General features: G+C 45.8%; 45 protein-coding genes and 1 tRNA gene (2 of these 46 running past the window's edge). 31 read left to right on the top strand and 15 right to left on the bottom strand.

Annotated features, from left to right (window positions below; translation table 11 throughout):
- The 5 genes from ACMXI2_RS02720 to ACMXI2_RS02740 form a co-directional block, all read left to right on the top strand.
- Positions 1-641, top strand: partial view of a RagB/SusD family nutrient uptake outer membrane protein gene (locus ACMXI2_RS02720; protein WP_483780191.1) — the 3' end only. It extends 1,270 nt beyond the left edge of the window; only the last 641 of its 1,911 coding nucleotides appear in the window; its start codon lies off the left edge, out of view; the stop codon is at positions 639-641.
- A 51-nt stretch (positions 642-692) separates the two neighbouring features.
- Positions 693-1,946, top strand: coding sequence for a DUF4959 domain-containing protein (locus tag ACMXI2_RS02725; protein ID WP_483780192.1), 1,254 nt, complete (start codon positions 693-695; stop codon positions 1,944-1,946).
- 65 nt (positions 1,947-2,011) lie between these two features.
- Positions 2,012-3,241 carry a DUF4998 domain-containing protein gene (locus tag ACMXI2_RS02730; RefSeq protein WP_483780193.1) on the top strand — a complete coding sequence of 410 codons (1,230 nt, stop codon included), beginning with the start codon at positions 2,012-2,014 and terminating at the stop codon, positions 3,239-3,241.
- Positions 3,242-3,390: 149 nt separating this feature from the next.
- Positions 3,391-3,687 carry a hypothetical protein gene (locus tag ACMXI2_RS02735; protein ID WP_483780194.1) on the top strand — a complete coding sequence of 99 codons (297 nt, stop codon included), beginning with the start codon at positions 3,391-3,393 and terminating at the stop codon, positions 3,685-3,687.
- A gap of 35 nt (positions 3,688-3,722) precedes the next feature.
- Positions 3,723-5,465, top strand: a complete 1,743-nt coding sequence (locus tag ACMXI2_RS02740) for an SWIM zinc finger family protein (protein WP_483780195.1) — start codon at positions 3,723-3,725, stop codon at positions 5,463-5,465.
- A 387-nt stretch (positions 5,466-5,852) separates the two neighbouring features.
- On the opposite strand, the gene ACMXI2_RS02745 is transcribed toward ACMXI2_RS02740, so the two are convergent.
- Positions 5,853-5,926, bottom strand: a tRNA-Asp gene (locus ACMXI2_RS02745).
- 158 nt (positions 5,927-6,084) lie between these two features.
- On the opposite strand from ACMXI2_RS02745, the gene ACMXI2_RS02750 reads away from it, so the two are divergent.
- Positions 6,085-7,038 (top strand): acetyl-CoA carboxylase carboxyltransferase subunit alpha, encoded by a 954-nt coding sequence (locus tag ACMXI2_RS02750; RefSeq protein WP_483780196.1) that lies wholly within the window; start codon positions 6,085-6,087, stop codon positions 7,036-7,038.
- A 79-nt stretch (positions 7,039-7,117) separates the two neighbouring features.
- The gene (gene dapA / locus ACMXI2_RS02755) at positions 7,118-7,993 is read left to right on the top strand and encodes a 4-hydroxy-tetrahydrodipicolinate synthase (RefSeq protein WP_483780197.1); all 876 of its coding nucleotides are present in this window, start codon (positions 7,118-7,120) and stop codon (positions 7,991-7,993) included.
- 59 nt (positions 7,994-8,052) lie between these two features.
- On the opposite strand, the gene ACMXI2_RS02760 is transcribed toward dapA, so the two are convergent.
- Both ACMXI2_RS02760 and ACMXI2_RS02765 read right to left on the bottom strand, forming a co-directional pair.
- Entirely contained in the window at positions 8,053-8,970 is a 918-nt protein-coding gene (locus ACMXI2_RS02760) for a ribonuclease Z (RefSeq protein ID WP_483780198.1), read from the bottom strand.
- 78 nt (positions 8,971-9,048) lie between these two features.
- Positions 9,049-9,423: an STAS domain-containing protein gene (locus ACMXI2_RS02765; RefSeq protein ID WP_483780199.1), complete on the bottom strand. Its 375-nt coding sequence runs from the start codon at positions 9,421-9,423 to the stop codon at positions 9,049-9,051.
- 298 nt (positions 9,424-9,721) lie between these two features.
- Between ACMXI2_RS02765 and ACMXI2_RS02770 the strand changes: the two genes are divergently transcribed.
- The 7 genes from ACMXI2_RS02770 to ACMXI2_RS02800 all read left to right on the top strand — a co-directional run bounded on the left by ACMXI2_RS02770 (position 9,722) and on the right by ACMXI2_RS02800 (position 22,861).
- A complete protein-coding gene (locus tag ACMXI2_RS02770) occupies positions 9,722-12,256 on the top strand; it encodes an ATP-dependent Clp protease ATP-binding subunit (protein WP_483780200.1) in 2,535 nt (844 codons plus the stop codon).
- A gap of 484 nt (positions 12,257-12,740) precedes the next feature.
- On the top strand, positions 12,741-14,606 hold the full coding sequence (locus tag ACMXI2_RS02775) for a hypothetical protein (protein ID WP_483780201.1): 1,866 nt from the start codon (positions 12,741-12,743) through the stop codon (positions 14,604-14,606).
- A 79-nt stretch (positions 14,607-14,685) separates the two neighbouring features.
- A complete protein-coding gene (locus tag ACMXI2_RS02780; RefSeq protein WP_483780202.1) occupies positions 14,686-17,052 on the top strand; it encodes a hypothetical protein in 2,367 nt (788 codons plus the stop codon).
- Between the two features lie 48 nt (positions 17,053-17,100).
- Positions 17,101-18,642, top strand: coding sequence for a T9SS type A sorting domain-containing protein (locus ACMXI2_RS02785; RefSeq protein ID WP_483780203.1), 1,542 nt, complete (start codon positions 17,101-17,103; stop codon positions 18,640-18,642).
- A gap of 114 nt (positions 18,643-18,756) precedes the next feature.
- On the top strand, positions 18,757-19,446 hold the full coding sequence (cmk, locus tag ACMXI2_RS02790) for a (d)CMP kinase (RefSeq protein WP_483780204.1): 690 nt from the start codon (positions 18,757-18,759) through the stop codon (positions 19,444-19,446).
- A 638-nt stretch (positions 19,447-20,084) separates the two neighbouring features.
- Positions 20,085-22,037, top strand: coding sequence for a tetratricopeptide repeat-containing sensor histidine kinase (locus ACMXI2_RS02795; protein WP_483780205.1), 1,953 nt, complete (start codon positions 20,085-20,087; stop codon positions 22,035-22,037).
- 59 nt (positions 22,038-22,096) lie between these two features.
- Complete coding sequence (locus ACMXI2_RS02800) at positions 22,097-22,861, top strand: LytR/AlgR family response regulator transcription factor (RefSeq protein ID WP_483780206.1); 765 nt, start codon at positions 22,097-22,099, stop codon at positions 22,859-22,861.
- A gap of 268 nt (positions 22,862-23,129) precedes the next feature.
- Here the strand turns inward: ACMXI2_RS02800 and ACMXI2_RS02805 are convergent, their stop codons facing one another.
- On the bottom strand, positions 23,130-24,353 hold the full coding sequence (locus tag ACMXI2_RS02805; protein WP_483780207.1) for a 4-hydroxy-3-methylbut-2-enyl diphosphate reductase: 1,224 nt from the start codon (positions 24,351-24,353) through the stop codon (positions 23,130-23,132).
- Between the two features lie 35 nt (positions 24,354-24,388).
- Complete coding sequence (locus tag ACMXI2_RS02810) at positions 24,389-25,267, bottom strand: rhomboid family intramembrane serine protease (protein WP_483780208.1); 879 nt, start codon at positions 25,265-25,267, stop codon at positions 24,389-24,391.
- Between the two features lie 354 nt (positions 25,268-25,621).
- Between ACMXI2_RS02810 and rpsA the strand changes: the two genes are divergently transcribed.
- A complete protein-coding gene (rpsA, locus tag ACMXI2_RS02815) occupies positions 25,622-27,526 on the top strand; it encodes a 30S ribosomal protein S1 (RefSeq protein WP_483780209.1) in 1,905 nt (634 codons plus the stop codon).
- Positions 27,527-27,603: 77 nt separating this feature from the next.
- Here rpsA and hxpB read toward each other — a convergent pair whose 3' ends face one another.
- A complete protein-coding gene (hxpB, locus tag ACMXI2_RS02820; protein WP_483780210.1) occupies positions 27,604-28,263 on the bottom strand; it encodes a hexitol phosphatase HxpB in 660 nt (219 codons plus the stop codon).
- 564 nt (positions 28,264-28,827) lie between these two features.
- Here hxpB and ACMXI2_RS02825 point away from each other — a divergent pair.
- The 3 genes from ACMXI2_RS02825 to ACMXI2_RS02835 are packed head-to-tail and all read left to right on the top strand — an operon-like array spanning position 28,828 to position 32,341.
- On the top strand, positions 28,828-30,939 hold the full coding sequence (locus ACMXI2_RS02825) for a nitrite reductase (protein ID WP_483780211.1): 2,112 nt from the start codon (positions 28,828-28,830) through the stop codon (positions 30,937-30,939).
- Positions 30,940-30,968: 29 nt separating this feature from the next.
- Positions 30,969-31,745 (top strand): uroporphyrinogen-III C-methyltransferase, encoded by a 777-nt coding sequence (gene cobA, locus ACMXI2_RS02830; protein ID WP_483780212.1) that lies wholly within the window; start codon positions 30,969-30,971, stop codon positions 31,743-31,745.
- Between the two features lie 2 nt (positions 31,746-31,747).
- Positions 31,748-32,341: a precorrin-2 dehydrogenase/sirohydrochlorin ferrochelatase family protein gene (locus ACMXI2_RS02835; protein WP_483780213.1), complete on the top strand. Its 594-nt coding sequence runs from the start codon at positions 31,748-31,750 to the stop codon at positions 32,339-32,341.
- Here ACMXI2_RS02835 and ACMXI2_RS02840 read toward each other — a convergent pair whose 3' ends face one another.
- A complete protein-coding gene (locus ACMXI2_RS02840) occupies positions 32,342-32,539 on the bottom strand; it encodes a DUF488 family protein, N3 subclade (protein ID WP_483780214.1) in 198 nt (65 codons plus the stop codon). It abuts the gene before it with no gap.
- Between the two features lie 20 nt (positions 32,540-32,559).
- Here ACMXI2_RS02840 and ACMXI2_RS02845 point away from each other — a divergent pair, with 20 nt between their 5' ends.
- Positions 32,560-33,210 carry an HD domain-containing protein gene (locus ACMXI2_RS02845; protein ID WP_483780215.1) on the top strand — a complete coding sequence of 217 codons (651 nt, stop codon included), beginning with the start codon at positions 32,560-32,562 and terminating at the stop codon, positions 33,208-33,210.
- A 206-nt stretch (positions 33,211-33,416) separates the two neighbouring features.
- Here ACMXI2_RS02845 and ACMXI2_RS02850 read toward each other — a convergent pair whose 3' ends face one another.
- Complete coding sequence (locus ACMXI2_RS02850) at positions 33,417-33,941, bottom strand: acyl-CoA thioesterase (protein ID WP_483780216.1); 525 nt, start codon at positions 33,939-33,941, stop codon at positions 33,417-33,419.
- A gap of 333 nt (positions 33,942-34,274) precedes the next feature.
- On the opposite strand from ACMXI2_RS02850, the gene ACMXI2_RS02855 reads away from it, so the two are divergent.
- The 3 genes from ACMXI2_RS02855 to ACMXI2_RS02865 all read left to right on the top strand — a co-directional run bounded on the left by ACMXI2_RS02855 (position 34,275) and on the right by ACMXI2_RS02865 (position 39,174).
- Entirely contained in the window at positions 34,275-35,921 is a 1,647-nt protein-coding gene (locus ACMXI2_RS02855; RefSeq protein ID WP_483780217.1) for a CTP synthase, read from the top strand.
- Between the two features lie 386 nt (positions 35,922-36,307).
- Positions 36,308-38,158 (top strand): membrane protein insertase YidC, encoded by a 1,851-nt coding sequence (gene yidC, locus ACMXI2_RS02860; RefSeq protein WP_483780218.1) that lies wholly within the window; start codon positions 36,308-36,310, stop codon positions 38,156-38,158.
- Between the two features lie 83 nt (positions 38,159-38,241).
- Complete coding sequence (locus tag ACMXI2_RS02865) at positions 38,242-39,174, top strand: M20/M25/M40 family metallo-hydrolase (RefSeq protein ID WP_483780219.1); 933 nt, start codon at positions 38,242-38,244, stop codon at positions 39,172-39,174.
- On the opposite strand, the gene ACMXI2_RS02870 is transcribed toward ACMXI2_RS02865, so the two are convergent.
- The 5 genes from ACMXI2_RS02870 to ACMXI2_RS02890 all read right to left on the bottom strand — a co-directional run bounded on the left by ACMXI2_RS02870 (position 39,171) and on the right by ACMXI2_RS02890 (position 41,265).
- Positions 39,171-39,791 (bottom strand): SprT-like domain-containing protein, encoded by a 621-nt coding sequence (locus ACMXI2_RS02870; protein WP_483780220.1) that lies wholly within the window; start codon positions 39,789-39,791, stop codon positions 39,171-39,173. The two genes, ACMXI2_RS02865 and ACMXI2_RS02870, sit on opposite strands and share 4 nt — an antisense overlap.
- Positions 39,792-39,796: 5 nt before the next feature.
- Positions 39,797-40,183, bottom strand: a complete 387-nt coding sequence (locus ACMXI2_RS02875; RefSeq protein ID WP_483780221.1) for a hypothetical protein — start codon at positions 40,181-40,183, stop codon at positions 39,797-39,799.
- Complete coding sequence (locus ACMXI2_RS02880; protein ID WP_378227651.1) at positions 40,176-40,448, bottom strand: AtpZ/AtpI family protein; 273 nt, start codon at positions 40,446-40,448, stop codon at positions 40,176-40,178. The genes ACMXI2_RS02875 and ACMXI2_RS02880 overlap by 8 nt, the downstream gene beginning before the upstream one ends.
- Complete coding sequence (locus ACMXI2_RS02885) at positions 40,369-40,791, bottom strand: bactofilin family protein (protein ID WP_079469047.1); 423 nt, start codon at positions 40,789-40,791, stop codon at positions 40,369-40,371. The genes ACMXI2_RS02880 and ACMXI2_RS02885 overlap by 80 nt, the downstream gene beginning before the upstream one ends.
- A 69-nt stretch (positions 40,792-40,860) precedes the next feature.
- Positions 40,861-41,265: a hypothetical protein gene (locus tag ACMXI2_RS02890; protein ID WP_079469046.1), complete on the bottom strand. Its 405-nt coding sequence runs from the start codon at positions 41,263-41,265 to the stop codon at positions 40,861-40,863.
- 466 nt (positions 41,266-41,731) lie between these two features.
- Between ACMXI2_RS02890 and porW the strand changes: the two genes are divergently transcribed.
- Both porW and ACMXI2_RS02900 read left to right on the top strand, forming a co-directional pair.
- Positions 41,732-44,620, top strand: coding sequence for a type IX secretion system periplasmic lipoprotein PorW/SprE (gene porW / locus ACMXI2_RS02895; RefSeq protein WP_483780222.1), 2,889 nt, complete (start codon positions 41,732-41,734; stop codon positions 44,618-44,620).
- 172 nt (positions 44,621-44,792) lie between these two features.
- Positions 44,793-47,171 carry a penicillin-binding protein 1A gene (locus tag ACMXI2_RS02900; protein ID WP_483780223.1) on the top strand — a complete coding sequence of 793 codons (2,379 nt, stop codon included), beginning with the start codon at positions 44,793-44,795 and terminating at the stop codon, positions 47,169-47,171.
- Positions 47,172-47,401: 230 nt separating this feature from the next.
- Here ACMXI2_RS02900 and sucC read toward each other — a convergent pair whose 3' ends face one another.
- Positions 47,402-48,613 carry an ADP-forming succinate--CoA ligase subunit beta gene (gene sucC, locus ACMXI2_RS02905; protein ID WP_079469042.1) on the bottom strand — a complete coding sequence of 404 codons (1,212 nt, stop codon included), beginning with the start codon at positions 48,611-48,613 and terminating at the stop codon, positions 47,402-47,404.
- Positions 48,614-48,741: 128 nt separating this feature from the next.
- Here sucC and ACMXI2_RS02910 point away from each other — a divergent pair, with 128 nt between their 5' ends.
- From ACMXI2_RS02910 to ACMXI2_RS02940, 7 genes are all read left to right on the top strand, one after another.
- Positions 48,742-49,563 (top strand): purine-nucleoside phosphorylase, encoded by an 822-nt coding sequence (locus ACMXI2_RS02910; protein WP_483780224.1) that lies wholly within the window; start codon positions 48,742-48,744, stop codon positions 49,561-49,563.
- A gap of 73 nt (positions 49,564-49,636) precedes the next feature.
- On the top strand, positions 49,637-51,556 hold the full coding sequence (locus ACMXI2_RS02915; RefSeq protein WP_483780225.1) for a putative porin: 1,920 nt from the start codon (positions 49,637-49,639) through the stop codon (positions 51,554-51,556).
- 80 nt (positions 51,557-51,636) lie between these two features.
- Entirely contained in the window at positions 51,637-52,026 is a 390-nt protein-coding gene (locus ACMXI2_RS02920; protein ID WP_483780226.1) for an HYC_CC_PP family protein, read from the top strand.
- A 94-nt stretch (positions 52,027-52,120) separates the two neighbouring features.
- The gene (locus ACMXI2_RS02925) at positions 52,121-52,666 is read left to right on the top strand and encodes a heavy-metal-associated domain-containing protein (protein ID WP_483780227.1); all 546 of its coding nucleotides are present in this window, start codon (positions 52,121-52,123) and stop codon (positions 52,664-52,666) included.
- 14 nt (positions 52,667-52,680) lie between these two features.
- A complete protein-coding gene (locus ACMXI2_RS02930; RefSeq protein WP_483780228.1) occupies positions 52,681-53,544 on the top strand; it encodes a hypothetical protein in 864 nt (287 codons plus the stop codon).
- 3 nt (positions 53,545-53,547) lie between these two features.
- Positions 53,548-54,120 carry a helix-turn-helix domain-containing protein gene (locus ACMXI2_RS02935; protein ID WP_483780229.1) on the top strand — a complete coding sequence of 191 codons (573 nt, stop codon included), beginning with the start codon at positions 53,548-53,550 and terminating at the stop codon, positions 54,118-54,120.
- A gap of 1,047 nt (positions 54,121-55,167) precedes the next feature.
- On the top strand, positions 55,168-56,703 hold the full coding sequence (locus ACMXI2_RS02940; RefSeq protein ID WP_483782426.1) for a L,D-transpeptidase family protein: 1,536 nt from the start codon (positions 55,168-55,170) through the stop codon (positions 56,701-56,703).
- Positions 56,704-56,774: 71 nt separating this feature from the next.
- Here ACMXI2_RS02940 and ACMXI2_RS02945 read toward each other — a convergent pair whose 3' ends face one another.
- On the bottom strand, positions 56,775-57,671 hold the 3' portion of the coding sequence (locus ACMXI2_RS02945; RefSeq protein ID WP_111579434.1) for an NADP-dependent isocitrate dehydrogenase. The gene runs 333 nt beyond the window's last position; only the last 897 of its 1,230 coding nucleotides appear in the window; the start codon falls outside the window, past its right edge; it ends in the stop codon at positions 56,775-56,777.

Raw genomic sequence — 57,671 nt, forward strand, 5'->3', positions numbered from 1 at the left:
ATGTAGCCTTTGATGGCAGCATCTGGTTTGGCTCCGCCAACACCGACGATAACAACGCAAACTATGTAAATGCAGTAAATGGTTTTGCTGCGTATACCCCTACCCGTTATAACGTTACCGGCTATTGGCCAAAGAAGCTGGTGCCGTGGCAAACCGCCTTCGGACAAACATCCGTGCAAACCAATTACTCCTGGCCGTTCATGCGCTTACCTGCACTGTGGCTGTTATACGCAGAATGCCTGAATGAAGTAAATGGTCCGGGTGCAGAAGTATACAGCTATATCGATAAAGTAAGGGAACGAGCCGGTTTGCCGGGAGTGGTACAGGCATGGTCCAACTTCTCCCGTAACCCTGCCAAATACGGTTCTAAAGAAGGATTAAGAGCGATCATCCACCAGGAAAGAAGAATCGAACTGGCCTTTGAAGGACAGGCAGGATGGGACCTGAGAAGATGGAAAGAACTGCAGGCAGTACTCAACGGACCTTTCCAGGGATGGAACGCCAAACAGCGTACCGTCCAGGGATTCTATCAGGTGACCAACGTTTACCAACCGGTATTTGGACTAAGAGATTACCTGTTTCCTATCCAGGACTACGACATACTGACCAATCCCAACCTGGTACAAACGCCTTATTGGTGATAACAGGCAGGCCCGGACAAAATCATTTCAAACCAGTTTTTAATTTTTTATATGGATGCTATATATAAAATATTCCGCGTGTTGATACCGGTAGTTACATTACTGATGCTCCAGTTTTCCTGTAAGAAAAACGACGGATATAATGATGTAATTTCTGACGATAAAACAAAACCACAGCCGGTTTCCAATATCCAGGTGATCAATAAAAACGGCGGCGCCTATATCACCTATACATTACCGGATTCCAAAAATGTACTCTATGTACAGGCGGAATACATGATCAACGACACCAAAAGCAGGCAAACCAAGTCTTCCTTTTATTCCGATACCATCGCAGTAGGCGGCTTTGCAAAAAGCCAGGATTATACGGTGACGCTGTACACCGTTACCCGCGCGGATGTAAAATCCGATCCCGTAAAAGTAACCGTGCACCCCGGCACGCCTACTTATCTCCAGGCATTGCCTACCGTAGTAATGCGTGCAGATTTTGGCGGTATCAACATCAGTGTTACCAACACCGCCAAAGATAATATCGGGGTAGTTACCATCACGGAAGATGCGACTACAAAGAAGATGGAAATCAAAAACCAGAACTATACCAACCAGGAAAATATCAACTACAGCATCAGGGGCTATGATACCATCCCGAGAAAATTTGGCATCTACCTGGCAGATGAATTTGGGAATATATCAGATACGGTGTATGCTACTATTAAGCCTATCTATGAAACGATCATGGATAAATCAAGGTTTAATGTGTACAAACTCAATTCCGACGACGGATCCAGCTTTGGATGGGAACTGCGTTACATGTGGGACAATAATCTCGGCAGACCAGGCTATCACTCTACTTATCCAACCACCGCGCCATTGCCAAAATGGGTAACATTCGACATGGGGCAGGTAGCAAAGCTGAGCAGGTTTACACTCTGGGGCAGGGGCCTGGATGATGGCAATTATCTCTGGGGATACGGTAACCCGGATACCTGGGTAATGTGGGGCCGTGCAGATGAGCCGGTAGATGAAATATTGCCGGATACCACCAACCTCCCGGCATTAGGACAGGCAACACCCGGCGGATGGATCAATATGGGCGTTTATCATTTGCCCGCACAACCATCCGGACTGGTATCACCGGCATATGACAATGCCGATCTGGCTCTCTGGAACGCAGGCTTCGGATATAACTTTTCACTGAACCTGCCCAAAGTAAGATACATGCGGTTTGAATGCGTTACCAATGCAGCGCATAGTAATGAATTCTTTCACATCATGGAACTCAGTATTTGGGGCGATAACAGGTAGCGCATTATTTACCTGATCCCCTTTACCGGTATTGTTTAAAGTTATTTTATTAAAAATATAAAGAGATGAGAAAGTATCATATAGCTGCAAAACTCCTCTTACCACTTTGCGGTTTATTTTTCTTCATAGCCTGTACACGGAAGGCAACTGACTTCCGGGACTTCCTCGGCAATACAGAAGTGCAGTATCCCGGCACCGTATCAGGTATTACGCTGTTTCCCGGCAACGGCCGCCTGGTCATAGGCTGGAAGCCCAGTCCAGACCCCAGCATCAGCAAGTATGTATTGTTCTGGAACAACCGGCAGGACTCCATAACCATCAACGCCACTTCGCATAACCCTACCGATACAGTGCGCTGCCTGATCACCGGGTTAAACGAATACGCCTATACGTTTTTTCTGTATTCCTACGATGCGGCCGGTAACCGCTCTATTGTAACTGAAATAGATAATGCACATGTATACGGCAACATTTATAAAAGCACACTCCACAACCGCCTGCCCAACGCTGCCATGCCTTATAAAATACGTGACGACGGCGCTGTAACATTGTTCTTTACTTTGCCCGATACTATTAATATCAGCACCACCATCAGGTATACCAATGCCGCCGGTGTAGCTGCAGTAGCCTCGATTGCCGGCGACCAGGATTCTGTTAATTTACCCGGCTACAAAGCTGGCCAGGCGGTAACTTACCAGTCGTCCTATATCCCTTCGAAAGGTGCATTGGATACTTTTTATACCAACAGCTACGATACTTTCCCTGATATCTACAAACTGGTGGCCTGTGATAAAAGCTTATTCCAGGAACACGATCTGCCAAATGATATGGGCATCTACCAGTCGGATACCCGTGTCAGCAAATTATGGGATGGCAGCGTAGGTCCGCAGGGCTATCCTAACATCTTCCATAGTGACGATAACGGCTCTAACAATCCATTGCCGCGCACCCTTACTTTCGACATGGGCAAATTATACAACCTGGGCCAGATCGAAGAAACAGGCAGGAACTGTTGTAATAATCCTTCCGAATTTGAAGTATGGGGTATTGCGGATATCACCAATGCGGCTACTTCGCTGAATGCCACCGATCCTGGATGGGCCGCTGAAATGAGCAGCAAAGGATGGACGCTGTTAACCACCGCCATCCGGGGCGACGACGGAAATGAAGCGATGAAGTTTAACTTCATCCCACAGGCCCCGCCGGCGCGTTACATCCGCATCAGGGTGCTGCATACAGTGAATAATGCCAACTCTATCAACATGAGTGAAATTACCATGTACAGCAAGCAGTAAAACAGTTGACTGTCAGCATAAAAAAGCAACAGGTGGAAAGTAATGTGCTTTCCGCCTGTTGCTTTTTTATATTAAGACCGGTTTTCCTGAAGTAATCCTGTTTGCAATAATCACATCAAATGTAGAAAATTTATAATTACATCCAGGCGATGAAAGCCCGGAGTGTAAATATGCAGCACAATAAATGTCCCAATTGCGGAACCACTGTATTTTCGCAGCCTATAACCAATGATAACCAACTGCAGGTAGTCATTCACTGCGAATATGGTGGTTCACGGTTCAATGTGCAAAATCCTTCTTATGGCTGGAGAAATGCAAAAGACTGGGGGCATAAGGTAGCTCGCTTCCTGGGTTATGCTATCGGCGGCTTTACCGGGATGTTTAATATGACTCAGCGCTATTGTGATATCCAATTTGGCGCTAAGTATGATAATTTATATTTTTAAAGCCCAATTGTCGGCTGATTTAAACACTTCTTCTTATGCTCACATTAAAAACATTTCAATTACAGATAAGTGATACAATTATTCATAGGGGAAGAGAATATTATGAAAATGGTGCTGTGCTTGATCTTGAGGAAACAGAGAAAGATTGCTGGCATGCCGAAGTGATAGGACGTGAAACATACGTAGTGGAAGTAACGCTTTTGAAAAAAGATAAAATAAAGTCATATTCATGCGACTGTCCCTATGACGGTGATATTTGCAAGCATGTAGTAGCTGTTTTATTTCTTCTGAAGGAAGAATTGGGGAACATCTCTGCCCTCAAACAATCACTCCCAAAAACAAATTTTAGTGAGTTGTTACAAAAAATAAGCGTGGAGGAATACAAGGAATTTATTCTGGCCTATGCTGCAAAAGATAAGACATTCAAATCGCTGTTTGAACGGCACTTTGCAGATAAGGATAGCTCTATTAATGTAGAGAATAACTATACTAAACTGCTTAAAAGATTGATACGGGATAACTCGGGCAGGGATTTTATTGATTACCGGTCTGTTCATAAAATAGCAAATGAGATTAATGAATTGCTTGAAGAAGGGCTACAGCTTATACAAAAAGGCAATTTTCGCGGTGCTTTTATTTTAGCGCGATCAGTGTTAACAGAAGTTGTTAATCTGATTACTTACTGCGATGATTCCAGTGGATCTATTGGATATATTATCCACGGTTCCATAGAATTGATAATGGTTATCGCTGATACGGAAAGTGTAACTATGGCTTTGAAGGAGGAGGTTTTTGATTTTGCGCAATCAGTGATAAGTCAACCTGTTTACTTTGATTATGGTGACTTTGGATATGAAATGGTAGATGTGTATCAAACGCTTGCCATAAAGCTGAGTAAAGAAAAGTCCTATTTGAATTTTGTTGATGGTCAGATTAAAATGGCTTCTGCAGATGAATATTCTTACAGGAAAAAATATTTCATTACGCGAAAAATAGCCTTCCTGAAAGCTATTGGAAACTATGGAGCGGCTCAGGCGCTTGTCCGTGAAAATTTAGATATTGTAGAGGTCAGACAGGGAGAGGTAGACAGTTTGATAGCGACGAAAGATTTGTCTCCCGCAAAGAAATTAATAGTTGAGGGAATCAAAATAGCTAAGGAAAACAACCATCCTGGAACCATTGCAAAATGGGAGAGAGAATTACTACGTATCGCTGTTTTAGAAGATGATAAAAAAATGGTGAGGTATTATACGAAGTATTTTGCTTTTGATAGAGGCTTTGATCAGAATTACTATAATCAATGGAAGAATACTTTTACAATTGAAGAATGGGAAGAGGAAATAGAAAAGTATATAGAAGAAAAAATAGCAGCTATAACATTGCAATATCAGGAGAATAAGGGCAAAGCATGGTATTCTCCTGATACATTGCTGCTCGATTTGCTTGCTCCCATTTATATTGAAGAAAAATATTGGGACAGGCTATTTGCATTGATGAGCAGGGAAACAGATCTCGACAGACTGTTGCGGTATCACAACTATTTGATAAAGATATACCCGGTACAGCTATTGGTGATATATCTTCCTGCTTTCAAGCGTAAAGGTGATGTGGCAGGAGGCCGTAGAGAATATGCAGATTTAGCTATCAAAATGGAAAAGATAATAAGAGATATTCCTGAGGGGAAAGATGAAATCATTGCTGTAGCAGAAGAACTGATCCGTAAATACCCCCGCCGGCCGGCTATGATAGAAGAACTGACTGCGGTAATTAAGATGTAAGGCTGAAATGCAATCAGCAAACTCATTTGGAAATATTATTTTACTTTTTATTTGATAGGAGATTTAAGGTGTAGATAGGTGGAGGCCAAGCCTTGCTATTTTGTTTCCATTTGTTTGTCAGGCAGTGATAGAAAGCTTGCTGACCTCCACTTAACATTTAGAGTAGAAATTGTACCTCACTGATATTGGTGCTAATATTTATGGGTAATAGTCGTGATATTTAATTGTTGATAATTGCAGCGGGATGTATAATATCGTAGCTTAGTAAACGGACATTAACCTGAGTAAAGTAATAAAAACTGACCGGAGAAAATTAAAGGGAAATCGACCAACTAATCGACTAAAAAAGAAAAACCCGCGACCAGCGCGGGTTTTCTAAGTTCTTTGCGGACCGGACGGGACTCGAACCCGCGACCTCCGCCGTGACAGGGCGGCATTCTAACCAACTGAACTACCGATCCATTCCATTTTGATCCTAAGAACTTGTGTCCCAATTCGTTGTGTTGTTCCGTTTTGGGATTGCAAAGATAGCAACAAAGTTCCCAATTAAGCAAATCTTTTTTAAAAAATATTTTCAGCATTATCTTTACACCCGATCTTTAACCAATTTAATCAAATTATGCAATTCCTGGATTTCGAGAAACCTATCGCTGACTTATACGATCAGCTGGAGAAGCTGAAGGAAAATGGTGAAAAATCAGGTGTGGATGTTTCTGCTACTGTTAGCGAGTATGAGCAAAAAATTGCTGATACCCGCCAGAATATCTACAACCACCTCACCGCCTTCCAGCGCGTACAGCTGAGCCGTCATCCGGATAGGCCCTATACGCTGGCGTACATCGAAAAAATGTCCACCAATTTTACGGAACTGCATGGCGACCGGAATGTAAAAGACGATAAAGCTATGGTAGGCGGCTTCGCCGACCTGGATGGCGAAACGGTCATGTTTATTGGTCAGCAGAAAGGCGTAAACACTAAAATGCGCCAGCTCAGAAACTTTGGTATGGCCAACCCGGAAGGGTACCGCAAGGCCCTGCGCCTGATGAAACTGGCCGAAAGATTTAATAAGCCCATTGTTACTCTCATCGATACTCCCGGTGCTTATCCCGGTTTGGAAGCGGAAGAAAGGGGCCAGGCGGAAGCCATTGCCCGCAACCTCTTTGAAATGGTAAAACTCCGCGTGCCTGTAATCTGTATCGTAATCGGGGAAGGCGCTTCCGGTGGCGCATTAGGCATCGGCATCGGCGATCGCGTATTTATGCTCGAAAACAGCTGGTACACGGTGATCTCTCCCGAAAACTGCTCCACAATCCTCTGGCGTAGCTGGAATTTCAAGGAAAAAGCCGCAGAAGAGCTGAAACTGACCTCCGATTATATGAGCCAGTTTGGCCTGGTAGATGGCATCGTACGCGAACCACTCGGTGGCGCACACGTAAACCCCGATGAAATGGCTCACCTGCTGAAGATCCGCATCAAGGAAACACTCGCAGAATTAAAGAAAATTGATCCGGATACACGCATAGAACAACGGATCGATAAGTTCTCCCGCATGGGTTTCTACGAGGAGAAATAAAAAATATTTAGAGATAACAATAAAAATTTCGAATTTCGGCCTTCGAAGTTCGAAATTTTTATTTTCCCGTAAACGCAATATGGAACAACTAAAAGGCACCGGGGTGGCATTGGTAACACCCTTTAAAGCAGATGAAAGCATTGATTGGAATGCTTTGGAAAAGTTGATCAACTACGTGATCGATGGCGGCGTGAACTATGTTGTGTCTTTAGGCACAACTGGCGAAACACCTACTCTTTCTGCAGATGAAAAGCTGGATTTGATAAAATTCACTTTCGAAAAGGTGTCGAAGCGGGTGCCTGTAGTGATTGGCGTTGGCGATTATAACACAAGAGATGTGGTGAAACGGCTGGAGAAATGCCCGCTCGATGAAGCGGCTGCCATCCTCAGCGTAGCGCCTTATTACAGCAAACCTACACAGGAAGGCATTTATCAGCATTATAAAACTATTGCTGCTGCCTCCCCAAAACCGGTGATCCTGTACAATGTTCCCGGCCGTACCGGCCGGAATATGACTGCGGAAACCACCCTGCGCCTGGCGCATGAGGTGGAAAACATCGTGGCCATGAAGGAAGCATCCGGCGATATGATGCAATGCATGCAGATTATCCGCGATAAACCAAAGGATTTTCTCGTTATCAGCGGCGACGACGCACTGGCGCTGGGTCAGCTGGCCTGCGGCATGGACGGCGTTATTTCGGTGGCTGCCAACTATTTTGCGACCGATTTTTCCAGCATGGTACACGCTGCCCTGTTAAACGATTATCCCGCGGCACGCACGCTCAATTACAAAATGCTGGAAGGATTTGAACTGATGTTCTCCGAAAACAATCCCGCCGGTATCAAGGCATTCCTGCATTACGCAGGGATTGTGGAAAATACTTTCCGCCTGCCTGTAACGCCCGTTAGCGACGGATTGTATACTAAGATAGCAGCCTATCTGAAGAACTACTAACAATAAAATGTAAATAAAAAAGCAGCCGCAATCCGGGGTGGACCGCGGCTGCTTTTATTTTATAACCCCTGGATAATATACGTTACGCCCTCTTCCGCAATTTCCGTATTCCCGAAAACCGGTCTGGATTCATCCAGGAAAGGTTGTAATTCGGTGTACTTGGAAGAAAAATGACCGATCAGCAGGCGTTTTACTGCCGCTGCTGCCGCCAGAGAGGCCGCCTGTACAGAAGTGCTGTGAAACCGCTCTGCCGCCCGTTGCTGTAGGTTGTGCAGGTAAGTGGTTTCATGATACATCAGGTCCGCATCCTTCAACACCGGCAAAAGATTCACATCATACAGCGTGTCGGCACAGTACACATACCGCTTGCCGGGAGGCGGAGGCAAAGTTACCCAGTCGTTTTTCACCAGGGTACCGTCTTTCCGCTGATAATCGGCGCCATCCTGCAATCTGCTGAAGTAGGCAGCCGGGATTTCGTAGGCCCTGGCCTGTTCCGGGATCAGCTTACGCTTGCGTTTCTGCATCTCAAAAGAAAAACCAAAACAGGTAATCCGGTGCTGGGTGGGAAAACAGCTTACCGTCAGGTCCTTATCTTCCAGGATGATACCGCTGTATCCCGGTTGCAGGGGCACAAAGCTCAGTTCAAATTTCAATACCGTACCCGAACAATCCAGCTGGAGCTGGATAATTTGTTCCAGCTCCGGTGGCGCATACACGCTGATAGGATCGGTTCGGCCCATAAGACTGAGCGTATTCAACAGGCCAATCAGCCCGAAATAATGATCTCCGTGAAGATGGCTGATGAAAATATATCTCAGCTTACTGCGCCTGATCCGGTACTGCGCGATCTGTAATTGTGTGCCTTCTCCGCAATCTACCAGCAGGAGCTGCTCATTGCAGGTAACTACCTGGGCGGTGGGGTGCCTGTCCAGGGTGGGGATAGCAGAATTGTTACCTAATATCGTGACTGCGAACATGTAAATAGCTTTAATTGTTCAATTGCCTTTTGTTTAAATCACCCTTACGTGGGAGTAAAAAAGAGCGGCAATCCATCCTTATTCCAATCCATTCAGTAATTCTCTTTCCAGCTCTTCCATCATTACAAGGTCTATTGCCTCTGCCATAGTAGGAGCCAGATTGAGCATATCATCCCCTGCAGATTTCAACTCAGCTGTTAAAGTGTTGTTAAGGCCGGTGATGGCACAGGATAAATTATTGTCATACATACGCTGATAAACTGTTAAAATGGCTTCAACGCCCTTTGCATCAATTTTTTGTACCAATGTCATATCCAGTATGAGATTGCGTCCCTCCAGCTCCGGCAGCGCCGTTGCAGTGGCCACAAAGTCGTCTGACAAATTAGCATCCAGAATTGTTTCTTCCGGACAAAAAACGACTATTTTTTCTTTGGTATCAATTTTGAATTTCATGCGATGGACGTTGTTTTATACTTTTAGTAAAATAAATTTTGAACAGAGGGAACCCGCCTATAAAATATAACCGCAAGAGATCGAAAACAAAAACCTCTTTTTCTTCGTAGATATTTTTAAACGAACGTACCCGCATCACCGCAAAAATAATCTTATACTATTAAAGTGTAAGTTGTTTAAGTTTAAAAAGGAATAACTTCATTTCCGCACAAAGCGTGATAATCTTAAGTCAGAATTATTCGTTATTATTGTATAAGCAAGCCCCCGTAAGGGTTTTTGATAATTTAATAATCTCACAATGGACCAGAATTTTTCACCGCAAGTTAAGGAGATCATTTCGTTCAGCAGAGAGGAAGCTTTACGCCTGGGCAATGACTTCATAGGTACTGAACACCTGCTGTTAGGTATTATTCGAGAAGGCGAGGGCACGGCCGTAAAGATTCTGCAGGCTTTGAACGTAGATCTGTATGAGTTACGCAAGGAAGTAGAACTGGCTGTTAAAGATAAGACAGGAAAGAATATCGCTAATATCAATAGTCTCCCGCTTACCAGACAGGCAGAGAAAGTTATACGGGTTACCGTACTGGAAGCCAAAGCACTGAAAAGCGCTACGGTGGAAACGGAACACCTCATGCTTTCTATACTCAAGAATAAGGAAAACGTTTGTACACAAATCTTACAACAATTTGACGTGGACTACGATACTTTTAAAAACGAACTGGGCTTTGTAAAATCTGCGGACCCTAAATCTGAATTCGACGATCCGGGCGAAGAAGAGTTTGAGGACGAAAGAAAGAGTTACGCAAGCAAAGCCAAACAGACAAATACCAAATCCAAGACGCCCGTACTGGATAACTTTGGTAGAGATATTACCAAGCTGGCCGAGAGTGGCAGCTTAGACCCGATTGTTGGCCGCGAGCAGGAAATTGAAAGGGTATCCCAGATACTTTCCCGCCGTAAAAAGAACAATCCGATCCTTATTGGTGAACCCGGTGTGGGTAAAACCGCCATCGTGGAAGGTTTGGCGCTGCGTATCGTGCAGCGTAAAGTTTCCCGCGTGCTTTTCGATAAGCGCGTGGTAAGCCTCGACCTCGCCGCCCTGGTGGCCGGTACCAAATACCGCGGCCAGTTTGAGGAAAGGATGAAGGCCATCATGAATGAACTCGAGAAAAACAGGGACGTAATCCTGTTTATCGATGAAATTCATACGATCGTGGGCGCGGGTGGCGCTTCCGGTTCACTGGACGCTTCCAACATCTTTAAACCGGCACTCGCAAGAGGCGAACTCCAATGCATTGGCGCTTCTACCCTCGATGAGTACCGCATGTACATCGAAAAAGATGGCGCACTCGACCGCAGGTTCCAGAAAGTAATGGTGGAACCACCAAGCGTGGATGAAACCATCATGATCCTCAATAACATCAAGCCCCGTTATGAAGAATACCATAACGTAAGCTATACAGATGCAGCCATTGATGCCTGCGTGAAACTGAGCGACCGCTACATGACCGACCGCCTCCTGCCAGACAAGGCAATTGACGTACTCGATGAAGTAGGCGCCCGCGTTCACCTGAAAAACATCAATGTTCCTCAGAATATCCTCGATCTGGAAAAACAGATAGAAGATATCAAACAGGAAAAGAATAAAGTAGTGAAAAGCCAACGCTTCGAAGAAGCAGCTGCTTTACGCGATACGGAGAAGAAACTGGGTGAAGACCTGGAACGCGCAAAAGCAATGTGGGAAGAAGAAGTAAAGCACAAACGCTACCCGATCGATGAAGAAGCTATCGCAGAAGTGGTAAGCATGATGACCGGTATCCCCGTTAAAAGGATGGTACAGGCCGAAACTGAAAAACTCCGCCGCATGGGTGAAGACCTTAAAGGCGCCGTGGTTGGACAGGACGAAGCCATCAGCAAAGTCACCAAAGCCATTCAGCGTAACCGCGTAGGTCTGAAAGATCCGAAAAAACCAATCGGTACCTTCATATTCCTCGGCCCTACCGGGGTAGGTAAAACAGAGTTGGCCAAATCACTGGCCCGCTATATGTTCGACTCTGACGAAGCGCTTATCCGCATCGATATGAGCGAATACATGGAGAAATTCTCTGTTAGCCGCCTCATTGGCGCCCCTCCGGGATATGTTGGATACGAAGAAGGTGGTCAGCTGACTGAAAAAGTTCGCCGCAAACCCTACTCCGTAATCCTCCTGGATGAAATTGAAAAAGCGCATCCGGATATTTATAACCTCCTGTTGCAGGTACTGGATGATGGTATCCTCACCGATGGCCTCGGCCGTAAAGTGGATTTCAAAAATACCCTCATCATCATGACCTCCAACATCGGAGCCCGTCAGCTGAAAGATTTCGGCGCCGGCGTAGGTTTTACCACCAGCACAAGAGCCGTAAATGAAGAAGAGAATACCAAGTCAGTGATCGAAAAAGCACTGAAACGTACCTTCTCTCCTGAATTCCTGAACAGGATCGATGACGTGATCATCTTTAACTCCCTGGCAAAAGAGCACATCTACACCATCATTGATATCACAATGAAAAGTGTACTGAAACGCCTGAACAACCTCGGTTTCAGCCTGGAACTGACAGATGAAGCCAAAGGCTTCCTGGCAGATAAGGGTTACGACCAGCAGTTCGGCGCCAGACCGCTCCACAGAGCCATCCAGAAATACCTGGAAGATCCGCTGGCAGAAGAAATCCTCAACATGAACATTCATGATGGAGACATCCTCGTGGCCGACCTGGATAAGGAAAATCAAAAGCTGATCTTTACCCTGAAAAACAACTCTTCCAAGAGTAAATCAGAGAAATCAGAAGCGTAAGTAACACGCAAAAAAACATAACAGCAGCAGCCCGTCAGAAATGATGGGCTGCTTTTTTTATAACATGAACATGTTAACTTCCCCAGCCCCACTAGCTTATTTTAAGCAAACCCATCCTGTTACAGCATATATTTCCTTCTTAATACTTTATCTGCAATCGATCTACCCACATTTTACTACCCATATATGGTTAGATCGCGCATCGTGTGTGAATAAATACCTGAACTAAAATGGTATGATCATGTCATTTTTTTAAAAGATTTAATATGTCACATTTGCATTATAATAATTATCTAATCTATATAATGATATTTATATCAAACTATAATAGTTTATATTTTTTTATTATTATTTAGATTCTATAAGATATGACCAATGAATCCCTTATACTGCGATAATTGAATCTATTTATCCCTATTACCATCACACCGGCAAATACTAATGCCGGAGGTGGGCTTGACATTAAATATTTATCCCTATATCTATGAGAAAATCTCTACGCATTGTAGTACGGATGATGCTGGTTGGTGCTGTGGGCATGATCGCCTCAAAGGCAAATGCACAGCTGAAAGTCGGTAAAAATCCCACTACGATAGAAAAATCCGCTATCCTCGACCTGGATGCAGACAAACAAGGCCTGTTATTGCCTCGTTTAACTGATACAGTAGGTATCACAGGCTTAACTCCCCCGGATGGGATGGTCATCTACCTGAAAAAAGCCGGTGAAGAAGGCTTCTATGTAAGAAATCACGGTTACTGGCAAAAAATGGCCAACACGGGCGATGTAGCCAATACCTGGGGCCTCAGAGGTAACCCTGGTACTGCAGGGGACTTTATCGGAACTACCACCAACGTACCGTTTTCCCTCAAGGCAAACAATGTGGAAGGTTTCGTGATCGACAATGGCTATGCGTTCCTGAAAAAACTGGACCTGGTAACTACAGGAGTAGAAGTATTACTGATAGATCCCGTTACCGGTAAAATCAACAAGCGCACCATTTCCGAAACGGCTTTTACAACAGCCATCAATAAGATCAACGGACTAACCGCCGCAGATCAGAAACTGACCACCGCTGCGCCGGTAGCAACACCAAACGACTACGTGTTTTCTACCACAGGAACAGATACCCACGTACTCACTATTGCCACACAAAAAGGTGTAACCGGCGCCGGCGAAGTAACAGCGGGTTTACTGAGCCTCGCCGACTACAAACGTTTTGATAAAGCCACACTGGCAATGATCATCGGCGCATTCGATGCCACACCGGTGAACGATGGTTTGACAATAGACAATACCAACCCGGCTGTTGCTCCGAAACTGATCCTGCACGCCGCTGATGCTACCCATCCAGGTGCCGTTTCTACCGGCGCCCAGTCATTCGACGGTTTAAAAACCTTCCTGCAATCTGTTACAGGTAACGAAGACCTGACCATCCTGAAGAAAGGTCAGTTCGGAACCGGATTAACGGTACTGGCTAATGGCGCTACCATCACCGGTAACTCAATCATCACCGGCAACCTCACTTTACCAGGTGCTACCAGCAATCTCACTGTAGGCGGCAACTCTGTTCTCACCGGTACCCTGAATGTAACAGGCGCCACCACACTGGCCAGCACCCTCGGTGTTACCGGTAAAGCTACCCTGGATAATGACCTCCAGGTAAAAGGAAATACACAGCTCGACAATAACGTGGTACTCACTAACATCGCAGACGGAACTACGCAGGATATAGTATTACTCCGCGACGGTACCTCAGGTAATGTGGTGAAAAGAAAACTCTCTGCTACCGCATTTAAAGACCTGACCTTCAAATCAGATCATGCCGGCCTTGATCTGGCAGTAGCACAGGTTGCAGATGAAGTAACCGTAAGCATCCCCGTAGCTTCACCTGCTACCACCGGTGGTTTGATAAGCAACACCGCACAAAGCTTCGCAGGCGCAAAGAAATTTGGCGATGAAGTTTCCATAAAGAAAAATGTACACATCGGCGATACGAATAACATCGGCAATTCCACCTTACAGGTAACCGGTTCGGTATCCATGTCTATCACCACCGTAACTGCTGGTGGTACTTACACCGTGGCGGCAACAGATAATACCATTCTTGTAAGCGCCAACGCAGTTTGCAGCGTGGTATTACCGGATGCTACCACCTGTACCGGGCGTATCTATACCGTGAAAAAAATACCTGCTGCTTCCGCACCGGACGATACACAAATTAACAACGATGTGCAGATTACCTCCGCCGGTGGCACGCTGGAAGGTGGCGCTAAACTGACCATCTACAACGACTGGACCTTCTACACCGTTCAGTCTAACGGAACAAACTGGTACGTGATTAAGAAATAGGCTGAGAAAATAATAGGAACGGCTATGTGGAAATCATAGCCGTTCTATTCCTTTGGGTACATTCCTTAAATGTTGATGTATGAAGCTGCAAGGGCTTATAAAAGTATGCGCTGCAATGCTGTTTTGCTTAGGTAATCAGCAGTTGACGGCACAACAATTAAAGCTGGGAACTAATCCTTCTCTGATAAAACAATCCGCTTTACTTGAACTGGAAAGCAAGAAGCAGGCACTCCTCCTTACCCGTATTGCGGATACTAATCAGATCGTCACCCCGGTGAACGGCATGATCATCTACCTGGAATCCGATAACACTTTCCGTGTCCGGGCCAATAACTACTGGACAAAACTGATAGCTGATGGCGCCGCCATCAAATCAATAAACAACGATCTTTCCCCCGCACAGGAAATTAAAGCCACATATACGCCCGGCGGCACTTTTGGCTTTGCCTCTGCCGGCGGCATTCATAACCTCACTATCCCGGATGCTTCTCTTACAGCGCCTGGATTTGTTAATTACAGCGCCCAGTCGTTTAAAGGATTTAAAAACTTCACGGAGGGACTGCAAACCTACTCACTGCGTGTAACCAACGAAGTTAGTACACCCATAAAAATATTGGGAAAGGATGCCAGCGGAGACGTGGCTTCCATGACCATCGATAATAACTTATCCATCACCGCCGGGCAACTGGCTGTGAAGAACAGTACTAAATTATGGAACGCTAATAAGATAGCAGACTATGATGTATTGTTCAGTACCGCCCCCGTTAATAATGACGTGCTCACTTTTAACGGTACACAATGGATTGCCAAAGCTGCAGGCGGTGTTACTTTAGTAGGCTTGTCGCTGCCATCTATATTTAATGTAACCACGCCAACGGTAACTACTTCAGGAACGTTAACGGCTACACTGAATACGCAAAACGCCAACCTGGTTTTTGCAGGCCCCGCCACAGGAGGCGCAGCTGTACCCACTTTCAGGGTATTAACAGCGGCAGATCTGCCGGCGAATTCCAATAGCTATATTCAAAATACAACAACTGCACAAACAGCCAGCTTTAGCATAACCGGAAACGGTGTTATTGGTGCTGCCGGTACACTCTCCCTGAAAGCATTCACACCGGGATCAGTAACCTTCGCGGGAACAGGAGGTGTCATCTCGGAAAACAAAAACCTGTTCTTTTGGAATGACACTAAATCATCATTGGGAATAGGCACCAATACGCCGGCTAACCGCCTGGAAATTGCAGGACCGCAAACTACGACTCCTGTCTTTTCGGCCGCTACTTCGGGACTACGTCTCTCAAATATCGCCAGTGCTACACCAGAAACAGCTAACACAAAAGTACTGTCTATCAATAGCACCGGAGATGTAATCGTTACAGAGAATTTAGCATCCGGTAACTGGTTGATGACGGGTAATACTGCCGCTCCGGCCGGATCAGCATTAGGAACTAACGATGATGTGAAAATGGTTATTAAATCTAATAATCAGTCTTACCTGGAGTTTGGAAGACGTGATTTATTAGGTCTCACCGATGGCTATCCGGATTATACAGACCCGAATCAACGGGTAACTTACCTGAAATCTGCATTACAGTTCGAGGCTGCCGGCGCCAGCTTTTATAAGCCCATGTTTTTTGTAGATGCTAATGGCAATTTCAGGATGAAAGGTAGCGCCGCAGGCACAGACCTGTTTGAATTTGGTTCTACAGGTACCAGTAACAATGGTGGCTTTGATTTCATTATCGGCGACGATGGTGATGAACCGATCATTTTCAAATCGTATACACATAACGCTACTCCCACTACAAAAGAAATGATGCGTGTACAAAGCGGTAAAGTAGGTATTGGCCTCACCGCACTCCCCGCCAGGATGTTGCAGGTAAATGGTGATATGCGACTGGCCGGAAGCGCTGGCACGCCAACGGATTTAATGGGCCGCGATGCAGTAGGGGATATCGCCAATGTGGCACTGGATGCTACTACACTAAAAATAACCAGTGGTGTATTGGGAGCCAATAACACCAGCAATATATGGAATGCCAAACAACTGAATGGAGTGAATGTAAGCGGCACAGCACCCACAGCTGACCAGGTATTACAGTTTGATGGTACCGAATGGATACCAGCCGCGGTTCCCGGCGGGATGGTATATCCCATAAAATCTGTGGGCTCAACGGCTACTGCATATACATTGACTAGCGCAGATTATACCCTTATTGTAAACACAGGTAACAATATGACAATTACGTTGCCGGCGCCTGCTGCCAGCAAGGGCAGAATATATGTGGTGAAACGATATAATTCAAGAACGATCACCATGAGTACGCCTAGTGGAAGTATCGACGGCCAGGGGGCTACTTTACAATTGGGTTTTGAAACCAGACGCTGTTACTCTTTTCAGTCCGATGGTACTAACTGGTACATTATATCAGAGAACTATTAATACAATCAGAATATAATTATTGTGCTGAGATACTGTTTAATAATATGGTTGTTACTTGGAGGAGGTATCCGTCTCTCCGCCCAGCAGGGCGTTTACATCCCTGCCGGCGCCACCGTATGGCTTGCCGGTAATACCAACGTAGGCATCTTCGCTGATATGACGAACAACGGTATCCTCGGCTCCAATCCCAATACCACCTTTTATTTCCTCAGCAAATTATGGACTAACGGAAATGGTGCTACGCTGCCCGATGAAAGTGCAGATGGTACCTCCGGCACCGGCGGCACCTTCCTCTTTTCCGGTGCCAGTCAGCAAAGGATATTTGGCGCTTACAGCTTTATTGCCGGAACAGGTACGAGCTTCCCAAACCTGCAGCTCAACAACCCCGCCGGCTTGCTGCTGGAGGATTTCACTGATCTGAAGGTCAGGAATAACCTTCATTTTGCCAGCGGCCGTATTTATCTTAACGGCTGGAACCTCCAGGTTGGCGATAAAACACCCGGTACCATTACCGGCTACAGCGACTATCGCTATGTGGTTACCGGCAAAGGGATCGCAGGTGGATTACTGTACCGCGCCGCTATCTCAAATACAGATGGAAAAGTAGTGTTCCCGGTAGGAACAGATGACTATAGTTATTCACCCGCCGCCGTACTCATCACCGGCGCAAAAGACATGATAGGCGCCCGTGTATACGACAGCGTATTTACCGTGGCCGCAGGTGGCGCGGCTTACCCCGACAGCTTCGTGAACAAATCCTGGAATATCCGCCGGGCAGATAACAGCGGGGGAGAAGTAGATGTAATCCTGCAACACATGGATGTCAGTGAATTACCGGCCTATGCCACCTCACGCGATAGCAGCTTCATTACCCGCTTCGTTAGCGGTGTATGGGACGCGGTACCGGTAATCACTACCAGGCCATTACCCGGTACATTATCCACTGCTGCTATGACTCAGCCGGCAACTATGCACCTCCGGCACTTCGACGGATTAGGCGCCAGCGAATACTTTACAAAAACGGCATTGATCGGCTCCGCCAAACCAGCCATGTTCCTCAGCTTTGAAGCCTATAGGATTGCCCCGGTACTGGTGCAGCTGGACTGGATCACCAGCCGCGAAATTTACAATGCCACCTTTGAAGTGGAACGCCGCTACGAAAGACAGGAAACCTTCGTTAAAATCGGCGTACTGCCAACAAAAGCCGTCAATGGCAATAGCAGCGTACCACTGAGCTATACCTTCCCGGATGTGAATGACTATGACGACTGGACCTATTACCGCATCAAGGCAGTAGGCAGAAACGGCAAAATCACTTATTCCGAAATACGCGCAGTACCTCCGTTTGTACAGATCAAGGTATTCCCGAACCCGAATAACGGTAACTTCAAAGTCACTATTCGCGGTATCCGTGGCGATATGCTGATGCAGCTGCACGACACCTGGAGCCAGGTAATGCGCCAGTATGAGGTAAGAAGGGATGCCGAGGTGAATATCTCAAACCTGCCGTCAGGCGTATACTTCCTCGTAATCTATCATAAAGACACCATGAAAGTGGCTTACACCTGCAAGGTGGTAGTAGCACAATAAAAGGCCGGAATTTCCCGCAATCGGAAATTCCAGCCTTTTGTTTTGATTTTCTCGGAGATTTGCCCCAATTTTGTAGAGTTCTTCCCTATAGGCGATTCATTTAAACAGATAGTTTTGAAAAAAATAATCATCACGATAGATGGCTACTCTTCATGTGGCAAAAGCACTTTGGCCAAGCAACTGGCTAAAAAGCTGAACTATACCTATATAGACAGTGGTGCTATGTATCGTGCGATTACCCTTTACTTTATTCAAAACAGGATCGACTGGATGTCGCATGAAGCAGTAGCCGCCGCACTGGAAGATGTACACCTGGATTTTGTTCCCAACTCACTCACAGGGCTTAGCGAAATGTACCTCAACAATGAAAATGTGGAACACCTGATCCGCGAAATGCTCGTAGCTGAAAAGGTGAGCGAAGTTGCCGCTGTAAAAGAAGTACGCGATCTGGCCGTAGCGCAGCAAAAGAAGATGGGTGTCCGTAAAGGCATCGTGATGGATGGTCGTGATATTGGCACCGTGGTGTTTCCCCATGCAGAACTCAAGATCTTTATGACCGCCGATATCACTATCCGCGTTGAGCGCCGGTTTAAAGAACTGTATGAAAAAAATAAAAACATTACCCTCGAAGAAGTAAAACAAAATCTCGAACTGAGAGATTATATCGATGCCAACCGCGAAATAAGCCCGCTCCGCAAAGCAGAAGACGCTATCATATTGGATAACAGCCAGTTGAACCTCGATGACCAGCTTCAACTGGTGATGCAATGGGTGGAAGATGCTATTATGGCCCACTCCTCATAAAATATTATTTCCTTTTATTAAAACTCTTTTATACATTTGCTATGTGACTTGTAGTCACCAACCCAATAATTTTTCCACATCCTCCCGAATTTCCAGTAGAATTTTATTTTCATGCCCGAATGATGTCAACTTTTATTGACCATTTATGCATAGCCAACCTGATCCTCCCTGAAAAATACTGCTTAGGCATTTTTTGTATGGAAAAGTCACTGTGTCATTGATTTAGTGTAGTCGACCTGTATAAGACATTAAGAACAAGTGCGCAAGACGCGTTATCATATATCGTGCTTTCGGAAACGTCTTATCCTAGCTATATCCACAAAGGACCCTTTGCTATTAACCGATTATAATGTTGCTATAATATAAAATTCAGTCTGCGTGAGCATAACCGCTGCCAGCAGGCATTTAAAGGTAATGTGGGATGGCGTGGTACGCCACGGCCGTTCCATGTTTTCAGTAGGTGTATTCGGTTAATAGGAAGAAGGGGCGAATTCTTTCGCCCTTTCGCTTTTTTAACTTTTTGATTGTCAGTGAAGCAGGTTTACCAGTAACGTTACCCCGTTTAACCGGATATCTTTAAATCGCTACGCGTTATTCGTAATTCTTTTTTTAAATTGTGTAGTCACACAGACCAGCCAATGTCTATAAAAGGTGTATGTTTTTTATGCTTGCTCCTGTCAGGGGCCTGTTTTGAGGCGATAGCCCAGGACTCCCTGCGGATATACAACCTGTTCGACTCCGTTCGCCAGCTCCCTTCCGATACCGGGAAAGTGACTTTGCTGCTGAAAAAAGGCGGATCAAATAACCGTTTCTTTGAATCACATAAAATAGAAAATCCTTTCTGGCAGGAAGCACTCACCCTATCGCTCCAACTCAAATATCCCAAAGGAGTATCGCAGGCATACAATGAATTGGGAACCGCAAAAAGAAATAAGTCGCTGTATATCGTTGCGGAAGATTACCACGAAAAAGCACTCAAAGCCGCAGAAGATGCAAGAGATACTTCCCTTATCGTATTTTCCCTGAATAACGCCGGGGTGGATTGCCGGCGGCAGGATAAACTGCAGAAGGGATTTGACTACCACGTAAAAGCACTGATACTGGCGGAAAAGATCAATGACATCCGTAACGTTTGCGTGGCTACCAACAGTATCGGGAATATCCAGCTCACCACGGAAAAATATGCAGACGCCATCACCCACTTTAACCGCGCCCTCGAACTGGAAGAGAAAAGCAATAACCAGCTGGGCGTAGCCATTAACCTGGGTAACCTCGGATACGCATACCAGGGGCAAAACAAACTGGACCTGGCTATTCAGTACTATAAACGCTCTCTCGCCATCAACCAGAAAATGGACCGCCCCATCGGTATGGCAATATGTTATAACGCCCTCGGCGCTGCCTATAAGGAAAAGAAAGATTATCTGACCGCAATGGAATACCTGAAAAAAGCGCTGGAAGTAAATGATAAGGTAGATGATAAGGTGCATGTGGCGGAAAGCTACCTCAGTATCGGTAAACTGCTGGGGGCACAGGGAAAACACGACGAAGCCAGGAAATATATGATGCAATCTATCGACATCAGTACTTTCTGGGGCTTCAAAGCCATGCTGATGGATGCTTATAAGGCACTCGCTGCAGACTTCAAAGAAAGCGGGGAGTTTAAAAAGTCGTTGGAAGCCACTGATAAATCATTGCTGTATAAAGACAGTATCCTTGACGAAAAATCCGCGATGGCGCTTGCCCAGATGCAAACTATCTATGAAGTAGACCGGAAAGATAACCAGATCCGTAACCTTGAACATGATAAAATGGTGGGCGCCCTGCGTACCAAACGTAATGTAGTGATCACTTTTTTCCTGGCGGCCTTCCTGTTAATGGCTATCGTGGGCGGCCTTTTCTATATCCGTCACCGTAACCTGAAGGCCAATAAACAAACCTTACAGCTGGAACTGCGGTCGCTCCGCTCCCAGATGAATCCACACTTCATTTTTAACTCCCTCAGCTCTATCCACCGGTACATCTGGAGCAACAACCAGGAGGAGGCGTCCGACTATCTGACCAAGTTTTCCCGGCTCATGCGTCTTATCCTCGATAACACCCAGCACACTTTTGTTACTTTAAATAAAGAACTGGAATCATTAAGGTTGTATCTTGACCTGGAATCATTGCGCTGTAACGGTATCTTTGAATACCGGTTTCTCATAGATGCAGATATTAACGACGATGAAGTATTGATCCCCCCGATGATATTACAACCATATGTGGAAAACGCTATCTGGCACGGACTCGTGCATAAGCATCCGGATGAAAAAGGGATACTGGATATTGAAATCTTACTGAAAAAAAGAAGCCTGGTATGTACTATTACAGATAATGGCATAGGGAGAAAAAAAGCAATGGAAATAAAAGAGAAGAAAGGACGGCTGCATAATTCTGTAGGCATGAAAGTAACAGAAGGCAGGATAGACCTTATCCGCAAAATTAATAACAAAGAAGCAAAAGTAACGGTAACAGACCTGGAAGATGAAGCCGGAAACGCCACCGGAACAAAGGTGACTATTATTTTACCCGCAGAATTTATATTTTAGTTTACTCACTGATAAACCATAAAACAGCTGATAGCTAACAGCTAACAAAAGCTACTTGTATGAGCGAAATAAAAGCTGTCATCGTTGATGATGAGCAACATTGCATTGATGCACTACAAACGATGCTACAAAAAAAATGTCCCGGTGTACAGGTGATTGGTTGGGCTAAAAGTGTGAGGGAAGCAAAGGAAATGGTTGACGAACTACAGCCGGATCTGGTATTTCTGGACGTTGAAATGCCCTATCAGAACGGATTTGAGCTGTTGAAGCTATTTGAAAAGGTATACTTCGACGTTATCTTTACAACAGCCTATGAACAGTATGCTTTAAAAGCCATTAAGTTCAATGCGCTGGATTACCTGCTGAAACCCTTTAGTGTAAAGGAGTTGCAGGATGCGTTGGAAAAATGCAGGGAGAAGAAACTGAACCGGCCAAAGGACCAGGGCATCTCTCCGATGGAAGTGTTTTTGCAGAACATGAAAACAATACAGCAAACACATAAGAAAATTGCATTGCCTACTATCAACGGTCTGGTGTTTATGCCGGTGCAGAACATCGTCCGTTGTGAATCTACCGGTAACTATACCCGCATCTTTTTTACAGATAAGAAGAATCTCATGGTATCCCGCCCCCTGAAAGAGTTTGAGGAGTTGCTGTCTGATGTGGATTTCTTCCGGGTACACAATTCACACCTGATAAATATGCAGCAAATGCAGTCTTATATCCAGGGCGAAGGCGGCTTTGCGCTCATGAGCGATGGTACGCAGGTGGAAGTGTCCAGGAGACGCAAAGCAGAGTTTCTGAAAAAGGCTATGCAGTTCTAAGTGGTGATTTACAGCGTATTCGTAGAAGTGCGTATTCCGATTTTATTCGTTTTTATGCCAGTTATGATTAATTACCTACCATATAATAAATGGCTATTGCGGGCATATTGCAGATAAACTACTTTTGAATTACGATTTCAATATAAACGCAATATAAAGATTTTATACTCTGCATTACTAGCGTGATTAGCCCCAAAGAAAAAAGACACCACGTGGTGTCTTTTTTGTTTTTATGATTTTTTAGTCAGTTTTATACAGATAGCTATTTTTAGTCAATTATAGCCATTGCATCTGCTTTGTGCTCCAGCTGGTAAAACGAAAGCAGCCGGCGTATCACTCCTTCAACGAGGGCGTCCGGACAGGAAGCGCCGCTGGTCAGCAGGATCGTCACCTTTTCTTTTTCCGGTAAAAAGCTACCGGCACTGATCTCCTCTTTATGGTGAAAGTCCCAGTGATTAATAGCCTTTGCGGAGAGCATTTTTTCGGGAGATGATATAAAATAAGTAGGCAGCTTTTCTTCACACAATTCCACGAGGTGCGAAGTATTGGAGCTGTTGTAACCGCCCACTACAATGGCGAGGTCGGCAGACTCCTGCAACATTCCGGTAACGGCCGTCTGGTTATCATTGGTGGCGTAACAGAGCGTATCGCGGGTATCCGCAAACCTTTCCCCGGCGGTGGCTTCTGTCAGTTGGAAATGCGTCATCATCACCTGCCGGATGTAATCTGCAATGGCCTGTGTTTCGGTAGCCAGCATGGTGGTTTGGTTCACCACGCCTACCCGCTGCAGATCCGTAACCGGGTTAAAGCCCGGTGAATATTGTCCTTTGAACAATGCGTTAAACTCATCCGGTGTGCGCTGCCCGGTGATAAACTCCGCCAGCAGTGCCGCTTCTTTAATGTCTTTCACTACCACGGTAGGAGTGCCGGAGGCGCTATGGGAAAAGGTGGCCCTGGTTTCTTCGTGTTTTGGTTTGCCGTGTACGATTACGGTATAGTTTTTTTGACCGATCTGGTCGGCCTTGTTCCATACACGTTCCACAAAAGGGCAGGTGGTGTTGTATTTCAGGGGCTCAATACCCAGTGAGGCCAGTTGCTGTTCGGTTTCCAGGGTGGTGCCAAATGCAGGGATGATCACAATATCATCCGGTTGCAGGCTCTCCCAGGGAACCAGCTGATTGCCGGAGGTATCCATAATAAACTGAACGCCCCGGTCCAGCAGGTCGTTGTTTACATGTGGGTTGTGGATCATTTCACTGAGCAGGAAGATCCGTTTGTCCGGATTTTCATCCACTGTTTTAAAGGCAATTTCAATGGCGTTCTCCACACCATAACAAAATCCGAAATGCCGGGCCAGTAAAATCCTGAGCGGACCAAAATCCAGCTCGGTGGGCGTGAAGTCCTTTTTCATGCGGTCCTGCTGTTTGCGCTGGTTTTTGATGGCGCTGATCAGCGGACTGCGATATATAACCGGAACGTTAAATGTTTTCATGTGTTAAATGACAGAAAATTGAAGGACAAAGTTAATCAGTTTTCTTTGCTCACTTTGTCCAACCATGCTTTTTCTTCGGCGCTGAGGCTATTATAGCCTTTTTCATTGATTTTATCCAGCAGTTGGTCTAATCTGGAAGGGTCTCTGTCTTCGGCTTTTTTTACCACTTTCAGGGGTGATTTCTTGGGTTTGAATCTACGGGTAATGGTCCGTTGCTGGCGGCGGTTGTTGAAATCAAACAGCCATATAAGGGGCTGGCAGAGGTCAGTACCTGCCTGCAGGGTGCGTATATAGAGGAATCCCAGCAGGGAACCGCCCATGTGGGAAATCAGTCCGCCGATGTTACCGTTGGGGATGGAAATCAATCCCAGCACCACCAGGGCCATCGCCAGCCATTTCAGTTTCACACTGCCCAGGAACATCAGGCCAATTTCAAAGTTGGGCATCAGGGTAGCCGCTGCCACCAGGATACACATAATGGCTGCTGAAGCGCCCACCATAGTAGTGCCTACGTAGCCCGGAAAAAGACTGGCACTCAGCAGGTACAGTAAACCGCCCGCAATACCTCCCAGCAAATAAAGGGGAAGCACCCGCTTATTCCCGAGAAAATCCCGGAACAGGTTACCAAACCAGTAAAGGTTGATCATATTAAAGAGGGCGTGGAATATTTCCACATGCGTAAACATATAGGTGATCAGCCCCCAGGGCTTTAGTATAAATGCGCCGAGCGGTACATTCATGGCCAACTGCTGATATGTCCATTCAAAAGGAGTGGGCTGCTTGGTCAGGAACGCAATAAGACGCAGAATATTTAATCCCAGGAAGATGACGATATTCCAGAAAAGCAAATAATTGACCGTGTTTCCCTGCCTGAGCCAGTAGCGAATATCCGATTGAAATGAGGTCCCGTTCATATACACAAATTAAAATAAAATCCGGGATTAAATAATAGTAATTAACATTTTGAACGCAGGAAAAGTAAGCCTGTTCACTGCTAATGAATATCATCTCTCCTGTATCTGTTAACAACAATTAATCCGGATACTGGTTCTTTCTGTGGCAAAAAAAATGCCCGTTTACACAGTTTAATTTTCTGTCGTAGTGAAATTATTAATAATACAATTTAAAAATATCTGAAAAGACCACCCCATACCGCAGCGGAAGGTGATTTTCTTCAATAAAAATACGCATAAACGGGTATTTTTTCGTATTTTTGCCGTCCCATAAAACAGGGTATCCGGGTATTCCGGGTAAAATTTTAATTTTTTATGAGCGAAAACAACATTTCTAACGAACAAAACGCTGAACAACAGGCTCCGCAAGCAGAAGTTGCGGTTGAAACAGCGACACCAAAGGCACCTGTAGCAAAAGTTGAAACTGCACACGACGATTTCGACTGGAGCGTTGACAAACGTAACGTTTCTTCTTACAGCAAAGAAGAAAAAGAAAAGTACGACGTGACTTACGACAGCACTTTCAAGGTGTTTGAAGAAAACAGCCTGCTGACCGGTACTGTTGTGGGTTTAACCAACACAGATGTAGTAATCAACATCGGATTCAAATCTGATGGTTTGATTTCTCTGAACGAATTCCGTGATTTACCAGGTCTGAAGATCGGTGATGAAGTGGAAGTGCTGGTAGTAGAAAAAGAAGACCGCGATGGTAACCTGCACCTGAGCCGTAAACAGGCTCGCCAGAAACGTGCATGGGAAAAAATCGTGGAAGTTTACAAAACAGGCGAAGTGGTTACTGGTACCGTTACCAGCAAAACCAAAGGCGGCCTGATCGTAGATGTATATGGTATGGAAACATTCCTGCCGGGTTCTCAGATCGATGTGAAACCAGTTACAGATTACGACCAGTTTGTAGGCAAAACTATGGAGTTCAAGGTGGTGAAAGTAAACGAAACCATCCGCAACGCCGTTGTTTCCCACAAAGCGCTCATCGAAAGCGATATCGAACAACAGAGAGTGGATATTATCAGCAAACTGGAAAAAGGCCAGGTGCTGGAAGGTACTATCAAAAATATTACCGACTTCGGTGCATTCATCGACCTGGGTGGTCTGGACGGCTTACTGTATATCACAGATATCAGCTGGGGCCGTATCTCCCATCCGAGCGAAGTACTGCAGATGGATCAGAAAATCAACGTTGTTGTGCTTGACTTCGATGATGAAAAACGTCGCATAAGCCTCGGCTACAAACAACTGACCCCGCATCCGTGGGATACCTTACCAGCTACTATCACCGAAGGTGCTAAAGTAAAAGGTAAAGTAGTAAACATCGAAGATTATGGCGCATTCCTGGAAATCATGCCAGGTGTGGAAGGGCTGGTTCACGTATCTGAAATCTCATGGGCTTCTACGCCAATCAACGCTAAGGAATTCTTCAAATTAGGAGAAGAATACGAAGCCGTTGTAGTTACCCTGAGCAAGGAAGAACGCAAAATGAGCCTGTCCATCAAGCAACTGACAGAAGATCCGTGGTCTACTATCGAAACTAAATTCCCGGTTGAAAGCCGTCACAAAGGTATCGTGAAAAACATCACTCCTTATGGCGTATTCGTTGAACTGGAAACAGGTATCGGTGGCATGATCCACATCTCTGACCTGAGCTGGATCAAACGTTTCAACCACCCATCTGAATACACTAAAGTAGGTAACGAAATAGATGTAGTAATCCTGGGTATTGATAAAGACAACCGTAAACTGAGCCTTGGTCACAAACAGATCGAAGAAGATCCGTGGAACACTTTTGAAACTATCTTCCCGATCAACTCCGTACACGAAGGTACTGTTGTGAAGAAAGATGATAAAGGCGCTACGGTTCAACTGCAGTACGGCCTGGAAGCTTACGCTCCTGCACGTCACCTCAGAACTGAAGATGAAAAACCAATCAACGTTGAAGACGTGAAAGAATTCATGATCATCGAATTCGATCGCAGCGAAAAACGTATCCTGGTTTCTCATACCAGAGTTTGGGAAAAAGCACAGGCTGAAGAAAAACAGGCTGTAGTGAAAGAGAAGAGAGAAGAAGCTGACAAAACCCGTAAGGCTGTGAAAAACATCCAGGGTAAAGTGGAAAAAGCTACTTTAGGTGATCTCGGCGCTTTAGCTGAACTGAGAGAAAAACTGAAACAATCTGAAGGCGGCGAAGAAAAAAGCGCGCAATAAGATCCGGTTTCATTAAATAATAAATCCCGCTTCGAGTAACATCGGAGCGGGATTTTTTTATAGAAGGATTTTATGCTTTACTTTATCAGCAGCGTCAGCTTCGCATCGTTAAATTCCAGCAAACTGTCCAGTTTCATATTAGCCAGTGCATACCGCGGATCATGCCGGTTATGCGCTTCCGGCACTACCACCGTGGTCATCCGCGCAGCTTTGGCTGCTGTCATACCCGTTACGGAATCCTCAAAAGCTATACAATCCAGCGGATCACTGCCCAACGCCTTGGCACAGGCCAGGTACACCGCCGGGTGCGGCTTGCCATAATCCTCAAATTCAGCTGAATACACCGCCTGAAAAACATCTTTTATCTGCAAATGTTCCAGCGCAGCATTGATGAGACGCAGCGGGGAAGAAGAAGCCAGTCCCATTTTGAACCCCTTCTCCCGGAAATATTGAAGGATATACGGCAACCCCTCCATAGGATGGCCCTCCGCTTTGATCTTATGTATCACACTATCGATGATTTCATTTACAACCTGCTCTGCACTCTTTCCTTCCCATTTATAGTAATTATACCAGTAACTCACCACTTCTTTGGTGCGTAGGCCGGTGGTTAAATGCGTAAGTTCGGGCGAGAGGTTTACGCCCACCGTAGCAAACACTTCCCGCATGGCGATACCCCACAAAGGTTCTGAATCTATCAACAGGCCATCCATGTCAAATATTACCGTATCTATCATATGTTTTTCCGTTTATGCGCGGCAAAGATAAGAAGTTATGCGGGGAGATCGCAGTAAGCATCCATCCACTCACGGTAGGCTTCGATCCGGAACCTTCGCCCCCGGCTCCCCGGTCCCATAACAATAAGTTATACGCCATAAACTTTGGTTATCACACTATTGCAGTTATCCGCCAGGGCATTCCCCCTGAATCCCTTCCTAATCAGCCTTTACACAGTTATGCGAATTGTAAACCTGCTGCCTCTGCCAATTTCCCCCCTTTTTGGAGCCTTATTGAATGTTGAAAAAAGTTTTGGAAAGATGCCCTGCATTTATATCTTTGTATTACTCTACTAAAATTATAGGGAATATGGGTAATGATAGAAGGAATTGTAACAGAAACAGTTGTTGTTCATCAACACCCATGAGGCGCGTGTAATATGGAAAATCAGTGATCAGTTTACTGTAAATCAACATTATACGAGCCTCCGTAAACATTCCGGGGGCTTTTTTATATAAAAAAACGACCAACGCCCCCAAACCAGAATTAAATAATTGCTTTACCACCACCTGAAAATACTTTTTATGCAAAGCTTCAGAACAGAACTAGAAAATCCAATCGTTGAACAAGATATTATAGACCTGGAGAAGAAGATCCGCCTGTTCCGCGAAGGCGCTGTGTCAGACGAAAAGTTCCGCAGCCTCCGCCTGGCCAGAGGTATTTACGGGCAGCGTCAGCCAGGTGTGCAAATGATCCGTATCAAACTGCCATACGGTAAAATGACCCTGAAACAATGGCACCGCATTACGGAGATTTCAGATGAATATGCTACCAGTAATCTGCACCTGACTACCCGCCAGGATGTTCAGATCCACTACGTGAGCCTCGACAGAACACCCGAACTATGGTCGAAACTGGAACAGGATGGTATCACCATCCGCGAAGCCTGCGGTAACACTGTTCGCAACGTCACTGCTTCAGACCGCGCCGGTATCGATCCGGAAGAACCATTCGACGTTACGCCATACGCCGATGCCACCTTCCGCTACTTCCTGCGTAACCCGGTGAGCCAGGAAATGGGCCGTAAAATCAAGATCTCTTTCTCCTCTTCAGAAAAAGATACGGCCTGGTCGTTTATGCACGACTTTGGCATGATCCCTAAAGTAAAGATCATCGACGGTAAAGAAGTACGTGGCTTCAAAGTATTGGTAGGCGGCGGTTTGGGCGCACAACCCTTTCTCGCTAAAGTAGTATACGAGTTCCTCGAAACAGATCAGCTCATTCCATATATCGAAAACGTACTGCGCGTGTTCGACCGCTACGGCGAAAGAACCAGCAGGAACAAAGCCCGCATGAAATTCCTCATCCAGAAAATAGGAATGGAAGAATTTGAGCGCCTCGTTAAAGAAGAATACAAAGCCATAAAAGTAAAAAGTGTACCGGTAGATGCAAACGCATGGCAGGCCACCACACCGCCTCCGGCAGCGCCAACACCGGCTTACAGCATAAAGGATCCAAAAAAATACGAAGCCTGGAAAGCCACCAATACTTTCGAGCAAAAACAAAAAGGATACTTTGCAGCTTATGTTAAAATAACACTGGGTAACATCGGCTCAGCTATCAGCCGCAAACTCATTGAGGCGCTGCGTCCCGTAATAGCCGACGATGTACGGGTAACCGCCAACCAGGGTCTGTTACTGAAATACATCCTGCCGGCAAATCTCCCATACGTTTTCAGCGTACTGGAAGAAGCAGGCTTTGCAGAACCCGGATTCGACAGCATCGCGGATATCACCGCATGCCCCGGTACTGATACCTGCAACCTCGGCATCTCCAGCAGCACAGGCATCGCCAAAGTGCTGGAAGATGTGATCACCGACGAATTCCCGGATCTCGTTTATAATAAAGACATCAAAATAAAGATCAGCGGATGTATGAACTCCTGCGGTCAGCACGGTATTGCCAGCATCGGTTTTCACGGCAGTTCCATGAAGAGCGCAGGTAAAGTACTGCCCGCCCTGCAGGTGCTCCTCGGTGGCGGCATCGTTGGCGACGGCCTGGGCCGCGTTGCAGATAAAGTAATTAAAGTGCCAAGCCGCCGTGGCCCGGATGTGTTGCGCAGCCTTCTGCACGACTATGAAATTAATGGCCAGGAAAATGAACTGTTCAACGAATATTACGACCGTAAAGGCGAAAAGTATTTCTATGAACTGCTGAAACCACTGGCGGATCTCAGCTCCCTCACCGCCGGCGACTTTGTTGACTGGGGACAGGCACAGGACTACGCTACTGCTATCGGTGTAGGCGAATGCGCCGGTGTAATCATCGACCTGGTGGCTACCCTGCTGCTGGAAGCAGAAGAAAAACTGGAACTGAGCAGCGCTGCCATTATTAAAGGCGCCTATTCAGATGGTATCTATCACGCCTACTCTTCCTTTGTACAAGGCGCAAAAGCACTGTTACTCGGCGAAGCAGTAAGCGGCAACACGCAGATCGGTATCATGAACGATTTCGATAAACACTTTGTGGCTACCGGTAAATTCAGCTTTGAGCCTGATTTTAAAACAGTAGTGCTGCAGATTAACGGTAACGAGCCTACGGAAAGTTTTGCAAAAACTTATTTTCAGCAGGCGCAGTCATTCTATAATGCTGCACAGGTATACCGTCAGAAAGCCAGCGAACTGGTTCAGGCTTAATTATTTATTTATCAAAAACACAACCACTCATGCAAAAGATACAACCCAAACTCACATTGATAGGTGCAGGCCCAGGTGATCCGGAACTGATCACTGTTAAAGGGTTAAAGGCTATTCAAAATGCCAGGGTAATCCTTTATGACGCATTGTCCAGCAACGAACTGCTGGACCATGCGCCGGCTAACTGCCTCCGTCGTTTTGTGGGCAAACGTGCAGGAATGCATGTATACTCACAGGACGAAATAAACAGGATGATTGTAAAATATGCATTAACTTATGGCAGCGTTGTCCGCTTAAAAGGAGGCGACTCCTTTGTTTTCGGCCGCGGTCAGGAAGAAATTGCCTTTGCTCAGCAGTTTGGAATTACCGCAGAAGTGATTCCCGGTATTTCCAGCGCGATCTCTGTACCTGGTGTCAACAAAATTCCCGTAACCGCCCGGAATGTAAGTGAGGGGTTTTGGGTGATCACTGGTAACACACAGAACGGGAATTTATCCCGCGACCTGGATCACGCCATCAGGGCTAATACTACAGTAATAGTACTGATGGGGATGAGCAAACTGGCGGAAATTGCAGGGATTTACAGCGCAGCAGGAAAAGGGGAAACCCCCGCCGCTATTATCCAGAATGGTACTTTGCCAACACAGAAAATAGGCGTGGGCAATGTGGCCGATCTGCTGGAAATAGCCGCTGCACATGATCTGCATAATCCTGCTGTTCTGGTGATAGGCGAAGTGGTAAGCTTCCATGAAGCTTTCCAGGCCCTGAAGAACAAGGTGTCGGAGGAACTAAAAATTGCCGTATAATAATGGAAGAAAATCATTTATTCCCGGTGTTTTTCAAATTGCACCGTTTGCATGTACTCATTGTGGGCGGTGGTAATATCGGACTGGAAAAAGCCAATGCCATGCTGGAAAATTGCGCAGATGCAACCATTACAGTAGTGTCGTTGGATTTTTTGCCTGAACTGGAAGCGTTAACACACCAGTATCCCAATATTACCCTGATTAAGAAATCATTTTCGTGTGGCGATCTGCTGGGGAAAGACCTGGTAATAGCGGCCACCAACGACAAGGATTCTAATTATCACGTATGGGAAAAAGCCAAGGGCAGCAAAGTGCTGATCAATGTAGCCGATACTCCGGAACTCTGTGATTTTTACCTGGGCTCTATCGTAAAAAAGGGAAATCTCAAGATCGCTATTTCCACCAATGGTAAATCGCCTACCATTGCCAAACGCCTGAAACAGGTGCTGCAGGAAGCCATCCCGGATACCCTCGATGAAGTATTGAACAAATTATCGCTGATCCGTGAAAAGCTGACCGGTGATTTTGCCAGTAAAGTTAAAAAGCTCAACAGCATCACCGAAGTACTGGTGAAGTCTGAAAGCGAAGGTGTATAATTATTTTTTCAACAACTCCGGCAGTACCTGTGCCTGGTTGTTCGTTTCGTTTTTAGCCCCATATAGTAATGTTACCCCCTGATGTTGCGCCCTCTTTTTAATACCGGCCAGCAAATCACTTTTCTCCTGTAATTCATGCTTATATTTTATTTTGAACTCAGCAAACCTTACATGTTTTTTCATCTTCCGTCTTCGCAAAAATTAATATCATTGCACCTATGATAAATCACGGTCAGATCATCACCGCAACGGTAGATTTTGTAAAAACGGAATTAGAGGGTGCAGAAGGAGGCCACGACTGGTGGCATATTTACAGGGTATGGCAGCAGGCAAAACATATTGCCGCAACTGAACCTGCCGATATGCTGGTAGTGGAACTGGGCGCCCTGTTACACGATATCGCAGATTCAAAATTTCATAATGGCGATGAAAATATCGGTCCTGCAAAAGCAGTAGCTTTTCTGCAAACGCTGGATGTGCCGGCAGACATCATCACACAGGTGGAGAATATTATCCGTCACATTTCTTTTAAAGGTGGCAACCAGGAAAAAACATTTTTCTCTGCAGAGTTAGCCGTGGTACAGGATGCCGACAGGCTCGATGCCATTGGCGCTATCGGTATTGCGAGGGCTTTTAATTACGGCGGTTTCAAAAACAGGTCGCTGTACGATCCTGCTATAAAGCCCAATATGCAAATGACAAAGGAAGCGTATAAAAACAGTACGGCCCCTACCATCACACATTTCTATGAGAAATTACTGTTGCTGAAAGACCGGATGAATACCGCTACCGGTAAAAAGCTGGCGGAAGAAAGACACGCGTTTATGGAAGTGTTCCTGGAGCGGTTTTATAAAGAGTGGGAAGCGTAGGTTGTCTTTCTCAGGATTACGCTGATTTTATTGATTTTAAGGATTTGACTTTTGGGATTTAAAATGATTTGGGGAAATGTGAGCGGATATAAGCGGATATATCCGCTCACATTTCCCCAAATTATTTTAAATCCTTTATAAAATCCCAAAAGTAAAATCCTTAAAATCAATAAAATCAGCGTAATCCTGAGAAAGACAAAATCCGCTTAGATCTTTTCGAAGAACAGTGCTTTTAATTCATCCGCATCTTCAGGGTTCATTTTACCACCCAGGATTAAACGAAGCTGGCGGCGACGCAGGGCGCCTTCATATAATCTTTTTTCTTCTTCCGTATCAGTAATGATGCCTGGTACCGGCCGGGAGTTGCCATTGGGATCCAGGGCTACAAAGGTCATGAAAGCTTCATTGGATTTATAGCGGTACTGCTGTACCGGATCTTCTCCCCAAACCCTCATGTGTACTTCCATTGAAGTATTGAAGGCCCGGCTTACTTTAGCTTCAATATGTACCACGTTTCCCAGTTTAATGGGATTTTCGAAAGATATATTGTCTACAGAAGCAGTTACCACGGGTGCGCTGCAGTGTTTCATGCAGGCCAGTGCCGCGGCAATGTCCATCCAGTACATCAAACGGCCTCCCATGAGGTTGCCGAATGTGTTGGTATCATTCGGTAAAACCAGTTCGGTCATCTGTATCAGGGAGTCTTGGGCTCTCTTTGGCGTTGAAGTCATCTTTTATGTATTTCGGACGCAAATTTACTGTTTATATATTTATAGTCGCGTACGCATTTACAGAACATCACTGCCGGATAAAGGTTTTTAACAAATAATTTCCGGTACTTGAAAATTCTTTAAAACGCCCTGTAGATAAGTAATGAGAGCTGAATATAATCTCCAAAAAATTAACAAACAAATAAAGCGCTGCCGTAAAAAACTTGGGAGCGACGCAAATTTGTGTAACTTTGCATGACCTTCGGAAGTAGTTTACTTGATCGGTTTTACACCAAACGCAGTCCGGCACTTCCCCGTTTATAGGTCAAGTATTCTTAGCAGAATTTTAGTTTTATGGCAAAATATATCTTCGTTACAGGAGGTGTTACATCTTCTTTGGGTAAAGGAATTATAGCTGCTTCCCTTGCAAAATTATTGCAGGCACGCGGTTTTAGAGTGACTATTCAGAAATTTGATCCATATATCAATGTGGATCCGGGTACGTTAAACCCTTATGAACATGGTGAATGTTATGTAACGGAAGATGGCGCAGAAACCGATCTGGATCTCGGACACTACGAACGTTTTTTGAATACGCCCACGTCTCAGGCCAATAATGTTACCACCGGCCGCATCTACCAAACTGTGATCAACAAGGAAAGAGAAGGAGCCTATCTCGGCAAAACCGTACAGGTAATCCCTCACATTACGGATGAAATTAAACGCCGTATCCTCCTGTTGGGTAAAGATGGTAAATACGATATCGTTATTACAGAACTTGGTGGTACAGTGGGCGATATTGAATCACTCCCTTACATTGAGGCGGTTCGTCAGCTGCAATGGGAGCTGGGCGAAGAAGATTGCCTGGTAGTACACCTTACACTGATCCCGTACCTGCGTGCAGCTAAAGAGCTGAAAACCAAACCAACGCAACATTCCGTACGCCTGCTGAGCGAATATGGCGTACACCCGGATATCATCGTTTGCCGTACAGAAGAACCGCTGTACCGCGATCTGAAAAAGAAAATCGCCCTGTTCTGTAACGTACAGGTAGATGCCGTGATCGAAGCAAACGACGTTCCCACCATCTATGAAGTACCCCTGGAAATGATGCGCGAGAAACTGGACGTTTCTGTGCTGAAAAGACTGGGATTACCCGTGGAAAAAGAACCCGAACTGGTTAAATGGCGCGAATTCCTGGATAAACTGAAATATCCGAAATCCAAAGTAACCATCGGTTTGATCGGTAAATACGTGGAATTACAGGATGCCTACAAGTCTATCCTGGAATCATTTATACATGCCGGCTCCCTGAACGAATGCAAAGTAGTGGTACAAAATATCCACTCAGAACATATTACGCCTGAAAATGTATGCGAAAAACTGAAGAACCTCGACGGGCTCCTGGTAGCTCCCGGCTTCGGTCACCGCGGCATTGAAGGAAAGATTACCGCTATTCAGTATGCCCGTGAAAATCAGCTGCCGTTCTTCGGTATTTGCCTCGGTATGCAGATGAGCGTGGTGGAATATGCCCGTAATGTACTCGGCTGGAAAGACGCACATTCCGTGGAAATGAACCCTGATACCGCTCACCCGGTGATCAACCTCATGGAAGAACAGAAAAAAGTAACCGCCAAAGGTGGCACCATGCGCCTGGGCGCCTATGCCTGCGAACTCACGCCAGGCACCAAAGCGGCCGAAATATACGGTGGTACCAGCATCAGCGAAAGACACCGTCACCGCTACGAGTTCAATAACGACTTCCTCCGGCAGTTTGAAGACGCCGGCCTCGTTCTTTCCGGTAAAAACCCGGAAAGCGGTCTTGTTGAAATCATCGAACTGCCTGCCCATCCGTTCTTTGTGGGCGTACAGTTCCACCCTGAACTGAAAAGCACCGTGGAAAGCCCGGCGCCTGTTTTCGTATCCTTTATCAAGGCGGCGAAGCAGTATGCAGAAACTAAAAACGGTAAAGCCAAACTGGAAGAAACGATCGTGAAGTAAGCGCGCGGTTAAGATCGCCTTCGGCGATGGAAATTGTCCTGGGCAGGATTAGACTGATTGAGCTGATTTCACTGATTTGATTACGTTTGATTTTAAAAGATAATGGGAGATATATGCGGATAAATATTCGCTTATATCTCCCTCTTTCATTTTAACTAAAATCTCCGGGAATATAATCAGTGAAATCAGCTCAATCAGTCTAATCCTGAAAAAGACAATCGCCGAAGGCGATCCCCTCCGCCCAAACCACCCTGATCCTCAACAGGATACGCATTTCTTTTACTTATTTATTATTTTGGCGGCATTTAACAGGGGTTTCACCTAAAAAGCATGGTCAATTCATAAAATCCTGCTTACCTTTGCTGCCTAAATTTTAATTGCATTTCATGGATAGAAATTCGGTCATTGGGTTTTTACTGTTGGGCGTTTTGTTGGTAGGATATATATTCTTCAACCAGAAACAACAGGCAGGAGCCGCAAGGGAAAAAGCCAGGCAAGATTCCATCGCAGAGCTTAACAAGCCTAAAACACCTTTAGCAGATACTGTCAGCCTTGCTGCTGCCGCCGCAGGAGGCCAGCTGGACTCAGCCCACCAGGCGCTGTTAAACGGCGAATTTGGCGTATTTGCCGCTGCTGCTACCGGCAATGTGCAGAACACTGTACTGGAAAACGATGTGGTAAAGATCACTTTTTCCAATAAAGGTGGCCAACCGGCGAGTGTACAACTGAAACAATACAAAACTTATGATGGCGGTCCGCTGATGCTTGTTGAAGGCTCTTTTAACCGCCTCTCGGTAGAAGTGCCTGCCAGCTTAACAAAGATGCTGAACAGCGCGGATCTGTTCTTCACCGCCGGCCAACCCCAGGAAGGTGCAGGTGGCGTAAAAACAATCGCTTACCGTCTTAATACCAATAACCCGGCTTCTTACCTGGAATTTATCTATTCCCTGAAACCAGGCAGCTACGTGGTAGACTATACCATTCACGCCGTTGGCATGCAGGGCTTATTGCCAGGCAACCAGAACTACCTGAGCCTCCAGTGGAACAGCCAGGAAGACAAACAGGAACACGACCTCGAAAACGAGCGCCTGAACAACCAGGTGCACTATATGCTGGAAAATGATAAGCATGATTACTTTACCCTCAGCCGTACCAGTCATGAAAAACTGGAAAACAAACTGAAATGGGTGAGCGTAAAACAGCAGTTCTTCAATACCACCCTGATCGCTAAAAAGGAACTGTTCACTAACGTGGATGTAAACACGAAAGTGCCGGTAAGCCCCAATATCGTAGGCCAAACATTCAGCACTGTACAGATTCCGTATAGCCGTACCAATGATTTCTCCTTCCCGATCGAAATCTATTATGGTCCTAACCACTATAAAACACTGAAATCTTTCGATATCGGTCTGCAGAAGATCATCCCACTGGGTACCGGTATCTTTGCTTTTGTGAAGTATGTAAACATCTTTATCATTATCCCGGTGTTTAACTTCCTGAGCGGGTTTATCAGTAACTATGGTATTATCATTATCCTGCTCACCCTCTTCATCCGCCTGCTGATAGCTCCTTTCACTTACCAGAGCTATGTTTCCCAGGCTAAAATGAAAGTGCTGAAACCTGAAATTGATGAACTGAAAGCAAAGTATGGCGACGACCAGCAGGCATTCGGTGTGGAACAAATGAAACTGTTCAAAAGTGCAGGCGTAAACCCGCTGGGCGGATGTTTACCCGCATTGCTGCAGCTGCCTATCCTGGTAGCGATGTACAGCTTCTTCCCGTCTTCCATTGAGCTGCGCCAGGAAAGCTTCATGTGGGCAAAGGATTTGTCTACTTACGACTCTATCCTGAACCTCGGCTTCAACATACCATTCTATGGTAACCACGTGAGCTTGTTCACCATCCTCATGACCATCACCAGTTTGATCCTGGCGTTCTACAACCGTGGAATGACCGATCAGAGCAACCCGGTGATGAAGTACATGCCTTACGTAATGCCGGTGATGTTGCTGGGTATCTTCAACCGCCTCGCTGCGGCGCTTACCTTCTACTATTTCCTGTCTAACGTAATCAGTATCCTGTTACAGTTTGTGATCCAGAAGTTTATCATCAACCATGATAAAATTCACGCGCAGATCCAGGAAAATAAAAAGAAACCAAAGAGTAAATCCAAGTGGCAGGAGAAACTGGAAGAAGTCCAGAAACGTCAGCAGGAAATACAACAGAAGAAAAAGTAGGATTAATACAATCTGAACATTTCAATAATATTTTTTCGCAGAAGGCTTCCCGTTAAGGAAGCCTTCTCTATTTTTGAACGGATATGATAAAGAGATGGTTTTTATTGATGTGCGCTGCCGGAACAATCACCGCCGCACAGGCACAGGACACGATTCCGGATGCCGTACGTATTCAGGGAATAGTGAACTACCTGGCCTCAGATAAGCTGAAAGGCAGGGGCACCGCGGAGAAAGGCGGGAAAACAGCCAGCAACTATGTAGCCAAACAGTTTAAGAAACTGGGATTGAAGCCGGTAAACGGCAACAGCTTCTTCCAGGATTTTACCTTCACCAGGAAAGAACATAAAGATATCCCCGGCAGAAATGTGATCGGGTACCTGGATAACGGCGCCGCACGTACGATTATCATTGGCGCCCACTATGATCACCTCGGAACGGCCGCCTTATTCGACGGAAAATATCCCATCGGCGAAATCCACAATGGCGCAGATGATAACGCTTCCGGTGTGGCCGGCCTGCTGGAACTGGCGCGGTACTATGTAAAGAACCAGGGCCGCGAACCATTTAACTTTCTCTTTATCGCTTTCGGCGGGGAAGAGCTGGGATTACAGGGCTCAAAATATTACACCGCGCATCCGCTGATGCCGCTGGATAAAGTACATTTCATGCTCAATATGGATATGATTGGCCGCTATAACCCGGAACGGGGAATCGGCATTGGCGGCTATGGCAGCGCGGAACAATGGCCTGCCGTATTTAAAGAAGTGCAGCAACCAGGCATTAAATACTTTACGGATGCAGCAGGAAAAGGCGCTTCCGATCATCATAATTTCTATGTAAGCGGGGTACCGGTGCTGTTTTTTCATACCGGTGGCCACGATGACTATCACAAACCTACCGATGACGCGCTTAAGCTACAGGCTAAAGCAGAAGCAGGCATCCTGCAGCTGGAAACCCAGCTGATCAACCGCGCAATGGCTTACCCGGTATTGCATTATGTAGGGGAGAAGAGTTAGGAAATAAGTTCCACTTCATATACAGGGCTGAAAAGAAACCATTTATTAGACGCTACCTCTTCACAGCGGTAGCGTTTTCTTATTTTATCTCCTCTGCGGAATACGCGTCCGTCTTTGGTTTTAAACAGTCCGTGTAACGGTACCTGCTCTACGAAAAAATGGTTTTCTTTCTGGAGGTCATAATTTTTCAGCACGCGCATGAGGTTTTCATCTGCGCAGGAACTGGCTGCGGGGTTGGCCATACTCTGGCGCACGGCGGCTTCCACATCAGTCGGCAGCAGGCTTTTACCTACAAAATCACGCAAAATAAAAGAGAACTCCTGTTTCCACTCTTTGCCATGCGATGCTACGCGGTTAGCGTATTTATTAAAGGTGGTGAGGTGTGCAATTTCATGCAGCAGGGTAAGCAGGAAAGCGTATTTATTCAGGGAGCCATTCACACTGATCCGGTGCCCTTTGCCCTGCCCATCGGGGTGACGGTAGTCGCCGAGTATGCTGGACCGTTCGCGTGTAACAGTCAGGTGTACCTTATAGGTAGTCAGAAAATCCATTACCTGTCCGAAAGTCCCTTCCGGTAAGTAGGACGCTAATGCATTTAAGGGCGCCTCTTTTTTCAAATAGATTATTTTTTTAGCCTGGTCAGCCGGAAAAGGCTGATTGTTTCAAATACAGTATACACCAGGTACAGGAACAACAGCATGAAAATGGTCAGCTTGCTCACATCGGGCTTATAAATAAGCACGTAAGCAGCGATACCTATTACGCAAAGAAAAAGTTTGCTGAGAGTAGAGCCATAAACAGCCCTGATAAATGCATTATGGTTGGAAGAAGCGAGTCCCCGGCGACTCATAATATAAGACACCAGGGAGATAATAGCCATGATCAGGTTACCGGCCATCAGCACATTCACATGTGTGCCGAGGTCCAGCAACCTGGGTTTGAATATGATAACAAGTCCGTTTAAAATTCCAAAAACTGCGAATAACCGTATAAAAAATCTATCACTCATGCCGTCGGGTGTCTTTTATAATTTGCCACAAAAGTATGGCTAATGCAATTAAAGAAAAAATGATCAGGAATACCGGGAACCGCCAGCCAATCCATTGGTCTAGTTTATAGCCCGCAAATACTCCCAAACCCAGTGTAGCCATCATCTGGAAGGCTAATCCGGCATATCGTAAGAGCAGATTTCGGTTATTCGGCTTCCTGGAGGACGGTTTTTCCATGTTTCTGGTTATCAGCCGGCTGCTGATCGTCCATGTAGCAACGGCCATTGAACTTAGCAGAAGGCTCCATTTCAAAATGAGCGGTGTATACATCGCCCTTTACCAGTGCATTCCCTTTCAGGAACAGTAATTCTTCTACCTTGATAATTCCTGTTACCCGGCCCAGGATGTCAGCGCTCTGGCATACCAGGTCGCCCGTGATTTCACCCTCCGGACCTACCACTATTTTAGCTTTGGTAGATACCAGCCCGTTTACCTGTCCGTCAATCCTGATGTCGCCTTCACATACAATATCACCCTGTATTGAAGTGCCATTGCCTATAATGTTAATAGTAGATGTTGGCAACATGGCTTTGTTGTCACCTTTCGATTTGTTATTGTTATTGAACATAGGGAGTTAGGTTTTTCAAGTTTAGTGTGTAATATAAATAAATATATATTATTTTTTTGTATTTATATACTAATAGGTGCTGTTATCTACTGCAGGTACTTTTAACATCGTGGTATCCACTTTCCCGGTAAAGTCGCCGTTAATCACCTTTTTGATATTATCCAGGTATTGGTCGCGGGCATTGATAGCTGTTTCCAGTGAATCAGCCCTCATTTTCAAATGGATAAACTCTTTCCGTTGTTTCAGATCTCCATAACCCGGTATATAATAACGCAACGGCGTAAATACCACCGTAGCTACCGTAATGGCCACCAGTAATACAAAAAGGGTGCTGAAGGCAATGTATACGCTCATCCGGGAGAGTTTGAACGAGGTCACTTCTTCATAGGTATCTTCATTCATAATTACCAGGCGGTATTTATGACTTAGTTTTTCCAGGTTTCGTCTGCTGTTTTTATTCCCCTTCTTGGCCATGTTTTGCGGTACTTCTTAAAGAATGCTATTTCTTTTAAGGCGGGCTAAAGTTAATCATTATTGCAAAATAGGAAACAGTGTTTTGAGGATTGTAGGTAGAAAGAAGTCTTTTTATCTGAAAACCAACCTATTAAAATATATCTGCTGCCGGAAAAAAGTCAGCATCACTTCTGTCACACATATTCAATCAACTATTTTATCCTATCTTTAAAATATTTTTTCAAACTGTAAGTTATATATATTTAGCCTATACACCCTGGCATCCATGAATTGCATCATCAAACTGCTACCAAAATATCTGGGAATAATAATATTGTCATGTTGCCTGGTTTTGCAGGCTGCCCGGGCCCAAAATAAGCCTCAAAATCAGCCTCCGCAAACAAATTCCCGGGGCCAGGCTCCCAATAAACAGCAACAGCAACAAAAGCCTGCTGTCAAGCCCCTTTTTAAACCCCGCGAACAACGGGTGCAGGATCGCCGTCCCCCTTCAGAAGTAATGCTGGAGAAAAAGAAATGGACCTGGAAAAGACAATTCTTCCAGAACATGGCTACCCGGTTCAACTATTACTTTCACGCCAGGGTTAAACTCGACAGGGTAGTGAAAACCGCTAACCGCGATGGCCAGGATAACTATAACATCCTCCTGCCGTTTTATCCGTTCAGTTTGCAAAGCCAGGGCTTCAGCAAAGGTGAACTGGACTCCGTTATCGATAAAACAAACATGGCCATTCAGCTCCATGACCCCCGCGGCAAATGGATCGACGACTGCTTCCTCCTCATGGGACGCGCCTACTTCTACGAAGGAGATCTCGAAAATGCCAATAAAACATTCCAGTACATCAACATCGCCTTCGCTCCGAAAATGAAGTCGGAGTACAAAACAGTAGTGGGGGCGCATGAAAATGACCAGATCTCTATCGCCACAAAAGAAAAAAGAAAAGGCTTCTTCGGTCGCCTTAAACATACCAAAGCACGTAACGACGCCTTCCTCTGGAGAGCCCGTACCCTGCTGGAACAAAAGGAATACGATGAAGTACAGGCGCTGCTCAATATCCTGAATAATGATCCCAACTTCCCGCACCGCCTCGATGGCGACCTCGCGGAAGTACGCGCCTACAGCCACTATATCCAGAAAAGATACCCGGAAACAATAGAACCGCTGAAACTGGCCATCGATAAAAGCCACGACAAGGTAGCCAAAGCCAGGATGTCGTACATCCTCGGCCAGCTTTACCTCCAGCAGCACCCGGATTCCGCCCTTGATCAGTTCCGCAACGTAATCAGCATGAAACCCGATCCCATGATGGATTTCCAGGCCCGGTTACAGATTGCCAGAACCAACGCGGAAACTACCGGTGATGTAGCCGGCAGCATAGCTGGACTTCGCCGCATGCTAAAAAAACAACGCTTCGAGCGGTTCCGCGACGGGATCTATTACACGATGGGCGTCCTCGAATACCCCGATCATCCGGAAGCCGCCCTCAACTATATGAAACAATCACTGAAAATACCCAGTGATAACCTCATGCAACGCACCATCACCTACAAAGGCATGGCGGATATTTACTACGATCAGCGTAACTATACCGATGCAAAAAAATATTACGACAGCACCGCCGGCGTGATGACGAAAGACTTTGCAGACGCCCCCACCGTGGAAACCCGCAAAGAAGTACTCACAGAAGTAGTGCAGCGGCTGGAAACTATCCACCGGGAGGATAGCCTGCAGAAATTAGCTGCCTTATCCCCGTCGGACCGGAACATTGTGTTGTCGAAAATGGTGGCTGTCATGGAAAACGAAGCCGCTGAAAAGAAAAAGAAAGATAAACTGGCCGCCGCCAATCCACAGGAAAGTTCCTCTTCCTTCAGCATGACCGGGGGAGGCGCCGCCTATTCACCAAAAGAAGAAAAAGGCGATTGGTATTTTTATAATGCAGGCAGTAAATCAGCCGGCTACTCAGAGTTTAAACGCCGGTGGGGCAGCCGTCAGCCGGTTGACAACTGGCGGCGCAGCCAGAACGGCGTGGTAAATGCCACCAACAGCGCCGGCCCGATAGAAATTACAGAAGAAACAAAATCTGTCGCCCTGGGTGAAGTCCCGACAGACAGCATCAGCACGGAATCACTGGCGGCAGGGTTGCCACTCACACCGGAAAAGCTGGCCGCTTCGCAGAAAGCGGTAAACGAAGCCTGGTTCGACCTCGGCAAATTATATCACGATAAACTGGAAAACTATTCCCTTGGAATAGAAACTTACGACTCCCTGCTGATCCTCTTCCCGGATCATCCGCGCAAACCGGAAGTATTGTATTCCCTGTATGTATGGCATAGTAAACTCAATCATAATGCCCAGGCCAATCACTATAAATCAATGGTGCTGAACCAGTACGGCAATACCAATTTTGCGGACATCATCCGCTCAGGCGGTTTAAGGGATATCGACAGCCAGAAAAAGAAAGAGATCAGTGCCGCTTACGATGCCGCCTATGAAGCTTTCCGGAAGGGCAACTATACCGAATCAATGGCTATGAAGAAGCAGGCCGACAGCACCTATGGCGTCAACTTCCTCCAGTCAAAATTCGATTTGCTGGAAGCGATGCTGATCGTTAAAACAGATACGCTGTTTGCCACCGATACCCTGCAGCTGTCGCGCAATGCTGTACAGGCAGTACTTACCAGGTACGCCGCAGATGAACCGGTACGCGCCCAGGCCCAGGCCCTCATGGATGCCCTGAACCACCGCGCAGAACTGTCCGATTACCTCTCCAAGCTGGAAGTAAGGAAGAAAGATGCCAACGGCGTATTGCTGGATGAAGATATTTCCATGCGATACCCCTGGCAAAATCCGCAGCCGGTACTGGCCGACAGGATCAACGGCGCCAAAACACCGGTGGACTCGGCTAAAATAGCCGCCGGAATGGCAGGTATATTGCCCGCCCCCATAGTACCCATCGTACCGCCCAAACCGGTAACGCCCTATAAAATATCGGTTGATAACCCGTTTTTTGTAGTGCTCTCCTTCCAGCGCGTGTCTAAAGAACTGATGGATGAAGGACTCAACCAGTTTACCCGTTATAACGCAGCCAAACATGCCACCGATAAAATTGAAGTCGGCAGTTTTGTGCTCACGCCTAACGATGTGATGCTGATTTTCCGGCTTTTCCCCAACGAAGACAAGGCCCTGGCCTATTTCGATGAAATACGCGATGAGGCCGCAGCGAATATCATTCCCCGGATAAGACCTTCGGAATACAATTTCTTTGTGATTTCCAGGGATAACTTCATCCTGTTAAACAGCACTAAAGACCTGACCGGCTACCGTAAGTTTTTTACAGATAATTACGTGACCCAGTAAGTATTTTTGGAATTTTAAATAGCTTTGTCGGTCAGGCTGCCATAAACAGGCTTGTTTATTGCATATAAACTTTATTGAAAAAATTATATATATAGCCAACAGATAGTAATAAATTGCTTTTCATATAAAGGAATCGGGCAAAATCCGGCTATAAAACAAATTAAATAAGCGCATGAAAAAATCGGTGAAAATATTGTGGCGGGTGGCTTTTGGTATCTTAGCATTACTTGTTCTCTTAGTTTTACTCATTAACTTCCGGATCATCGGCAGCATGCCGTCTCTGGAAGAACTGGAAAATCCGCGGGCAGCACTGGCCGCAGAAGTAATTGCCGATGACGGTACCATTCTCGGTAAATACTACCAGGTGGACCGTTCCAGCAGCGATTATAATGAGATCTCCAAAAACGTGATCAATGCGCTGATAGCAACAGAAGAAACCCGTTTTTATGATAACTCCGGTATTGACCCCAAAGGCACACTGGCTATCCCTTTTTACCTGCTCATCGGTAAAAAACGCGGCTCCAGTACCATTACCCAGCAGCTGGCCCTGAACCTGCAAACGGATAACCTGGGAAAAACACGCTCCGGCAACCCGATTGGCAGGGCGTTTCAGAAGGTACAGGAGTGGATCATTGCAGTAAAGCTGGAAAGGAACTTCACCAAACAGGAAATTCTTACCCTGTACCTGAATACCGTAGCTTTCGGGGATAACGTATATGGTATTGAAAATGGCGCCAGAACATTCTTCAGCAAAGATGCCGGTCATTTATCCATTGAAGAAGCCGCTATCCTGGTGGGCATGCTCAAAGGTAACACCCTGTATAACCCGCGCAGGAACCCGCAAAATGCTCTCCAGCGCCGGAACACCGTTATCAGCAATATGCAGGAAGCCGGCTTTATCACCCCGGCGGAAGCTGCATCCGCGAAAAGCAAACCGATTGTACTGCATTATAATAAAATTGATCACAACAAAGGACTGGCCCCTTATTTCAGGGAAGTACTCCGCGATGAACTGAAAGGCTGGTGTAAAGTGCATAAGAAGGCCGACGGATCAGAGTATAACCTTTACCGCGACGGGCTCAAAATATACACTACCATTAACCCGAGAATGCAGTTATATGCAGAAGAAGCTGTGGCCAAACACCTGGCTGTACTGCAAAAATCACTCTCTGCACAAAACGATGTCAAAACCGGCAGCGTTTGGAAGAAATGGCCAAAATTCCTGGATCAGTACATGAAAGAATCCGACCGCTATAAATCCATGAAAGAGGATGAAGCAGACGATTCCACCATTGCCCGGGTGTTCAATACCCCCGTACGCATGAAGGTATTTGGCTGGAGAAGCTCTACCGAACCAGACCTGAATGAAATAGATACCACTATGACCCCGCTGGATTCCATCAAATATATGCGTGCCATTTTACAGGCGGGCTTTATGGCAATGGACCCTGAAAGCGGTGAAGTAAAAGCCTGGGTAGGCGGACCGGATTTCCGCTACTTCAAAAATGATCACGTGGCTAAAACACGCCGTCAGGTGGGTTCTACATTTAAACCCTTCCTGTACTGCTTTGCCATCATGAATGGCATGTCGCCAAATACCATTCTGCCAAATGAACCTATTTCCATCAACGGCTGGACTCCGCATAACTCGGAAGGCAGCACCGGTGGTAGCATTACGATGGCCGGCGCACTGGCAAAATCACTGAACCTTGTGGCCGCCTACCTGATCAAACAGATTGGCGCCAAGCCGTTTGCCGATTTCGCTAAAAATAAAGTGGGCTTCACCAGCGATATCCCTGCCTACCCGGCCATTGCGCTGGGCGCCGTGGAGCTGTCGTTGTACGAGCTGCTGCAGGGGTACACGATGTTCCCTGCCAGGGGGATCAATACCAAACCTATTTATATTACCCGTATTGAAGACCGGAACGGTAATATCCTGGAAACTTTTGCACCGGTAAAACGTGAAGTGATCAGCGAAAAGGAATCTTATACAATGGTGAAAATGATGGAAGGCGTGGTGGCACCGGGTGGAACCGGCGCCCGTGTCCGTTCCCGTTTTAATATCCAGGGTGAAATAGCCGGTAAAACCGGTACTACCAACGATAACACCGATGGATGGTTTATGGGCTATACCCCCAAAATACTGGCCGGCGCATGGGTAGGTTGCGAAAACAACTTTATCCACTTCAGCACAACGGCCATTGGTCAGGGTGCCAATACCGGCTTACCCATCTGGGCGTATTTCATGCAAAAAGTGTATGCCGATCCAACCCTGAAAGTAAGTCCCAATGATCATTTCCCGGTACCGCCCAATATGAGCGAAGACGACATTTACATGAATTACGATTCCAATGTAAAACCGGGCGCTGAATCAGAAAACGTGGGCAACGGGTCAGCAGATGATTACGGCTCCGGCGATGCCAGCGATTATGCCACTCCCGGCGCCGACAGCCAGGAACCTGCGCCGGCAAAACCAAAGGAGGAGCACAAAGACAATAAAGAAAACAAGCCGAAAGCTACTATGCCGCCGGCGCCGAAGAAAGGAGAGTAAGGATCGCCTTCGGCGATTTTAAATTGTCTTGGAGCAGGATTACGCTGATTAACCGTGATTACTATGATTTGATCATATTTCATTTTAAAGATTAAGGGAGATATAAGCGAATAGATCCGCATATATCTCCCTTAATCATTTATAAAAATCTAAAAGAATTAAATCAGGAAAATCAGGAAAATCAGTGTAATCCTGCTCCAAGACAATTTAAAAGCGCCGAAGGCGCCTTATTAACTAACCGCTTTATTTACCAGCGCAGCTGCTTCGCTGAGCAGGATGGCTGACTGTACTTTCAGACCGCTTTCTTCGATCAGTACTTTTGCTTCAGCAGCATTGGTACCCTGTAAACGTACAATGATAGGCACGGTGATGTTACCAATAGATTTGTAAGCATCAATAACACCCTGGGCAACCCTGTCGCAACGGACAATACCACCAAAAATATTGATCAGGATAGCTTTTACCTTAGGATCTTTCAGGATGATGCGGAAACCTGCTTCCACGGTTTGTGCGTTAGCGGTACCGCCTACGTCCAGGAAGTTAGCCGGTTCACCGCCGCTCAGTTTGATCATGTCCATAGTGGCCATTGCCAAACCAGCGCCGTTTACCATACAGCCTACGTTACCATCCAGTTTCACGAAGTTCAGGTTGTATTTGCTGGCTTCTACTTCTGTAGGATCTTCTTCAGAAATATCACGCAGTGCTTCCAGGTCGGGATGACGCATCAGGGAGTTGTCGTCCAGGTTTACTTTGGCATCCACGGCAATGATCTTCTCATCGCTGGTTTTGAACAGCGGGTTGATTTCCAGCATGCTGCAATCCAGTCCTACGTAAGCGTTATAGAGATTGGTTACAAATTTCACCATGTTTTTGAACGCTTCGCCGCTCAAACCGAAGTTAAAAGCAATGTTACGCGCCTGGAAGGGCTGCAGGGTCATATTGGGTTTTACCCATTCTTTGTATATTTTTTCAGGAGTGCTGTGTGCTACTTCTTCGATATCCATACCACCTTCTGTGGAGTACATGATAACGTTCTGGCTTTTAGCACGATCCAGCAGGATAGACAGGTAGAATTCTTTTACAGGGTTAGCGCCCGGATAGTAAACATCCTGTGCTACCAGTACTTTGTTTACCAGTTTACCCGCGTCGCCGGTTTGAATGGTAACCAGGGTGCCTCCCAGGATATTTCCTGCTATGTTTTTGATATCTTCTGCATTTTTTCCTACTGCCACACCTCTCTGTTCCGTACCACGGATCTTACCTTTTCCACGTCCGCCCGCATGAATTTGGGCTTTTACAACGGCAAATTCATTACCAAATTGCACTTTCAGCTGCTTGTATGCTTCCGCAGCCGCTTCAGGGGTATCCACCGGAATACCTTCCTGTACCGGTACATTATATTTTTTCAACAGTTCTTTAGCCTGGTACTCGTGTAAGTTCATCGGAATAAAATTTGCCGCTAAAATAGGTCATTATGATTTAAATATAAAACTGCAGTCATTTGTGAATTAAAAAATAACTTTGCGCGGGTTTGTTTTTTAAATCCGGCTTTTAATTAATGTATAAACAGATGAGTGAATTAACAGCAAAGATCACAGCAGCGGGGGAGTATATCAGCAAATTCTGGCAAAATAAGCCAGTGGCGGGCATTATCCTGGGCAGCGGCCTGGGTAACCTGACAGGGGAAATTGAAGATAGCATTGAAATTCCGTACAGCAACATACCCCATTTCCCCGAATCTACGGTGGAAGGGCATTCCGGCAAATTGATCCTCGGATTCATGCAGGGAAAGCCGGTAGTGGCTATGGCAGGGCGTTTTCACTTTTATGAAGGATTTTCCATGCAACAGGTAACTTTTCCTGTGCGGGTTATGAAAGCCCTGGGAATCCATACTTTATTTATTTCCAATGCCGCCGGAGGCATGAACCCATCTTTCCAGGTAGGCGATCTGATGATCATCAGGGATCATATCAACCTGCAACCGGAACACCCGCTGCGGGGCAAAAATGAGGACACGCTGGGTCCCCGTTTCCCGGATATGAGTGAACCCTATGCCAAAACGTTAATCGATGCAGCGAATAAAATTGCTGCAGCCAACAATATATCTTTACACAGCGGCGTATATGTAGGCGTTCAGGGGCCTACCTTTGAAACACGGGCAGAGTACAAGTATATGCACATCATTGGCGGCGATGCCGTAGGAATGAGTACCGTACCCGAAGTAATTGTAGCGGCACATGCCGGTTTGAAAGTATTTGCCATGAGTGTGATCACCGATATCGGTATCCGTGAAGAAGAAAATGTGATCACCCATGAAGAGGTACTGGCAGCTGCAAAAGCAGCAGAACCTAAGCTAACGCTGATATTTAGTGAATTAATCCGGCAACTATAAACGCTTTTGTTACTTTCGGATGAGGCAAATTTTCATTTTCATAGCCCTGCTGTTATTGTGCGGGAATCAATTAATGGCCCAGTTTAACTCGGGACGCATCAACAATATGGGCGGTGGCGGAGGCGGCACCAGCAAAATGCAGCGGGATACATCCAAACATGAACACGAGCCGGATACGCTGACGTTAACCTACCGCATCCTAGGAGAGCCCACCGATTATAAGCTCGATTCCTCCGTGGCCGATTTTCAGACCAATTATCTGAAAGTACCTTCCTCGTACACCACACTCGGTAACACGGGGAGCGCTGCCTATAACATGATCTATACGCCACGCATGAAACCCGGTTTTGACGCCGGCTTCCACGCCTACGACGTGTATTCCAATTCCCATAAAGATGCCCGCTTCTACTATACTACACGCCCTTACACAGAGCTGCAGTACCTGGTAGGCAGCAAACAGGAACAGGTTATCGGGCTGTCGCACACCCAAAACCGGACGGAACGCTTCAATTTTGCATTCGACTACCGCAAAATAAACGCTCCCGGATATTTCCGTTCGCAAAACACGAATCACGATATCTACCGGTTTACAGCCCGTTACCAGAGCAAAAACAAACGCGCCAATACTTACCTGAGCTTTTACTACAATAAAATCAACGGCGGGGAAAACGGAGGTATCAGAAGCGATACCTTCATGGCCAACAGCACTTACAAACAACGCAAAACCATCCCGGTAAACCTGGGCAATGATGCGTCCACAACGTATGCTTTCTTCGGCGGCAGCATACCGGTGAAATCCAACTACCGCGAAACAGGGTTCCTCATCCAGCAACAGTACGACTGGGGCCGGGGCGACAGTATCCACGTAAACGATACCACCGATTATTATAAGTATGACCCGATTTTCCGCGTACAGTATACGTTCAACTACCAGAATAATAACTACGAATTCCTCGACAGCAGCCCGGATACCGCGTTTTATTCCAGTCACTATAACTTTTTACCTGGCGACACGGTAGGAGCCAAGCATCAGTGGAAAATGATTTCCAATGATCTGTCGCTCATCCAGTTCCCGGTACTCGGCAACCTCGGGCACTTTATAAACATTGGCGCCCGCTTTGAAAGCCTCACCGGTACCTTCCTGGATGCAGATATCAATTTCACCAACCTGGCCGTACACGGGGAATACCGTAATAAAACCCGCAACCAGAAATGGGATTTCTCTGCAAGAGGCGAGTTTTATGTAGTAGGACAGAATATCGGAGATTACGGGTTTTATGGCATGTTGAAAAGACATATCAACGATTTCCTGGGAGATGTCCGCCTGTCGGTCAGCAACGTAAATAAGGAACCTTCTTACGTCTTCAAATATTTTAACAGTACTAATGATGCCTGGTATAATACCAGCCTGTCGAAGGAGAATATTACCCAGCTGCAGTTTGCCACCGAAAACAAAAAACTGGATTATACTCTTGCAGCCAATTATTTCCTGTTTACCAATTACACCTATTTCAAAGACTATTATCACAGCGATCAGTATAACTCCCTGTTTAACCTGTTACAGATAACGTTTAGCAAGAAGTTTACCATTAAGCCGTTTAGCTGGTATGTAGATATCGCCTTCCAGCAGTTGCATGGCAACGGACCACTGAACGTTCCCACTTTCTGGACCCGTAACCGGTTTGCCTTTGAAAAAAGACTGTATACAAACCTGAACCTCATGACAGGAATTGAGCTGCGCTATAACACCGGTTATTACGCAGATGACTATTCCCCGCTCACCGGTCAGTTTATTTACCAGAATGCCACCAAAATCAGTAACTCTTTACCGGATGTTGCAGCATTCGCCAATTTCCGGATCAAATCCTTCTCCGCCTATGTACGTGCAGAGAACCTGAATACTTTCCTGGGCGATAACAATTATGCAGGACCATTATATCCGTATAATAACTTCGCTTTCAGGGTGGGGCTCAGATGGTGGTTTATTAACTAGGAATTACAGATAACTATATGATGACCGGTATGGTGGCAACACTATCCCGGTCATTTTTTTTCTTACCTTTGTAATTCATCATGAAGCGATTTTTTGCCATATTATTTGCTGTACTGTATATCACGCTCACCAGCGGGTTTGCAGTAAACGTGCACTACTGCATGGGCAAACTGGCATCTGTAGACCTGCAGGAGGCTCCGGCTGATCACTGCGGTAAGTGCGGAAAGCCGTCAAAAGGCATGGATTGCTGTAAAGATGAATTTAAGTTCTGTAAGGTCACCGAATCGCACCAGGCTGCCAAAGCCCTGCAGGCCGGTTCCAACCTCGTTACAGACATGCAGCTGCCGGTAAGGGTTTTGCCTGCTTCCGCTTTGCCGGCGCAGGAAATGCTCCTCCTCAGTCGTCCCCACGATCCGCCAGACATTCCGTCGGCGCCCATTTTCCTCCGGAATTGTACTTTCCTGATCTGATGCAGTTTTGAATGTAGTGTTTGTTGCTGTGATACAGCAGCGCTATTGTTTTAACTGTTATTCATCTTTTTATTCAATTTTATTTCATCAGATCATGAAAATAGTATCCATTATACTGCTCGCACTGGGCATATCTTTCGGCGCAAATGCACAATTTAAAAAAGCCAGCGTACACGCTACCGGCCTTACCTGCGCCATGTGTTCAAAAGCTACTTACGAGGCCCTGGAATCATTGCCTTTTGTTGATAAAATAGATACCGATCTCGATAATACTACCTTCATTCTTACCTTCAAAACCGGTGCGCCGGTGAGCATCGATGCCATTAAAGATAAAGTGGAAGATGCCGGTTTTTCTGTAGGTAAACTGGTGATGACGGCTAACTTCGATGCCGTAAGCGTACAAAATGATGCGCACGTGGCATTTGCGGGCAGCACCCTCCATTTCATGGATGTGAAAAACCAGGTATTGTCCGGTGATAAAGACATCACGGTAATCGACAAAGACTTTGTTTCTTCCAAACAATTTAAAAAATTCAGTACCGAAACTACTATGCCCTGCTATAAAACAGGTATGATGGGCGATTGCTGCAAATCTGACGGAGCCTCTGCTTCCAAAAGAATTTATCACGTCACCATTTAATAGCCGGCCGGTATATGAAAAGAATTTTAATAATAGCCCTGGTCATCATAGCCAGCAGGGGAATAGCAGCCGCACAGGAATTATACGTGAACACGGAGCCGGCGAGCAATATGCCCGCCAACTCCCTGGGGATCAGGCTCTCCAATAAGTTTTTCAACATGAAGCATTCCGGCGATAACGGGATGCGCTTTGAGCCGGAAGTGATGTGGGGCGCCAGTAAAAAGCTCATGCTGCATGTGCTGGGATATGCTTCCAACATGATGCAGTCGTCCGTAAAATTCGAAGGCGGCGGGATTTACGCCAAATACCGCTTCCTGTCGCTGGATCAGCAGCATGCGCATTTCCGCATGGCCGCATATGTGAGGGGGTCCGTGGTCAACAATCCGTATTACCCGGAAATGCCTGATGGCTCGCATGGCATGCGGCCATATGATAATAAGGAGCTGGACCTGGAAGGGGCTACATCGGGCGTAAACGGGGGTATTATTGCTACACAATTGTTACATAAACTGGCATTGTCTACAACGTTAGGTTATTCCCGTTATATGAACAATGTGAAGGATAATATTCCGGACGACTTCTCCCGGAATTCCGTAAATTATAGTCTCTCTGCGGGGTACCTGGTGTTGCCGGTGAAGTATAAAAGCTTTCAGCAAACCAATTTAAACCTCTATGTGGAGCTGTTGGGCAAAACCAATACAGGCGCGGTTGGCAGAGGTTCTTACCTGGACATAGCGCCCGCAGTGCAGTTTATTTTTAACAGCACTACAAGGCTGGACTTGTCTTACCGCACGCAGTTAACCGGGGATATGCCAAGGAATACCTCTAACTCTTTTTTAATCAGGGTGGAGCATAACATTTTTAATATCAAAAAGTAACCGATGGCAACAACAGATCTGTTTATAAAAAATATGGTTTGTCCGCGCTGCATCAAAGTAGTTACTACCACTCTTGCCGCGCAGCAACTGGATGTTAAGGATATACAGCTGGGTAAGGTAACTGTTGAAGGCGCCGTTTCGGAGAAACAACTGCACCGGTTATCAGCAGCGCTTCAGCAGGAAGGATTTTTACTGATAGATGATAAAAAACAACAGCTGATTGCAGGCATAAAAAGTATTATTGTACAGGCAGTGCATCATTCAGAGCTGGATGAAATGAAAGAAAACTTTTCCACCTTACTGGCAGGGAAGTTGCAGAAGGACTATCATTATCTCAGTAATCTTTTTTCTGAAACAGAAGGCACTACCATTGAACAGTATATTATTCAACAGAAAATAGAGCGGGTAAAAGAGTTCCTGGTATACAACGAATTAAGCTTAAGTGAAATCAGTTACAAGCTGGGATACAGTAGCGTAGCACATCTTTCGGCGCAATTTAAAAAAGTAACTGGTCTTACGCCAAGTAAGTTTAAACAATTGAAAGCTCCCGAACGTATACCATTGGATAAGATATAGAAGTTAGTTGTTTTAGTTTTAGTTTAAAGAGAAGCTGCTGCACACCGTGGCTTCTCTTTTTAAAAAATCCGGATATGAAGAAGGTTGTTGTAAGTATATTGAAATTTATTCAGTCGCTTTTTGTGAAGAAGGATTGCTGCAGATAGTTTTAGCAGGGGGAAATAATTAAAGCCGCAGATGTAAGGTCTGCGGCTTTTGTATTATTAAAAAATGTTACGTATTGGAGTTACTTCTTGGATACTTCTCAGATACTTCTTGGATACTTAGGACTCGTGTATGTGTCGTAGTTCCTATACAGTTCCTATATAGTCCCTATACTGTCCCCATACACTCCCTATACTGTTCCCATACACTCACCATACACTCATGATACACTTCCAATACACTCCCCATACACTATGGCTCTTTTTTTGGGGCAATATTTTAATAATAAATGTCATATGTAGGCGTCTTTTATTTGCCCGGTATTAAATGGAAAACCGGGTATCATGATTTGCTTGCAGCAAGTCCAAACAAAATCAAAGGCAGTATAAAGGACACTAAGCTCATTACAGTCCAAAAATTTCGTTTCCATTTTGGGAACTCATCAAACTTCTTTAATAGTGTGATGATATTCTCCCGGGAATAGTAATTATAAACAATTGCCATCCAGCCAAACATAATTGGCAATGCAATTAAGTTGTCCGGTACATAGCTCCAGCCATTTCACCTTACTTACTGGTATGGTGTCACATTTTGTGATACCACCGTTTTTGTGATCCCGAACATAAAACATCTTTTCTGAAAACAGCACAAAAGTTTCCGGTAGCGGTATTGAAGAAATCCGCAAACGCTCTTACATCTTTTTTGTCTCCAAAAATTTTCAGCACAGTATTTGTAAATCCCTATCTTTACCATAGCGATTTACTGCAGATGAAGAACAAAATTTTTATTATCAGTTTGTTATGCGGATCTGGAATGTGCTTGTTGTTAGCCTGTGTAAATAAAAAAAAGCATACCGCCCCAAAACAAAAACAGATTGTAGCAAACATCAAACAGTTGGACGAAGTGATTACAGAAAGTATCACTGAAAGATTGTCAGCCCTGAAAGATAACGATGGTGAACTGGAAGACAGTTTGCAATCCTTCCGTCCTTCAGCCATACAGGAATTTTACGGAGCCGATAAACCGGCAGGTCAGTGGTCAAAGAACGGGATAACCAATCCTGCAGCCGATTCCATGCTATATATGATCCGGCATGCAGAAGACATAGGATTGCTACCCGCGCAATATCACGAGCCCGCATTAACCGCCGCCTGGGAACAAATCACCAACGACGCTACCGCAAAAAAAGATGCCGCCTTATGGGCAAAAGTAGATGTGCTGATGACAGACGCCTTCATGAAAATGGCCTCCGATCTGCGCTACGGCGTTGCTCCGCGCGATAGCATTACCCTTAGAAAGGATTCGGCGTTTACCGATGAACAACTCATCACACAATTACGGCAGGCACTGGAAGAAAAGAACGTGGCAAATATCCTGCATGCACTGGAGCCTTCACATGAAGGATACATTGCGCTGAAAGAAGGGATTCAGTCTTTCAAAGCCAAATACGAAAACTATCACTGGGATACGTTACCACTCAACTATACCGACACGCTCGGATTCCGGCAACTGGTGATCAACCGGCTGGTGCAAAGCGGTCACCTCGATACCACCGGCCGCGAGCTGGATTCCGCATTGCTGAAAACCGGTGTGAAAGCTTTCCAGAAAGAGTTTAATATTTATCCCGATGGGGTAGCAGGGAAAAGAACAGTGATGGCCATGAACCGCTCTGTGCACGACTGGATCATGCAAGCCGCTGTAAACCTCGACCGCTGGCGCAAACTGCCGGATACATTGCCTTCGCGGTATATCCTGGTAAACCTGCCCGGCTATAATCTGAAGGTGGTGGATAGCGGGGAAGTGGTGCTGGAATCACGCGTAATTGTGGGCACGCCCCGCACCCGTACGCCACTACTCAATTCCTACATGACCAACTTCATGATGTTCCCTTACTGGCGGGTACCTTACAGTATTGTGTTTAAGGAAATGCTGCCGGCTATTAAAAAGAATGTCGGTTATCTTGCGTCCAAGAACCTGGAAGTAATAGATAAAGATGGTAATGCAGTGGATCCTTATACCATCGACTGGTCGAAACTCGGCAAAGGGCATTTCCCTTACGTGCTGCGCCAGATGGATGGTATAGACAATTCACTGGGCATTATGAAATTCAACTTCAGGAATAAGTACAGTGTATACCTGCACGATACCAATAACCGCGGACTGTTTAAAAATTCCATGCGCGCTATGAGTCATGGCTGTGTGCGGGTACAGCAATGGGATAGCCTGGCGCAGTACCTGGTGCGGGCCGACAGCTTACGGCATAGCGGAGATAGTGTTCGTGTGTGGCTGGCGCGGCAGGAAAAGAAACAGGTAGATCTGCCCAAACATATTCCTATTTACCTGCGATATTTTACCGCAGAAGGACAAAATGGTAATCTTGTTTTCTATGATGATATTTATGGAGAAGATAAAATATTAAGAAAGAAGATGAAGTTGTAAGAACTCCATCTTATTAAAATAAAAAAGCAGCGGATACTTTATTCCGCTGCTTTTTTATTGTCTTTATAAACTTACGCCAGTTTCGCTTTCAGCGCGGTGTCCAGTGCTTCCAGGAATTCTTCCGTATACAGGTAATGTTTACCATGTTCTACTTTGTTTCCGTGGATACAAACAGCCAGATCTTTGGTCATTTTACCACTTTCTACGGTTTCAATACAAACCTGTTCCAATGCCTGGCAGAATTTGATCAGTTGCTCGTTGTTATCCAGTTTACCACGGAATTCCAGACCGCGGGTCCATGCAAAAATGGAAGCGATAGGGTTGGTGGAAGTAGGTTTACCAGCCTGGTGATCGCGGTAGTGACGGGTTACAGTACCGTGTGCGGCTTCTGCTTCCATTGTTTTACCATCAGGGGTGATCAGGGTGGAAGTCATCAGGCCGAGAGAGCCAAAGCCTTGTGCAACGGTATCAGATTGCACGTCGCCATCGTAGTTTTTACAGGCCCATACAAAGTTACCATGCCATTTCAGTGCGCTGGCTACCATGTCATCGATAAGGCGATGTTCATAAGTTAAGCCGTGTGCCTGGAATTCAGCTTTAAATTCCTGTTGATAGATTTCTTCGAAGATATCTTTGAAGCGGCCATCATATTTTTTCAGGATGGTGTTCTTGGTGCTCAGGTATAAAGGCCATTTTTTCATCAGTGCCTGGTTGAAACATGCACGGGCAAAGCCTTTGATAGATTCGTCGGTGTTGTACATCGCTAATGCAACGCCATCGCCTTTGAAGTTGTATACTTCGTGTTCGATCACTTCACCATTTTCGCCTTCAAACTTAATGGTCAGTTTACCTTTTCCTTTTGTAACGAAATCGGTAGCGCGGTACTGATCACCGAAAGCATGACGACCAATACAGATAGGGGCAGTCCAGTTAGGCACCAGGCGCGGAACATTTTTCATTACAATTGG

The organism is Chitinophaga sp. G7 BAM 1005 (genome assembly GCF_057126945.1).

Bases quoted from the DNA above. Each gene is read 5' to 3' on its own strand.
- ACMXI2_RS02725 (WP_483780192.1), top strand. From the start codon at position 693: ATGGATGCTATATATAAAATATTCCGCGTGTTGATACCGGTAGTTACA.
- ACMXI2_RS02730 (WP_483780193.1), top strand. From the start codon at position 2,012: ATGAGAAAGTATCATATAGCTGCAAAACTCCTCTTACCACTTTGCGGT.
- ACMXI2_RS02735 (WP_483780194.1), top strand. From the start codon at position 3,391: ATGAAAGCCCGGAGTGTAAATATGCAGCACAATAAATGTCCCAATTGC.
- ACMXI2_RS02740 (WP_483780195.1), top strand. From the start codon at position 3,723: ATGCTCACATTAAAAACATTTCAATTACAGATAAGTGATACAATTATT.
- ACMXI2_RS02750 (WP_483780196.1), top strand. From the start codon at position 6,085: ATGCAATTCCTGGATTTCGAGAAACCTATCGCTGACTTATACGATCAG.
- dapA (WP_483780197.1), top strand. From the start codon at position 7,118: ATGGAACAACTAAAAGGCACCGGGGTGGCATTGGTAACACCCTTTAAA.
- ACMXI2_RS02760 (WP_483780198.1), bottom strand. From the start codon at position 8,970: ATGTTCGCAGTCACGATATTAGGTAACAATTCTGCTATCCCCACCCTG.
- ACMXI2_RS02765 (WP_483780199.1), bottom strand. From the start codon at position 9,423: ATGAAATTCAAAATTGATACCAAAGAAAAAATAGTCGTTTTTTGTCCG.
- ACMXI2_RS02770 (WP_483780200.1), top strand. From the start codon at position 9,722: ATGGACCAGAATTTTTCACCGCAAGTTAAGGAGATCATTTCGTTCAGC.
- ACMXI2_RS02775 (WP_483780201.1), top strand. From the start codon at position 12,741: ATGAGAAAATCTCTACGCATTGTAGTACGGATGATGCTGGTTGGTGCT.
- ACMXI2_RS02780 (WP_483780202.1), top strand. From the start codon at position 14,686: ATGAAGCTGCAAGGGCTTATAAAAGTATGCGCTGCAATGCTGTTTTGC.
- ACMXI2_RS02795 (WP_483780205.1), top strand. From the start codon at position 20,085: ATGTCTATAAAAGGTGTATGTTTTTTATGCTTGCTCCTGTCAGGGGCC.
- ACMXI2_RS02800 (WP_483780206.1), top strand. From the start codon at position 22,097: ATGAGCGAAATAAAAGCTGTCATCGTTGATGATGAGCAACATTGCATT.
- ACMXI2_RS02805 (WP_483780207.1), bottom strand. From the start codon at position 24,353: ATGAAAACATTTAACGTTCCGGTTATATATCGCAGTCCGCTGATCAGC.
- ACMXI2_RS02810 (WP_483780208.1), bottom strand. From the start codon at position 25,267: ATGAACGGGACCTCATTTCAATCGGATATTCGCTACTGGCTCAGGCAG.
- rpsA (WP_483780209.1), top strand. From the start codon at position 25,622: ATGAGCGAAAACAACATTTCTAACGAACAAAACGCTGAACAACAGGCT.
- hxpB (WP_483780210.1), bottom strand. From the start codon at position 28,263: ATGATAGATACGGTAATATTTGACATGGATGGCCTGTTGATAGATTCA.
- ACMXI2_RS02825 (WP_483780211.1), top strand. From the start codon at position 28,828: ATGCAAAGCTTCAGAACAGAACTAGAAAATCCAATCGTTGAACAAGAT.
- cobA (WP_483780212.1), top strand. From the start codon at position 30,969: ATGCAAAAGATACAACCCAAACTCACATTGATAGGTGCAGGCCCAGGT.
- ACMXI2_RS02835 (WP_483780213.1), top strand. From the start codon at position 31,748: ATGGAAGAAAATCATTTATTCCCGGTGTTTTTCAAATTGCACCGTTTG.
- ACMXI2_RS02845 (WP_483780215.1), top strand. From the start codon at position 32,560: ATGATAAATCACGGTCAGATCATCACCGCAACGGTAGATTTTGTAAAA.
- ACMXI2_RS02850 (WP_483780216.1), bottom strand. From the start codon at position 33,941: ATGACTTCAACGCCAAAGAGAGCCCAAGACTCCCTGATACAGATGACC.
- ACMXI2_RS02855 (WP_483780217.1), top strand. From the start codon at position 34,275: ATGGCAAAATATATCTTCGTTACAGGAGGTGTTACATCTTCTTTGGGT.
- yidC (WP_483780218.1), top strand. From the start codon at position 36,308: ATGGATAGAAATTCGGTCATTGGGTTTTTACTGTTGGGCGTTTTGTTG.
- ACMXI2_RS02865 (WP_483780219.1), top strand. From the start codon at position 38,242: ATGATAAAGAGATGGTTTTTATTGATGTGCGCTGCCGGAACAATCACC.
- ACMXI2_RS02875 (WP_483780221.1), bottom strand. From the start codon at position 40,183: ATGAGTGATAGATTTTTTATACGGTTATTCGCAGTTTTTGGAATTTTA.
- ACMXI2_RS02880 (WP_378227651.1), bottom strand. From the start codon at position 40,448: ATGGCCGTTGCTACATGGACGATCAGCAGCCGGCTGATAACCAGAAAC.
- ACMXI2_RS02885 (WP_079469047.1), bottom strand. From the start codon at position 40,791: ATGTTCAATAACAATAACAAATCGAAAGGTGACAACAAAGCCATGTTG.
- ACMXI2_RS02890 (WP_079469046.1), bottom strand. From the start codon at position 41,265: ATGGCCAAGAAGGGGAATAAAAACAGCAGACGAAACCTGGAAAAACTA.
- ACMXI2_RS02900 (WP_483780223.1), top strand. From the start codon at position 44,793: ATGAAAAAATCGGTGAAAATATTGTGGCGGGTGGCTTTTGGTATCTTA.
- sucC (WP_079469042.1), bottom strand. From the start codon at position 48,613: ATGAACTTACACGAGTACCAGGCTAAAGAACTGTTGAAAAAATATAAT.
- ACMXI2_RS02910 (WP_483780224.1), top strand. From the start codon at position 48,742: ATGAGTGAATTAACAGCAAAGATCACAGCAGCGGGGGAGTATATCAGC.
- ACMXI2_RS02915 (WP_483780225.1), top strand. From the start codon at position 49,637: ATGGCCCAGTTTAACTCGGGACGCATCAACAATATGGGCGGTGGCGGA.
- ACMXI2_RS02920 (WP_483780226.1), top strand. From the start codon at position 51,637: ATGAAGCGATTTTTTGCCATATTATTTGCTGTACTGTATATCACGCTC.
- ACMXI2_RS02925 (WP_483780227.1), top strand. From the start codon at position 52,121: ATGAAAATAGTATCCATTATACTGCTCGCACTGGGCATATCTTTCGGC.
- ACMXI2_RS02930 (WP_483780228.1), top strand. From the start codon at position 52,681: ATGAAAAGAATTTTAATAATAGCCCTGGTCATCATAGCCAGCAGGGGA.
- ACMXI2_RS02935 (WP_483780229.1), top strand. From the start codon at position 53,548: ATGGCAACAACAGATCTGTTTATAAAAAATATGGTTTGTCCGCGCTGC.